The sequence below is a fragment of the Caballeronia sp. LZ029 genome, from assembly GCF_031451275.1.
Taxonomy (GTDB): Bacteria; Pseudomonadota; Gammaproteobacteria; order Burkholderiales; family Burkholderiaceae; genus Caballeronia; species Caballeronia jiangsuensis.
In genome coordinates this window covers 56,875-97,653 of the sequence record NZ_JARUXO010000004.1, presented here as the reverse complement: position 1 = coordinate 97,653, position 40,779 = coordinate 56,875, and the positions used below count along the sequence as shown (strand labels likewise).

Here is a 40,779-nt window from a genome sequence, read left to right as displayed (position 1 = left end):
CAACGTGCGTGTGACCGCGGGCCTGAACGAGCTGCTTTCTTTGGTTACTTTCTTTGCAGCAGCAAAGAAAGTGACCCCCGCCCCGGGGAGGGGCAGTGCTAATAGACCGACACGAAATCAGGATTCCACGAAACCCCGTCCGGGAGGCGCGGTCTCCCCTCATCTTCGCGTAAACCCCTAGTTGCAAGCCGATTTTCGTTCACCGACACTTCGCAAACCGATTTGCAATATCATAAACGAAGCAAATCCATTTGCAAAAACCTTCGACAAGGGGTCGATCATGAAACTCGCCGCAAAACTCGCCGTAGCCGCCATCACCGCCCTTTCCCTCATAAGCGCGGCACGCGCCGAGACACTCGTCGTCGCATGCGATACCGCGTTCGTGCCGTTCGAGTTCCGACAGGGCAACGAATACGTCGGCTTCGACATCGACTTGTGGAAGGAAATCGCAAAAGATCTGAAGATCGACTACAAGCTGCAGCCGATGGACTTCAGCGGCATCCTGCCCGCGCTGCAGACGCATAACGTCGATGTCGCGCTCGCGGGCATCACGATCAAGGACGAGCGCAAGAAGGTCATCGACTTCTCTGACGGCTACTACGACAGCGGCTTCACGCTGATGGTGCCGGTAGACAGCGCGATCAAGGGCGCGGACGACCTGAAAGGCAAAACGCTCGCGGTCAAGACCGGCACGTCGTCCTTCGATTATGCGAAGGCGAACTTCAAGAGCACCGACCTGCGCGCGTTCCCGAACATCGACAACGCGTATCTCGAACTCGCGACCGGCCGCGTCGATGCCGCGATGCACGATACGCCCAACGTCCTCTACTACATCCACACCGCGGGCAAGTCGCGCGTGAAGGCGGTCGGCGCGCAGATGATGGCGCAGCAATACGGCATCGCGTTTCCGAAGGGCAGCCCGCTCGTCACGAAGGTCAACGCCGAGCTCGCGAAGATCAAGGCCGACGGGCGCTATGCGGCCATCTACAAGAAGTGGTTAGGCGTCGAGCCGGCAAAGTCCTGATCGCTGGCCTTCCGGAGAACAAGCATGCAGTTCGATTTGTCGGTCATCGTCGACGCTATCCCCGCGCTCATGCACGGCGCGCGTCTCACGGTGCTGATCACCCTTGCAGGGCTCGCGGGCGGCCTGGCCGTCGGCCTGCTGTTCGGCCTGATGCGCGCCTATGGCAACGCGCTGTGCCAGCGGATCGCGTTCACGTACATCGAATTCGTGCGCGGCACGCCGATCGTCGTGCAGGTGATGTTCATCTACTTCGCCTTGCCGCTGGTGCTGCACGTGCGCGTCGATGCGATGACGGCGGCGATCGCGTCGATCATCATCAACTCGGGCGCGTATATCGCCGAGATCGTGCGCGGCGCGTTTCTTTCGGTGCCGCGCGGTCTCAGCGAAGCGGGGCTCGCGCTCGGCATGCCCGGCTGGCGCGTGCTCGCATTCGTGGTCGGTCCGGTGGCGCTGCGGCGCTCGACGCCCGCGCTCGGCAATCAGTTCATCGTGAGCCTGAAGGACACGTCGCTCTTCATCGTGATCGGCGTGGGCGAATTGACGCGGCAGGGTCAGGAAATCATGGCGTCGAACTTTCGCGCGGTGGAAATCTGGACGGCCGTCGCCCTCATCTATCTCTGCATGATCGGTGCGCTGACCTTCGGGCTGCGCACGATGGAAAGGAGAATGCGCATCCTATGAATACGATGAACCACAACGGCCACATGGTGCAGTTCAAGAGCGTGACGAAGCGCTTCGGCAAGACCGTCGTGCTCGATGAAGTCGATCTCGACATCGACGCGGGCGAAGTCGTCGTGCTGATCGGGCCATCGGGCTCGGGCAAATCGACGCTTCTGCGCTGCATCAACGCACTGGAGCAGATCGATGGCGGCGATCTCGTCGTCGATGGCATCAGCGTGCTCGGCGGCACGCGCAAGGTGCGCGAGATTCGTCAGGAAGCGGGCATGGTGTTTCAGCAGTTCAACTTGTTTCCGCAGATGACGGCGCTCGAAAACGTCGCGTTCGGGCCGCGTCAGGTGCGCGGCATGAGCAAGCCCGACGCCGAAACGCTCGCACGCGATCTGCTGACGAAGGTCGGGCTCGGCGCGCGCGTCGGGCACTATGCGAGCGAGTTGTCGGGCGGACAGCAGCAGCGCGTCGCGATCGCGCGAGCGCTCGCGGTGAAGCCCAAGCTCATGCTCTTCGACGAGCCCACCTCCGCGCTCGATCCCGAACTGCGCCAGGAAGTGTTGCGCGTGATGCAGGCGCTCGCGGAAGAAGGCATGACGATGGTCGTCGTCACCCACGAGATGGCCTTCGCGCGCAAGGTCGGCACGCGGCTCATCTTCATGGAGCACGGACATATCACCGTCGATGGCCCGCCCGCCGAATTGCTCGATAATCCGCCTAACCAGCGTTTGCGCGATTTCCTGCAACACGTCGAATAACCTTATCGAACTACCTGAATTTATGGCGGCACTTGGTTTCATCGAAATTTCCGGCTCGTCGCGCGATGCGGGCGAAGCCCTCGGCCGATTCGGCGCTCACGCGGTGCACGCTTATCTGCTGAAAACGCGCGCGTGGGGAACGGTCATGCAATGGCGTGGCAGCGAGACATCGAGCGCGATGGCCGCGCTCGTGCGCGAGCGCTTTCCACGCGTGTGGGAGGAGCTTCACGGCCTGGCCGCCGGACTCGCCCTGCCCTTCGAAGACGTCTTCCTCTGGAACTGCCGCGGCGATGTCTGGGCGATGTCGCCCGATGGCTGCACCACCGTGCAGCTTCCCGGCGCTGAGCTGCGGCGCGTCAGTCACAACGAGGATGGCTTTCCCGGTTTCGCGGGGCATTGCGCGATCGCACAGTGCGAGATCGATGGCGGCGCCAGCTTCGCGGCCTTCGTCTATCCCGGTTCGCTGCCGGGACATACGTTTGCCGTGACGGACAACGGCCTCGCGATGACCGTGAACAATCTGCGTCAGCGTGAGGTCGTCGCGGGCGTGCCGCGCATGGCGATCACGCGCGCGATCCTGGATGCAGCCGATATCGGCGAAGCGGTGTCCATCGTGCGCGATAACCCGCGTGCGGGCGGCTTTCATCTGACGCTCGCAGATTGCAAAAGCCCTGCGCTCCTGAGCGTCGAATTCAGCGCGCACGATTGCTCCGTCGTCGAAGTGCAGAAACCGTCGCTGCATGCGAATCACGCGATTCATCCGGCGATGCACGGCTTCTCGCAGATCATCACGGATTCGTCGCTTCATCGGCAACGACGCGGCGATGCGCTGGTCGCGTCGAACGAAGCAATCGATCCGCTCGCGGTCCTCGCCGATCGCGAAGACGCCGCGTTGCCGATTCATCGCACGCATCCCGACGATCCCGACGACGAGAACACCCTCGCCACCGCCGACATTGCGATTGGCGCGTCTCACATAGAATGGGAGGTTCACGAACATCCCGGGCAGCCCGCCCGGTACCGGATGATCAATGGACACAGGCAAACAGAAGGGACGTCGCGCGAGCGTTGCTGAAGCAGGCACGCAGATGCCGCCGCGCAGCGTCGATGGCTTGCGCGCGCTCGTGATACGTATCGGCCGCGACGAAGCCGACGTCTCGCTCGGCGGCAAGGCGCATACCGTGCTCGCGAAGCTGCTCGAACGTCCCGAGGAAGTGGCGGTGCGCACGATCACCGATCTGGCGGCATCGCTCGATGTCAATGCGTCCACGCTCACGCGTCTCTCGACCCGGCTCGGCTACGCGGGATTCGCCGATTTTCAGAGCGTCTTTCGCGACAGCCTCGCGGAACGGCACCGGCATTTCTATAGCCAGCAGGCGGAGCGCATCGTTGCGAGCAGCAAGACGCACGCACACGATGCCGCGCCCGAAGTCGATATGGTCGTGAAGCTCGCGCGTGAATCGATCGGCAATGTCGAAGGCTTCATCGCACAGTTATCGCCCGTGGAGTTGCGCGGCGCGGCGCGTCTGCTCGCCGATGCGAAGCGCGTGCGCATTCACGGTCTGCGCCAGTTCAGCGCGCTCGCGAGTTTCGTCTGCTATGGCCTCGGCATGATCCGAACCGATGTCGCGCTGCTCGATGCGCAGGGTCTCGGCGTCGCCGAAGGGCTCGCGCAGTTGCAGCCCGGCGATGTCGTGCTCGTCACGAGCGTCGCGCCCTATACGCGCAGCGTCGCGGAAGCCGCGATCGCCGCGAAGGAAGCCGGACTGGAAGTCATCGCGATCACCGATACCCTCGCGTCGCCGCTCGTGCCGCCCGCGCGTCACGCGTTTCTCATTCCGCACGAGAGCAGCTTCTTCAGCAACAGCATGGGCGCGTATCTCGTGTTTTGCGAGGGCTTGCTCAATCTCGTCGCGGCGCATCTCGGCAAGCGCTCGCTGCAGGCGCTGGAACGACGCGAGCGCCTGATCACGGCGCTCGGCATCGAAAGCTCATGAAGCGGTTCAGATGACGCGCTCGCGCACCCAGCCCGACAGGACATCGATCAGCGACACGATCACGATGACGATCAGCATCACCGCCGCCGTCTGCGCATAGTTGAAGGAGCGGATCGCCTCATACAGCACGACGCCGATGCCGCCCGCGCCGACCATGCCGACCACCATCGCCGAACGCACGTTCGACTCGAAGCGATACAGCGCGAACGAGATCCACAACGGCAGCACTTGCGGCAGCACGCCGTAGACGATTTCATCGAGACTGCTCGCGCCCGTCGCGCGCACGCCTTCCGCGGGCCTCGAATCGACGGCTTCGACCGCTTCGGCGAAGAGCTTGGCGAGCACGCCGGTCGTATGCACCCACAGCGCGAGCACGCCGGCGAACGGCCCGAGCCCGACCGCGACGATGAACAGCATCGCGAAGACCATTTCGTTGATCGCGCGGCACGCGTCCATCAGACGGCGCACCGGCTGCGAGATCCACACCGGCGCGATGTTCTGCGCCGAGAGCAAGCCGCACGGCACCGCGCAGACCAGCGCGAGCGCCGTGCCCCACACCGCGACCGCGAGCGTCACGATCATTTCATGCACATAGGTGCGCCATTCGCTGAAGTCCGGCGGAAAGAAGTCGCGTGCGAACTGGCTCATGTTGCCCGATGCGCCGAGCAAATCGAGCGGACGCATATCGGCGCTCTTCCATGACAATCCGAGCACGGCGATCACGACGATCCAGCCGAGCATCGACGTCCAGCTACGCTTGGGCGCGCTCGCATGGACCGGACGAACGATGCCGGCCTCGAACGTGGCTGCGTCGAGCGGCTTCATTTACTTCGCCGCCGTGCTGTCGAGCGCGGCGATCTTCTGATCGAGCGCCGCGATCTTCGCCTGCTTGTCGGCGGCGTCGAGATGCGCATCGTTCTGCACCTGCTCCTTCTTCTGAAAGAGCGCCATCTGACGAATCGGCACGAGCTGCGCGTTCGACGAATCCGCGAAGCCCGAATAACCCGAGATCGACGCCATCACCGCCTGCTCGCGCGGGTCCTTTTCAGCATAGTGATCGAAGAAATTGCGCAGCTTGTCCTTCGTCGCTTGCGGCAGATCGCGACGCCACACGAGCGGGTCCGACGGAATCAGCGGCGACTTCCAGAGCACGCGCACCTTCGGATACGTCTCCGGATGCTGCGTCTTGATGGTGTCGAGCATGTCGGTGTTGTTGGTCGCGACATCGATCTTGTCGTTCACGACCGCCAGCATGTTCGACTCATGGCTCGACGGCAGCACGCTCTTGAACGCGCTCTTCGCATTGATGCCGTTCTTCGCGAACAGATAGTACGAAGGCACGAGCGTGCCCGAAGTCGAGTTCGGATCGCCGAAGCCGAGATTGATGTCCTTCGTGTTCTTCAGCACCTGATCGAGCGACTTCCACTTGCTGTTCGCGTTCGTGATGAGCAGCGAGTAATAGCCCGCCTCGCCGTTCTTGTACTTCACCTTCGCGAAGACTTCGCCATTCGAACGATCGACGGCTTCGATCGCCGACGCATTGCCGAAGAAGCCCATCTGCACCTTGTTGAAGCGCATCGCCTCGATGATGCCCGCATAGTCGGTCGCGAAATAGGCCTTCACGTCGAGGCCGGTCTGCTTGTTCAGATCGTCGATGAGCGGTTGCCAGCGCTCCTTGAGCGCGGCGGACGAATCCGTCGAGATGATGCCGAAGTTGATCGTCTCGGCAAGGACGGTCTGCGTCAGAAGGCAAGACGCGAGCGCGGCGCCAGCCAGGAAGAAACGGGCTGTTTTCATGATGCGATCCAGGGTTGATGTTGGGTTCGAAACTCAGATGCTCGCGGCTGTTGCGAAGGCCGTTGCAGCTTGCATGTTTGCGCTTGGCGCGCTGTGATTCGTGAGCAGTTCGTCCGCCGACGCGCCATAAAGCTCGCGCAGCACGACGGGCGTGAGACGCTCGCTCGCGCCGTCGAACACGACGCGGCCATCGCGTAGGGCGATCGTGCGCGGGCAATATTTCATCGCGATATCGATCTGATGCAGCGATACGACGACCGTCAGGTTGTGTTCGCGGTTGAGCGTCTGCATCAGCTCCATGACGCGGCGCGCCGATTCGGGATCGAGCGATGCGATCGGCTCATCGGCGAGCACGATGCGCGCGCGCTGCACGAGCGCGCGGGCCAGTGCCGCGCGTTGCTGCTGGCCGCCGGACAGATTGCTCGCGCGCTCGAACGCGTGCTCGCCGATGCCCATCGCACTGAGCGATTCCATCGCGAACGAACGCTCGCCGCGCGGAAAACGCCCCGCGAGACGCCGCCACAGCGACACGCGCGACAACGCGCCGATCAGCACATTGGTCAGCACCGAAAGGCGTCCGACGAGATTGAACTGCTGAAACACAAAGGCGACGTCGCGGCGAATCGATCGCACTTCGCGCACGATCCTGCCGTTCTGCTGGATCGGCCGGCCGAGCAGCGTGACGTGCGACGGCGCGGGGTCGGATGCCGTAAAGCCCGCGATATGCCGCAGCAGCGTCGACTTGCCGGAACCCGAAGCGCCGATGAGCGCGACCATTTCGCCCTCCTCCACGCGCAGATCGACGGAGTCGAGCGCCTTGCGGCCATTCCTGAACGTCTTGGTGAGACGCTCGATGCGAATTGCGTCCATAGCTTCCCTCGATGGGCGCGCTCAAACGGCGCGCTGAAACGTTCGGGAGATTCTAGGAAGCCAAGATGACGAGACGGTGACGCGCATGAGACGTCTAGATGAATACATGACTTCGGCGTGCGTCGCTTGAGACGATTGAGCAGGAAATCGATCCGAACGAGCATTCGCATTTCACTTGCCGCGCGCCATGATGGCTACAAATGCAACAACCATTCGGGACTTCATCATGAACACGATCCATACGGATGTCGCCATCATCGGTGCAGGCAGCGCGGGGCTCTCCGCGTATCGCGCGGCGAAGGCGGCGGGCGCTTCGGCGATTCTCATCGAAGGCGGCGCGCACGGAACGACGTGTGCGCGTGTCGGCTGTATGCCTTCGAAGCTGCTCATCGCGGCCGCCGATGCCGCGCACCACGCGACCCACACGGATGCATTCGGCGTGCATATCGACGGCGCGGTGCGCATCGACGGGCGCGAGGTGATGGCGCGCGTGAAGCGCGAGCGCGATCGCTTCGTGAGCTTCGTCGTCGCGGGCGTCGATGCGATGCCCGAAGCGGACAAGCTCACCGGCTACGCGCGTTTCATCGACGACAACCTGTTGCTGGTCGGCGAGCACACGAAGGTGCACGCGAAGAGTGTCGTGATCGCGACGGGATCGAGCCCGGTCATGCCGGCGATGTATCGCGCGCTCGGCGATCGGGCGGTCATCAACGACGACGTGTTCGCATGGGACGACCTGCCGAAGCGCGTCGCGGTGATCGGCGCGGGCGTCATCGGGCTGGAACTCGGTCAGGCGTTGGCGCGACTGGGCGTGCGCGTGTCGCTGCTGGGTGCGCGTGGGCGCGTCGGGCCTTTGAGCGATCCGGATGTGCGCGGATATGCCGAACGCGTGTTCAGCGAGGCGTTTCGTTTCGAACCGCGTGCGCAAGTCGAAGCCGCGTCGCGCGAAGGCGATGAGGTGCGCTTGCGCTATGTGTCCGGCGCGGGAGAGCTGATCGAAGACACGTTCGATTACGTGCTCGTGGCTGCGGGACGCAAAGCCAATATCGGCGGGCTCGCCTTGCAAAACACGTCGCTCGCACTCGATGACGATGGCTCGCCTGTCTACGATCCGCTGACCTTGCAGGCGGGCACGCATCCGGTGTTCATCGCGGGCGATGCGAACGGCGTGCTGCCCTTGCTTCACGAAGCCGCCGATGAAGGCCGTGCGGCGGGTACGAACGCGGCGCGCTATCCGGATGTCGCACCGGTCGAACGTCGCGCGCCGATCGCGATTGCGTTCACGGACCCTGGCATCGCGATGGTCGGAGCGCGTCACGCCGACCTGACGCAAGGCGCGTTCGCGACGGGCGAAGTGAGTTTCGAAGATCAGGGGCGCAGCCGCGTGATGCTCAGGAATCGCGGGCTGATGCATGTGTATGTCGATCGCGCGAGCCGCCGCTTTGTCGGCGCCGAATGGATCGGGCCGGATGCGGAGCATATCGCGCATTTGCTGGCGTGGGCTTTGCAGATGAAGCTCACGGTCGATGAGATGCTGCGGATGCCTTTTTATCATCCGGTGGTCGAGGAAGGCTTGCGCACGGCGTTGCGGGACGCGGTGGTCAAGCTGGGATGATTAGCGGTCTTGCGGGACGAGTCGGCGCGGCGCGAATTTCTCGGTCGCGCGGACTTGCGGTCAGTGAAGCGGTGTCAGGACAAATAGAAGGTAATGTCGCGCTGGCAGCGAGCGTCCCCACGCGTGTTTGTTGACGGCGACACTGACTGGCATCGCGTTGGTTATCGTCTTGGATTCCTTTATGCAAGGCGTATCGATCTCCCTGCATACGAACAGCGCGCCGCGCCGCTTCAGGTCCGCGATGCTCAACCAAGGCGTCGTTTCAGGCTTGGACATGTCCCAATAGCGCATGGTGCCGTCACTGTAGAAAGCGATCGATTGCGCTTCATGGCCAGAACCCGCCACCACAGGAATATCGTGCCGGAAGCGCTGATTCCACAGGGCGTGCGCTGCTTCGGCGAGTTCCGCACGCGGTTCGGCGGCATCGTCGGTGTTGCGCAGCGCACCCATGTAGCCGATTGCAGCGGTGGCTGCGAACACGATCAGCCAGTAGCAAGCAAGCGTACGAACCGCCCGCTCAGGCCTGAATGTGAATCCGGCGCGGTCCAGAACGGCCAGCCACAAGGGCACGATAGCGAACCATTGCGCCATGCCCCACACCGAAGCCATTTGTGTTCTGGACAGTACCGCGATCATGCCTACGACCATCAGGGGGCCGAGGGCGAGCCACCAGAGGTCCGGGTTGAGCGAAGGCTTTGCGACGCTTGCGGCCATCAGCCGGGCAGCCTGACTTCGTCGTTCACGCACCAGCACGAGCGTCACGATGAAGCTCAACGCGAGATAGCCAATCTGCGCGAGCGTATAGACGCCGAAACGCGCCACTGCGGCCAGAATTGTGCCGCCTGTACGTTCGTCGGCGTAGGTGAGGGTCGGGAAGCGATTGACCACGAGCCAGTGAATGTGCGGTGCCAGCACGATCGCACCTGTCGCTGCGACCAGTAGCACGCGCCAGTCAAAAAGGCGTGCGCGCCAGGCGGGTCGCACGAGCATCGCGATGAACAGCGCGATCAGCAGCACTATCGAAAAGTACTTGCCGAGCACTGCGGCGGCGGCCAGCGCTCCGACTGCAATCGCCGCTCGCCAGCTACGCGTCTGCATATAGCGCACGAAAAAGTAAGCTGTCCACGGCCACACCGAGAGCAACACCGAGTTTGCGTTGAACTTGATCGCGAGGTTCGAGTAGAGCGGCGATACGGCCATCGCGAGCCCTGCGATGGTGGCAAGCCTGCGCGGTACGAAGCACCGCGACAACGCGACGATGCCGAGAAGGCCAATCATCGAATTGGTTGCTGAAAGCGCGAAATAAGCAATGTCGGTGTGGGGAAAGACGCGGAACCATGCTGCCGTGATCCACGCGAACAGCGGCGGGTGCTTGGCGTAGCCGGCCTGCCATTCGATGCCCCAGACGTAGTTCTCGATCATGTCGCCTTGAATGTCGAGATTGCCGCGAGAAAGCCACGCGCAGATGATCCAGACGATCGCGTGGACAGGCAGCAGCCAGATGAGGTGTCGTGTACGGCCATCGTCAATAACAGATATTGCCGAGCTGGCGGCACTAGGCCGGACGAGTTTAGTGTCTGACATCGGAGATTGATTGTTTAAAGATATGCGTTGAATCGTCAGGCGCGTTGCGAACGCGAGATGTCATGCATCGCTCGATCCGTAGACCTTGCGCACGATATAGACAGGGCGTCGTTTCGCTTCCATGTAAATACGGCCGACGTATTCGCCGATCACGCCAATTCCCACAAGTTGCGCACCACCGAGAAACAGCACCGCCGTGATAATCGATGCATAACCGGGAACATCAGCGCCGCGAAGCAGCGTGCGCAGAGTCAGGTAAAGCGCGTAGAGAATTGCAAAAGAAGCAGTGGCGCCGCCGATATATGTCCACACTCGCAGCGGCAATGTGCCAAAGCTCGTGAGTCCTTCGAGCGCGAAATTCCACAGTTTCCATGCGGAAAATTTCGTTTTTCCTGCTGCACGAGAACTGCGGACGTATTCGATCTGCGTCGTGCGAAAGCCCACCCACGCAAAGAGGCCCTTCATGAATCGCCGATTTTCCGGCAACTGTTTAAGGGCTTCTACAACCTGCCTCGACATCAAACGGAAATCGCCTGCGTCGTTAGGAATAAGTGTTTCGGAAATAGCGTTGTGAACGCGATAGAACAGCATTGCAGTGCCGCGCTTGGTCCATGTGTCCGTGTTGCGTTCGGCGCGCTTCGCGAGCACTACGTCGTAGCCTTCTCGCCATCGCTCGATAAGTCGAGGGATGACTTCGGGCGGATCTTGCAGATCCGCGTCGAAGGGAATCACCGCATCGCCGGTCGCGGCGTCGATGCCCGCGGTCAACGCAGCCTCCTTACCGAAGTTCCGCGATAGATCCACGACGAGTACGTGCCGATCGTGCTTGCAAGCCATCAGCAACATATCGAGGGTGGCGTCGGTACTGCCATCGTTGACGCAAACAATTTCATAGTCCGCGTCCGGCAGACCGCGCAATACAGAAGTGACAGAAACGAAAAACTGGCTAATTACCGCGGCTTCATTATGAAAAGGCACCACGAGCGAGATACGCCGACGCACCACTGGACAATCTTGGTTCATATATTTCATAGAGCGTGCTGAGAGCACGTCAAAAGTAGTGAGCTTCGGCAATCCAATTGCTCGAGCGTGAACGGCCTACGTCGTTGCGATGGCAACAAACTACGTCTGTGCTGTGTCGGTAGATCAGGTTCGCGGGCGCGGCGGATTGAACGAACCGGCTTGCCGTCGACTCTTGCGTCTGCGTGCTCGTTCAGCACGGCAAGAGATCATCACACCACTGCCAGCCGTTCCTTGATAACGAACCCAGCGCACGGGCTGGGCTTGTTGTCATCGGTGTCAGAACTTATAACGCTCCGTCCGAAGGGAATCCAGTTCGACGTCTTCTTCCCACTATCCAAGCGAACCCATGGGCAGCCCGAAAATTACCGCGCGAGTAACATCCCCAAATATAGGAGTTTTCTGAATTGAACTTCGCCGGCGCGAGTTGTTGCATTGCCGTTAATGATTGCCCCACCAGTACATTGAGCGTCATGTCGAAACCACCCGCCCAACCTCCCCGGCAAGAGCCCGACTTGCCGCTTCATACACCGAGCACCGCATCGCTCGCGGTCGCGGCAGCCATCGCGATGATCGCGTGGCTCGCGTTCGCCGCGCAAATGGACATCACCGTCGCGCGTGTGGTCCATCGCGGCTTCACCGTGTTCGACGGCATCGCGCGCATGAGCAGCTATCTGACGAACCTCACGGTGCTGCTGACCGCGCTTTGCTTCACGTGCATCGCGACACGTGCGCAATTCCCCGTTGCGCGATTGTTTCGAAAGCCGACTGTCGTGACGGCGATCGTCGTGTATATCGTGTTCGTCGGCATCGCGTATAACGCGTTGCTGCGATATCTATGGACGCCATCGGGTTATCGCGCGCTCGTCAACGAATCGCTGCACACGCTCGTGCCGGCGCTCGCAGCCTTGTACTGGTTTCTGTTCGTGCCGCGCTTTCATCTGTCATTGCGCCGATGTGCGCTCTGGCTCGTCTATCCGCTCTCTTATCTTTGCATCACGCTTTGGCGCGGAAGTCTCTCCGATTTCTATCCCTATCCGTTCATCAACGTCGCCGAACTCGGCTATGAACGCGTGCTCATCAATGCCGCGATGCTCGTCGTCGCGTTTCTCGTGTTGATGAGTGTATTTCTCGTGATCAACCATCGGCGCGAGGACTTGAGCGTAGCGGATCCGGAAGAGGACTCCGGCGATTCGTCCTCCGGCCGCATCGATTAGGCTTCGGCGCGCTTGCGATTCACGACGAGATCCGCAACGAACGCGACCGCCAGCGCAAACGCTCCGCACGCGAAGATCAGCGCGTAGTTGTTATGCGTATGCGAGAACAGGAACGAATAGCCATAGCCCGCGAGCGCCTGGCACAGCGCGAATGCCGATGTCGCCCGGCTCCACGCCGCGCGCTGTTCGGCATGATCGTGCGGCAGGAGCTCATGCACGCGGCCGAGCGCGAGCGGCACGATGCCGGTCGTCGAGATGCCGAGCGCGACTGTCGCGACGCCGATCACATACGGGTTCGCGGATAAAGCCAGCAACGCCACCGCGAACGCCTGCAACGCCAACGCGAAACGGTACGCCATACCGAAGCTGAAACGATCGCCCGCATTGCCGCAGATCAGCGGCCCGAAAATGGCGGCCACACCATACAGCACCCAATAGCTCGCGCCCACTCCGGCGCCGCGGCCATAACCGCGGGCGATGCAATCGACGAGCAGAATCATCACGGGCACGAGGCCGAGGGCGTTCGCAGCGTATTGCGCGTACAGGAGCCGCAGGCGCGTGCCGCCGTGCGCATCCGTTTGTGTCGTCGCGGCTTGCGCTGCCACAGCGGAAGGATTGGATGCGGGCCAGCCGAACCACGCAATCGCGGTCAGTGCCAGCGAAAAAATGCCGAGACCCATCCACGTGTCGTGCAGGCCGTGATGCAAGAGCTTCGGGATCAGCGTGCCCGATGCCGCGATGCCGAAGCCCAGTCCGATGAAGATCATGCCGCTCGCGAAGCCGCGACGCGCGACTGGGATATGCGGCAGGATCGTGGTCGCGACGAGCACCATGATCGCGCCGCCCGACAGACCCGACAGAAAGCGCCAAGCGAAGAACCATGCGATCGACAACGGAAACGCGCACGCGAAGAACGCGGCGGTTGCGATCGCCATCAAAAGGCGCAGCGCGTGACGATTGCTGAGCGCCTTGGCAATCGCGCGGCCGACAAGCGCGCCCGCCAGATACCCCGCGAAATTCGCAGCGCCGAGCGTCACCGCCTGCGACGACGTGAACCAGTGCGCCTCGATGAGCGGCGGAATGAGCGGCGTATAAGCGAAGCGCGCGAGACCGATCGCGACGAGACTCGCGCAAAAGCCCGCGAGCATCGCGAAAAGCGCGCGGGCATCGAGTGAAGTGTGCTGATCGGCGCGAATGGCCGATATCGTTTGATCCGACATGATGACGACTCCTGCGGCGCGTTGCGTTTGCACGCGGCCGGACAAAGTGACGTGAAAGATGCGAGAGTTAGCGCTTGCCGGCGGTGAGACCGAGCGGCGGCAGCTTGAGCATCGCCAGCGTCGGCCCGACGGCATTGCTCAGCAACGCAGGCTTCGGATCGACACGCGCCAGCACGCGCACGCCGAGCAGCACGGCGAGGAGACTGGTGGCGGCAGCGTCGGCGGACATCACGCGCTCGATAACGCCGCTCTTCAGGCCGGCCTTCATGCAGCGCTCGAAGAACGCTCGCATCAGCGCGATCTCCTCGGCGATGAGTTCGCGAAACTCCTCGTCTTCCGGCGATGCGCCGAGCGCCGCGTTGACCAGCATGCAGCCCCGCCGATGTTCGTCCGATACGGAACGCTCGACGATCTCGCGAAAGAACGCGGTGATCGCTCGGTCGGGCGTCATCGACGATTCGAGCCGCTGAATGCGCTCGCGCAAGGTGTGTTCGAGATAGTGATCGAGCGCACGCAGAAAGAGCGCGCGCTTGTCGCCGAAAGCGTTGTAAAGACTCGGCTGCGTAAGGCCGGTGTACTGCACGAGGTCGCGCGTGGACGTGCCTTCGTAGCCGTGCGTCCAGAACGCTTCGGCAACGGCATCGAGCACGCTGTCCTCGTCGAAATTGCGCGGTCGCGCCATAGCCCTGCTCCATCGAATTGAAGGGACCGACGTTCTATATCGGTCGATACAAAACGTATTGTATCGATGGATACAAAACCGTGCAGCATCCCCATTCAACGATGCGGGTCTTGGAATTCGGGAAATAGACTGAGGAAAGACGAGGCGCTTCGGAGACGCGCGCGCGTCCCCGAAGGCATAAGCGGTGTCAGGCTTCTTTCGAATCGAACATCAATAGCTCGACGCCGGCCTGCGCGAAATTCGCGAGATCGCCGGCGGTCTTTTGGCCTTCGGGCGAGCCGAGCGCGGTCTGAATGGCTTCGAGCGAATCGAACTGCAACAGCGCGACGAGGTGATAGGGCGAATCGCCCGAAGCCGCCACGACCGGCCCCGTGCTGATCTCGTAACGCCGCAAGCCCGGCAGCGTCTTCGCGAGCGGCGCATGGGTCGAAGCATAGTATTCGTCGAATGCCTTCGGGTCGGACGGATGCTTGTATAGCGCTACGAGCTGGGCCATCGTGGTGTCTCCTGGTGGTTGTACGGCGTTAGAAGAAGGCTTGCATCAACGCGTCACTGCTTTTCGAGTTGAAGATAGATGCGCTGCACGTTCTGCGGCTGCGCGATCGCATAGAGCTTGTAGTCCTTGAACGCGGGCACCTGCACGGTATGCATCGCCTCAGTGAGGCCGATGCCGCTCTTGTAGGCGCGCTTTACGGACACATCCAGCTCGCGAAGATAATCGCCCGTGCGCATGATGTCGTCGCCGCGCAATGGCGCGCCGAAGCCGGGAACGACCGTCTTCAGGTCGAGCGCATGCAGATTTTCCAGCGCGGCGAGCCAGCCGGGAATCTGCTCGTTGCGCAATTCGGGTATGCGTCCGTTCGAGACAAGCCCGCCCGCGAAGAGCACGCCGGTTTGCGTATCGAGCACGGCGAGATCGCCGGGCGTGCTCGCGGGCCCGAAGTGCAGCAGTTGCAGCTTGCGCCCGCCGCTCTCGATTTCCGTCGTGCCGTTCACGGTTTTATCGGGCACCGTGACGCGCGAGCCGGCCATTTCATCTTCGCCCAACGTCTTGCGCAGATTCGCGAGGCAGATCGCGCAGCGCTCGCGGATCAGTTGCGCGGCGCGCGCGTGAGCGAGGATCGGCACGTCGTCGTCACGGAACGCGGCCGCGCCGAACACGAACTCGGGCGCCTGATGCGTGATGATGACGAGCTTCACCGGTAATGGCGTGACCTTGCGGATCGCTTCGATCATCGCGCGGCCATAGCGATACGACGACCCCGTGTCGATCACCGTCACGCCATCCTGCCCGACGATGAAGCCGTTGTTCGACACGATGCCGTGATTCGCGGGCGCCACTGCATCGTTGTCGCCGAAGAATGCGTACACGCCCGGCGCGATCGCGACGGGCGCGGGCATGCCGCTCATCGCCGCGTGCGCGAGCGTGCTCAATGCAAGGAGCAGCATGCAGACGAGCGCCCGCAATCGGCACGCCGTCATTTCATCGCCGAAGTTTGCGCGCCGCCCGGTTGCGCGCTCACTGCCACGGCGCCTTCCCACTGCTTGTTCTTCGTATCCTCGATATGCGCTTTCAATTCGCCGTTCCCGGAAGGCACGAAATAGAAGCGGAAATTCGGATTCTCGCTGATCGAGAAATTGACGTTCGCGATCATCACCGGCTTATCCGCATACGTGACCGAAACCTTGCGAATGAAGTATGCCGACGCGTAATTGCGCGTGACCTGATTCATCGCCATGCCGGTGCGATTCGGATGGCGCACCATCACTTGCGCGAGTTCGGGCTTGCCCGCAACGGCCTTCCCGTCGGCCTGAATCTTGACCTGTCCGGCAGCGCGTTCGGCGGCGTCCTCGTCCTTGTCGGCGGGCGCAGAGCAGCCGCCCGATGCCTTCACGAAGCGAATCGCGCTATAGAGCTTGCCGTCGTTCGTCTCCGCGATCACGCGCATGAACGTGTAGTCTTCCACGCGCACGCGCGTCTCGATCGTCGCGAGTCCGGATTCCGGCGTGAACTCGAACGAACCCGCATAAGGCTCGGGGTTCTCGTCGATGAAAAGATAGAGCTTGCGGATGTAATGCGTGGGCGTCTGCGGGAATTGCGCGTTGACCGCGATCGGTACGACCGATGCGTCCGCCGCGCGCGCGGGCGCGTCGAGCTTGATGACGGCATCGCCGTGCGGATCGATCGCCCGGCCCTTGAACGTGCCTTCCTTGAAGTCGAGCCAGCGCGCCACCTTTTCGGGATCGTCGTTGGGCTGCGCCGCTTGCGCGGCATATGGCGCGAGGAGCGCTGCGGCGAGGCTCGCTATCGACATCGCGCGAGCGCCGGACCATGCTGTGTTCATGATGTCCCTCCAATGCTGCACTACTGCTCCCACTCGAGCTCCGCATAAGCGGCCGTCACATTGCGACGGTGATACATGTCGACGAGGAGCCAGTCATCCTTCTCGTCGACGCCGATGCTGTCGACGGCCTGCTGGATCGTTTCGCCCTTCCTGATGGCCGCACGCACATCGCGCGCCAGATCGGCGAGATAGCGTTGCTCGGCGTCGAGCGATTGCCGCCACGGCGGATCGAGCGGACCGTGCCCCGGCACGACATGACGCGGATTCATCTGGCGAATGCGGGCGATATCGTCGAGCCAGCCGGTCACGCTGCCATCGACGACGGGAATGCAGCGCACGAACAAAAGATCGCCCGTCCACAACGTGCCGCTCTTCTCATCGTATACCGTCAAATCGTTGTTGGTATGCGCGGTTTTCCATGTGCGCAGCGTGAGCGTGCGTCCGCCGATGTCGAGCGTGCCGATGCCGTCGATTGTCTTCGTCGGCGGGACGATCTCGCTGCCCGCCGCCGCGCTGCCCAGCTCGCGGTTCAGCGCGCGCATGTAGTTGTCCGCGCGCGAGGCTTCGGCTTGCGCAAGCGCCGCGCTGCCGACGAATTGCGGATGATCGCCCTTGAAAGCCGCATTGCCGAAGATGTGATCCGGATGCATGTGCGTGTTGATGACATAACAAACCGGCAGCGGCGTGACGGCGCGTATTGCGGCGCGCAACGCGCGGCCTTCGGCGAGCGTGCCGCCCGTATCGATTACCGCGACGCAGCGCGTGCCGACGATAAAGCCAACGTTCGCGATATCGCCGCCGTTTTCGGGCGTTGCGACGTCGTCGTGACCGCGATGCGCGTAATTACCAGGCGCGATTTGCCTGACCGATAGCGCGGTCTCACCGCGCGCAATCGTCGCGCATGCAATTAGTATGACGAACACGACAAGACGTGAGGCCTGCGCGACGCTCATCGGACGCCGCCCGCTTCAGCGAGGCGTCTGGGCCGGCGCAGACCGAACTGCGCGTATTCGCGCTCCAGAAACGGTTCGGCGTGTTCGAGGAGAAAGCGGCGAAACGCGAGACACGTGGGCGACAGTTGTTTCGAGCGTGAATGCACGAGTTGCCAGGTTCGTTCGACGGGCGTGCCGTTCACGTCGAGCACGGCGATTTCACCGGTGCGCAATTCCAGCGACAACGTGTGCAGCGAGATGAGGCTCACGCCCATTCCCGCCATTACCGCCTGCTTGATGGTCTCGTTGCTGCCGAGCGTGACGCTGCGCGCGGGCACGAAAAGGTTCTGCTTGAAAACATGCTCCACTACCGCGCGTGTGCCCGAGCCCGGTTCGCGCAGGAGGAATGTATCGTTCGCGAGTTCCTGGAGATCGAATGCCTTTGCGTGACGCAATGGATGCGACAGCGGCGCGACGATCACATGCGGATGGTAGGCAAGCGGCTCGGCCGTCGTGCCGAGTTCGGGCGGCGGCCGGCCCATGATGGCGAGGTCGGTCGCGTTGTCCTGCAGCAAACGCAGAAGCGTCTCGCGGTTACCGACGGAGAAGTGCACGTCGACTTTTGGATACTGCTGTCTGTAGAGCGCGAGAAGCTTGGGCGCGAAGTAGGTCGCCGAGCTGACGATGCTCACCGCGATCGAGCCGCTGTCGGCTTGCGTGAGCGACATCATCGCGTCTTCGGCGTCTTTTATTTCGCCCAGGATGCGGGTTGCGTGATGCGATAGCTTTTCGCCGGCTTCCGTCAGCGCGAGACGACGGGCGACGCGCTCGAACAAGGGCAGTCCGATGGCTTCTTCCAACTGACGGATTTGCATCGATACCGCGGGTTGCGTCAGGTGCAGTTCCTCGGCCGCGCGCGCGAAGCTCGGACAGCGGCTGGCTATCACGAAGATTTGCAACTGGCGCAGGGTTAGGGAACGGATGAAGTTCACAAGGGTTTTTGGGGAGGTGGGTTTGCTCGGGCTTCTATGGGTGGCCTGTGGTCGTGTCGGTCTATTAGCGTTGCCCCTCCCCGGGGCGGGGGTCACTTTCTTTGCTGCTTCAAAGAAAGTAACCAAAGAAACAGCTATCCCCAGCCTAAGCACTTCACACCGGCCGCGGCACAGACGATTGGCCTAATGGCCCGGCAGTAGCGAGTGCCCCCACAAGCAGATAGCGGCTTGGACCGCGCACGGTCCGACACCTCGCACCACACAAGAAACTGGTTCAGCACCAAATAGCTCCGGCCCGCTTCGCGGCCGATGGGTCAATCGGGTGCGCGTAGGCTTCTTCTTCGACGGTTTCCCTCATAAACCCAACGGCAGCGCGTAGCGCTGTGCCGAAACTATTTCGTGCTGAACCAGCGCCTTAAAGCATTTGGTGCGGCAGACCGTGCGCGAGCCAAGCCCGATTGGGCCTTTGGGGGCGACACTTAGGCGAGAGCCATCGGTGGCTGGCAAGCATGGCCAAACTGCGTGTGACCGCGGGCTTAAACGAGCTGCTTTCTTTGGTTACTTTCTTTGCAGCAGCAAAGAAAGTGACTGCCGCCCCGCACAGGGGCAGTGCTAATAAACCGACACGAAACCGGGATCCGGCAACAACAAAAACAAAACCCTCACCGACTAGCCCGAGGCACATTCGAGGGCTTCACCGGTGCGCTCCCCGGCTGACTCATATTCTTGAGCGTCCCCTGATACGCGATCGTTTCCTTCTGCAAAGGATGCGCAAAATCATTCCCTTCCCCCGGCACTTCGGTGCGAATTAAAAGCAACTGCCCGGGCACATCATCGGCCATGACAAAGGTATACCGCTTGCCCGTGTACTTGGAAAACCGCTCCGCATTCGGATCGTTCAAATACGGCTGTATAACCACCTGCCGTGCCTTCTCATGCTTGCCGAGCCCGAGCGATTCGCTCGACACCGGCGTGATCGCCGGCCCCGCCGCCAGCGCCATCCGCACGCGCTGCTGGAAGTAGCGCCGCTGACCGCCCGTCAGTTGCTCCATCTCCGCAACGTCGTGCTCAAGAAAATAGATGATCGCCGGATTGCACGGCAGCCCGCCAGGCACATTGACATCGCCGGTGCGATCCGTCACATGCGCATCGTTCTTGCTGTTGCCCGGACTCACGACGAGCACGCGCAGCGTATCCTTGACCCTCGACGGCGGCCCCGAATAATCCACCGCGTAATCAAGCTCGGTCTGCGGCTCGACGCCATTCAAATGAGGCTGCATGAAGAGCAGTTGCTCGGCCGGCTTGATGTCGACGCCCGGCGCGGACGCACCGGACGCGGGCGCGTCCGCCGCCACTGCACCGACCGTCATCGTCAGTGCAGCGCAGGCCACGGCCAACGCGCAAAGCGAACCCCCGTATGTTCGCTTCATTGCGCGTTTTCCGGCTGCAACGGCAGCAAGGGAACCTGATAGCTCGACAGAATCTGATCGATCTTCGGCTGATTCGATGCAATCCAGTTATCGACCTTGTCACGCCACGCCTTCTCGCCGTATCGCACGCCCATCGAAATCTCATAGTCGAAACGAATCGGCGTGCCCGGCGGGAACGGCACGAGACGCACCTTGTTATCGGAGCGATTCGCGAAATAACCCGCGATCGGCCCCCACACGAAAGCCGCATCGACGTTGCCCTGCGCCAGATCATGTTCGATCATCTCGCCCGGAAACGCCTCGGGATCGCCGCTTTGCCCCTGATACGAAACCGCCTGACCGATCAGGTCATGACTGAGCAGCCAGTCCGTCGCGGGACTCTTCACGAAGATGCCGAGCTTCATCTTCTTCAACTGCTCGGGAGGCAGATTCATGAGGTCCGACGGCGTTTTGATGCTCGCGTATTCAGGCTTGTTCGGAAACACCATCGCGTAAGTGGAATGCAGATAGGGACGCGTGGTCGCGGTGAGCTCATAACCCTTCGGCACGCCGATGATCAGATCGCATTTGAAGCGCTCCGTCTGCGGCACTTTCTCGCGCAAGGTGTTGCGCACGAAACCCATGCGCTGCGGCCAGTACGTGTATTCGAGCTTGTAGCCGAAATCGCTCGCCATCTGGCTCGCGATCTTGTTCTCGAAGCCCTCGCCCTTCTTGTTCGAGAGCGGCATGTTGTTGGGATCGGCGCACACGCGCAGCACGCCGTCCGCGCCATCGTTGTTCGGCAGGTCGGGGGGCGGTCCGCCCGCGCCCTGCGCGAACGCCTGTTGCGCCGGGAACGTCGCGAGCGCCGCGCATAGCACGGCTGCGAATCGGAACGAAGCGGCGCGGCTTGCATTGCGATCAGACATCGACACCTCCGGGAAATAGAGCAATCATCGGTGATGCAACGTCCTTATTTTGCATCGATTGCCTGCAGATCGCCCGGGTTGATCTTGCCATCGGAGCGTCCCTTCAGATACGCGAAGAGATTCTCCCAGTTCTTCTGCATCATCTGACTGGAACTGAAATCGGGCATGCCCTTGTCCACGCGCCCGCCGAATACCGTGCGATGGAACTCGTTCTTGTCGAGCGTCTTGAAAGCATCGATCAGCGAAGGGCCGACCATGCCTTCCTGCTTCGCCCCGTGACAACGTTCGCACGCCAGCGCGCGCCAGGTCTTCCATCCTTGCAGCGTGTCGCTGTCGACCTTGTTGCCATCGACGACCTTATACGCGACCGGCTTCATCTGTCCCGGCCCCGGAGGCGTCTGGGCAAACGAAGCCGACGACGCAGCAAGCGTCATCGTCAGCAGCAAGAGTGATCGGCCTTTCATACGTCTGACTCCTTGAACATGTCTTGTATTAGGGGTATTTCGGCGCGGCGGCCATTGCAACCGCCGCGCATTGCCATCGACTGGCGTACATCAACCGGGAAGATCAGCCGCCGGGAATCGCGAAGATGAACAACGTGCCGCCAAGAGCCGTATATTTCGCGAGCTCCTTGTAGCCGCCCACCGCGCCCAGGCCTTCCGTCGACTTCTCGAGACCCGCCGCCATGCCGATGCCGGCCCAGCCGCCGATGCCCGAATACACGCCGACATACTGCTTGCCCTGATACTGATAAGTGAACACGTTGCCGATGATCCCGGACGGCGTCTTGAACTTCCACAACTCCTTGCCGTCCTTGATGCGCACTGCCTTGATATAGCCTTCGAGCGTGCCGTAGAACACCACGCCGCCGGCCGTTGCGAGCGCGCCGGACCACACCGAGAACTTCTCCGGCTTGGACCACACGATCTTGCCCTTGGCCGCATCCCACGCGATGAAGTTACCCATCGCGCCTTTCTCGTTCGGGCCCGGGAACATGGACAGCGTTGCGCCGACGAATGGCTGACCCGACACATAATCGACCTGGAACGGCTCGTAATCCATGCAGACGTGGTTGGTCGGCACGAGGAAGAGCGACGTACCCGGGTCGAATGCGGCAGGCTGCTGGTCCTTCGAGCCGAGCGCCGCAGGACAGATGCCCTTCACGTTGTGATCCGGACCGGCCTTCTGCGTGGAGTAGCTCGCATTGCGTATCGGCAGGCCGCTCTTCAGATCGACGCTGTCGGCCCAGTTCACCGCCGGGTCGTACTTCTGCGCGACGAGCAGTTCGCCCGATTCGCGATTCAGCGTGTAGCCGAAGCCATTGCGGTCGAAGTGAACGATCGCGGGCACCTTCTTGCCGCCGATGTTCAGATCGGAGAGGATCATCTCGTTGACGCCGTCATAGTCCCACTCGTCGTGAGGCGTCATCTGATAGACCCACTTCGCCTTGCCCGTGTTGAGATCACGCGCGAAGATCGTCATCGACCACTTGTTGTCGCCCGGACGTTGCGTCGGGTTCCACGTGCCCGGATTGCCCGAGCCGTAGTACACAAGGTTGAGCTTCGGATCCCATGCGTACCAGCCCCACGTGGTGCCGCCGCCGTACTTCCACTGATCGCCCTGCCAGCTCTTGAGCGACGAGTCCGCGCCGACCGGCGTCATCTTGCCGTCGGTCCACGTCATCGTCGATTGCGGATCGATCAGCATTTCGTTGTCGGGGCCGACGCTATACGCCTTCCAGACTTCCTTGCCGTCCTTGATGTTGTACGCGACGAGACGTCCGCGCACGCCGAACTCACCGCCCGAGATGCCGGTCAGCACCTTGTCGCCGAAAACGTGCGGCGCGTTGGTGTTGGTTTCGCCTTTCTTCGGATCGCCGTTCTGCGCGGTCCAGACGACGTCGCCGGTTTTGGCGTCGAGCGCGACGAGCTTCGTATCGGCTTGCTGGAGGAAGATCTTGCCGTCGCCATAAGCAAGGCCACGGTTGACCGTATCGCAGCACATCACCGAGATGACCTGATTGTCCTGCTTCGGCTGGTATTGCCAGATGAAGGTCTGATCCTTCAGGTTGATGGCGATGACCTTGTTGGGGAACGGCGAGTGGATATACATCGTGTCGCCGATGACGAGCGGCGAGCCTTCATGGCCGCGCAGCACACCAGTCGACATGGTCCAGGCAACCTGTAGCTTGCCGACGTTGTTTTCGTTGATTTGCTTGAGCGTGCTATAGCGGTGATTAGAGTAATCGCCCGCTTGCGCCGCCCAGTTCGAGGGATTCTTGATCAGGCTATCGAGTTGCGAGTCGGCCTGGGCCACATATGAATTCAGGCCAGCCGTCGCGACCACCGCCAGTCCAAGAACCAGGGTGCGTAAGTTCATGTCTCCTCCAGAATGGTGATGCCTCCGACCCAGGGATGACCACGCTACCGGGTGCATCGTGCGCGCCTTCAAATGCGGGTAACGAGTTGCGCCTCGTCCAGTACATAGCCGGACTCTTGCGTAGAGAGGCCAATTGCATATTCCATGCCGGTTTAACTCGCGCTGCTTTAAATCGGGAATTTGACGGGGGATGGTGTCGCAAGTGGACGGGTTCCTGTTGGGTGGCGACACATACTGTGTCAAATACGCGAAAAAATGAACGGCATGGAACACAGAAGCGGAACGCGTGACATGACGCGATGCAGCATGTTTTCTTTGGCGCATACTTGGCTGGTCGATTTCTTTTTTTGGAGGCTTCGCCATGGCTCAAGCCGAGAAGGTCTATTCCGACGAGGAGATCCAGCAGCGTCTGACCGGTGCGCTCAAGCATTGGTATGTGGAGGATGGCTGGCTCAGACGCAAGTTCAAGACCGAAAGCTGGAAAGGGACGCTCATGGTCGTCAATACCGTCGGGCATCTTGCCGAAGCGGCCTGGCATCATCCGGATCTGACCGTTTCTTATGCGTTTGTCATCGTCAAGCTCAAGACGCATTCCGCTAAGGGGATTACCGATAAGGATTTTGCTCTGGCTTCGAAGATCGAAGAGGTTATTCAGTGGCAACCTGGGAAGGAGGATGGGCCTCTTGAGGGCACGCCTTCCGATGATCAGCGGTTTCGGTATATCAAGTATGACGGGGGTTGATTTCGCCGGATCCCGTTAGCGTGTCGGTCTATTAGCACTGCCCCTCCCCGGGGCGGGGGTCACTTTCTTTGCTGCTGCAAAGAAAGTAACCAAAGAAAGCAGCTTCTCTTCGCCCGCGGTCACACGCAGTTTGGCCATGCTTGCCAGCCCGCCGTGGCCCTCGCCTAAGTGTCGCCCCCAAAGGACCAACCGGGCTTGGCTCGCGCACGGTCTGACACCTCGCGCCACATAACGAACGGGTTCAGCACGAAAGAGCATCGGCACAGCGCTACGCGCTGCCGTTGGGTATGCGAGGGAAACCATCGAAGAAGAAGCACCCGCGCCCCCGATTGACCCATCGGCCGCGAAGCGGGCTGGAGCTATTTCGTGCTGAACCCGTTCGTTATGTGGCGCGATGGCTCAGACCGTGCGCGGTCCAAGCCCTTGTCTGCTTGTGGGGGCACTCGCTACTGCCGGGCCATTCAGCCAATCGCCTGTGCCGCGGCCGGTGTGAAGTGCTTAGGCTGGGGAGAGCTGTTTCTTTGGTTACTTTCTTTGCAGCAGCAAAGAAAGTGACTGCCGCCCCGCACAGGGGCAGTGCCAATAGACCAATAAGAAAACGGGATCCGGCGACAAACCAAAAAACCAACTTGGTACAGGATTTGCCTATCCCATAGGCCTTAAAAAAAATCCGCCCCAAAGGAACCCCATCCGATGCCGACCTCCCCCGGAAGCCTCTCGCCCACGGCGATCACAGTCGAATCGCCATCGCGCCTGCATCTCGGCTTCATCGATCCGAACGGCTCCCTGGGCCGCGCATTCGGCAGCGTGGGACTCGCCATCGACGCACACGGCACGCGGATCACCGCGCGTCATGCGCCCGCATCGCGACGCACCGCGATTATCGAAGGCGCGGTCAGCGATGCCCAGCGCGAACGCATCGAACAGCATCTCGGGCAACTCGAAGCGGCGTTAGGCCAGGGCCCGGCAATCGACATCGAAGTACATGAAACACCGCGCCCCCACACGGGCCTCGGCTCCGGCACGCAACTGGCGCTGGCGCTCGGCACCGCATTCGCCCGCGTGCGAGGCCACGCAGCCACCACCGCCGACATCGCCAGAATCCTCGCACGCGGCGCACGTTCCGGCATCGGCATACATGGCTTCGATCACGGCGGCCTGATCGTCGACGGCGGACGCGATACGCGCAACGTGTTCTCGACCACACTGCCGCCGCTCATCGCACGCCAGCCCTTCCCGGATGCATGGCGCGTGCTGCTCATCGACGACACCTCGCGCGAAGGCCTCCACGGCGACGAAGAAAAGCGCGGCCTCGCATCGCTCGCGCCCTTCCCCGCGCCGCTCGCCGCGCATCTCGCCCATCTCGTGCTGATGCGCATCCTCCCCGCCGTCGCGGAAAGCGATTTCGACACCTACGCCGACGCCATCTCCGACCTGCAACAGACCATCGGCGAATACTTCGCGCCCGTGCAGGGCGGCGTGTTCGCCAGCCCCGCCGTCGCGCGCGCGCTCGAAGCCGTCGCCGCCGAGACGAAGGCGGGCATCGGCCAGACGTCGTGGGGTCCGGTCGGCTTCGCGTTCGTCGCGAGCGCACAGGACGCCGAACGCGCGCTCGCGGCCGCGCAACGCGTCTCGCCGGGCGTGCCGCTCACGTTCACCATCGCCGCGGGACGCAATCGCGGCGCGACGTGGCGCGCGGCCGATCATCGTCATCACGGCGCGAACGCTGCCTGAGCACGCGGCGCGCATCGACAGATTCAACTCGACACCCACACGCCCAACGAGTCCATCGCCATGCCCGAAGCCACCGAAAGACCCTACGTCCTGCACATGTTCACCAGCACGCCGCAAATGAGCCCGTTCGACGTGAACATGGCCGCCGACGCGGGCTATCAGATCCTCGTGCCCTACTGCAATGTCGATGAGGACAGCGTCGTGCAGCTCACGCAGGACGCGATCTTCTCGCGCGGGCCGAAGGGCGTGTCGCGCACCGGCATCTTCATCGGCGGACGGGACGTGATGCTCGCCGCCGACATGCTCGAAAAAGCCCGCAACGCGATGGTCCCGCCCTTCGAAGTCTCCGTATTCACCGATCCGAGCGGCGCGTACACCACGGCCGCCGCGCTCGTCGCGCTCGCGGAAAAGCATCTGCGCGCCGCGCATTCGGTCGATCTCGGCGGCAAGCGCGTGCTGATACTCGGCGGCACGGGCGCAGTCGGGCGCGTGGCGGCGGCGATGGCCGCATCGCTCGGCGCGGACGTCGCCGTCGCGAGCCATTCGAGCCAGTCGCGCGCGACGCAGGTGAGCGACGAAATCAATCGCCGCTTCGATATCGCGACCTCGGGCGTCGCGACCGGCTCGCCCGATCAGTTGCATCGCGAGCTCGCGCGCGCGGAAGTGGTGTTCGCCACCGCCGTCGCGGGCGTGCAGGTGATGAAGTCCGCCGATCTCGCACACGCGAAGAACCTCCTGATCGCCGCCGATGTCAACGCCGTGCCGCCCGAAGGCATCGCCGGCGTCAACGTGATGGACGACGGCAAGCCGCTCGCGGGCGCGGCGCGCCAGGACGCCGTCGGCATCGGCGCGCTCGCGATCGGCAACGTGAAATATCAGGCCGAGCATCGGCTCTTTTTGCGTATGCGCACGGGCGGCAAGCCCGTTTATCTCGGCTTTCCGGAAGCATTCGACGAAGCCCGCGCGATCGTCGCCGGACAAAGCTCATGACACCCGCCGATGCCGCCCGCGCGCCGCGCGTCGCCGTCGCGGGACTGTCGGCGCGGCTCGTCGCGCAATCGGCGGCGCGCGCGGGGCTCAATGTCGTCGCGCTCGATATCTTCGGCGACCGCGACACGCGCGAGCACGCGGGCATGTGGTTCGATATCGGCGGCAATGGTCTGTCGATCGATCGCGCGCGTCTCTACGATGCGCTCGAACGCGCGGCGCGCCTGCCGCGTATGCTCGGCCTCATCGTGACGGGCGGCCTCGAATCGCTCGCGGGCGAACTCGCGCGCGCGCCGCGCGTGCCGCGTTTCATCGGCAACGGGGCGCAGGCGGCGGCGGTGCGCGATCCGCGGCGCTTTTTCGCGTTGCTCGACGAGGCGCACATCGCGCATCCGGACGTGCGCTACACGCCTCCCGACGATCGCCACGGGTGGCTCGTCAAGCGCTCCGACGGTTGCGGCGGCACGCATATCGAATGGGCCGATGAAGTCGGGCACTTACCCGCCGATGCGTATTTTCAGCGCCTCGCGCAAGGCCGTTCGATGTCCGCGCTTTTCGTCGCCGCGCATCGCGAGGCCACGGTGATCGGCTTTGCGGAGCAACTGACGGTCGCAGCGGGACGCCTGCCCTTCGTGCACGCGGGCTCGCTCGGGCCGGTGCGCTTGCCGCGTCAGATCGCGGCGCGCATCGTCGAGGCCATCGACAGAATTGTCTGGCAAACGGACCTGACCGGTCTCAACAGCATCGACTTCCTGCTCGACGGCGACACGTTCAGCGTGCTCGAAATCAACACGCGCCCGTCCTCGACGATGGCGCTTTACGAAGCCGCCTGGCCCGACGCGTGGCCGCGCGGATTGATCGGCGCGCATCTGGACGCGTGTCTGCACGGCGAGCTGCCGCACGCGCCCGACACGGCCGCGCACACGCCGACGCTTCATGCGGGGCAGCGCGTCGTGTTCGCGCACGAAGGCTTTACCGCATCGCCCGCGTTCAGCGACGCATGTTTCGACGACCCCGCGTGCCACGACGTGCCGCTCGTCGGCGCGCGCATCGATGTGGGCCAGCCGGTCTGCACGATGACCGTGTCCGCGCCCGCGTTCTCCGACTTGCGCGACGCGCTGGACCGCGAGCACGCGCGCCTCCTGCAACGCATCGACACTTTATCCAGACCATGACTTCAACTTTCCAGGCCGACGCCGCGATGAGCGTCAACGCATCGAGCGAGCGGCTCGTCGCGCGTCTCATCGACGATGCCGCGCGCCTTCACGTCGATGTGACGCGCACGGACGGCGGCACCGTGATCGTCGATGCAGGCGTGAACGCCAAAGGCAGCGCGGAGGCCGGCATCCTGATCGCGCGCATCTGCATGGGCGGCCTCGGGCGCGTGGCGCGGCGCGTTTCCCTCGATAGCGCGCCGCTCTGGCCGGTTTTCATCGAAGTGCATACGAGCAATCCGGTACTCGCCTGTCTCGCGAGCCAGTACGCGGGCTGGAGCCTTTCGGCGACCAAGGAACAGACGGGCGGCAAGAAATTCTTCTCGCTCGGTTCGGGGCCGGCGCGCGCGCTCGCGCGCAAGGAGCCGCTGTTCGACGAACTCGGTTATCGCGACCGGCACGATCGCGGCGCGCTCGTGATGGAGGTGGATCGTCTGCCGCCGCAGGTCGTCATCGACAAGGTGCTCAACGATTGCGGCCTCGCGCCGGAGCGTCTCGTGATCGCCGTGACGCCGACACAGTCTGTGGCGGGCACGGTGCAGGTCGTTGCGCGCGTCGTTGAAGTTGCGCTGCACAAGACGCACGTGCTGGGCGTCGATCTCGCGGAAATCGTCGAAGGCAGCGGCAGCGCGCCGCTTCCGCCGCCCGCGCCCGACGGCATTGCCGCTATGGGCCGCACCAACGACGCGATTCTCTACGGCGGCCGCGTGCATCTGACCGTGAAGGGCGATGCCGTCGCGAAGCGCCTTGCGGCCGAATTGCCGTCGTCGAATGCGCGCGACTATGGCCGTCCGTTCGCCGACATCTTCACGTCGTTCAACTACGACTTCTATCAGATCGACCCGGCGCTGTTCGCGCCCGCCGAAGTGTGGGTGTCGAGCCTGGAAAGCGGCGCGACATATCACGGCGGCAAGGTCGATAACGCGCTGCTGGAGAAGCAATGGAGCGCGTCATGAGCGTGCCGGCATTGCGTGTGGCGATCATGACCGACGAAACCGGCTGGCACACCGGCCGCCTCAAAAAAGCCTTCCGCGCGCGCGATGTGGAGGCGCGCTGCGTCGATCTCGCGGATTGCCGCATCGACACGACATGGAAGCCGCACGGCCTCGCGATTCCCGGCTTCGGTCACACGCTGCCCGATGCGGTATTGGTACGAGGCATCGCGGGCGGCACCTTCGAGCAGGTGACGCTGCGCCTCGGCATCCTGCACGCGCTGCGCGAATGCGGCGTGCCCGTCTATAACGATGCGCGCGCGATCGAGCGCAGCGTCGACAAATCGATGACGAGCTTCCTGCTCAATCGCTACGGCGTGCCGACGCCCGCGACGTGGGCCGGCGAATCCCCGGCACATGCGCAGCGCGTCCTGATGCGCGAAGCGGCCGCGGGCCGTCAGGTCGTGATGAAGCCGCTCTTCGGTTCGCAGGGCAAGGGGCTGAAGAAACCCGGCTTGAAATTGCCGTCGCTCAAGTCGTTCAGTCAGGTCGCCTATCTCCAGCGCTATGTCGATGCAGGCGCGCCCGGCTTCGACTGGCGCGTGCTCGTAATCGGCGGTCGGGCGGTGGCGGCGATGAAGCGCGTCGGCGGCGAGGACTGGATTCACAACTTCGCACGTGGCGCGCGCTGCGAGGCGGCGGAACTGTCGCCCGCGCTCGCGGACATCGCCGTGCGCGCGACGGCGGCGCTCGGGCTCGATTACGCGGGCGTCGATCTGATTGCCTCGGAGGGCGGGCGGCCGGTCGTGCTCGAAGTGAACGGCGTGGCGGCGTGGCGCGGCCTGCAAACGGTGACGCCGGTCGATATCGCGGCGCTCATCGTCGACGATCTGCTCGATCGCAAGCTGCCCGCATCGAAAGGCGCGCTCGCGCTCGCCAGCGGCAATGAACGCTTCTGACGCACCGCTCGCCGGGCGCGCGCGCACCGCGTTCCTGCGCGCGTGCCGCCTCGACGTCGAGACGAGAAAGCCCGGCAACGTGAGCGTCGCGAGCGCGGGGCACGGCATGACGTCGGCGCAATTCATCGCGAGCGCGGGCGCGGCGGCGGCGGGCCTCTTCACGCCGCATGCACGCGTGGGCGCGCGCATTCTCGACGCCGTGCGCCGCACCTTCGATGCGGCCGGCTGCAATACGAATCTCGGCATCGTGCTGCTCGCCGCGCCCTTGTGCGCCGCGCTGGAGTCTTTCGATGCGCACGAATCCGTCGATGCGGCGCGCTGGCATCGGGCGACGGAACGCGTGCTCGCGGAGCTGGACATCGACGATGCGCGCCTTGCCTATCGTGCGATTGCGCTCGCGAATCCGGGCGGCCTGGGCGACGCGCCCGAGCAGCCCGTCCACGCGCCGCCGACCGTGACCTTGCGCGCGGCGATGACGCTCGCGGCGGATCGCGACAGCATCGCGCGTCAATATGAGAACGGTTTCGCCGATGTATTCGGCGCGGCGGGCCCGGTCACGGCGTCGACGGAGCATCGCGCGATGCTCGACGCGTTCCTCGCGTTTCTCTCCGGCTGGCCCGATTCGCACATAGTGCGCAAGCAGGGCGTGGCGGTGGCGCAAAGTGTCACCCGCGACGCGGTGCGGCATCGCGCGAACTGGCGCTCGGCGGGCAGTCCTGTCGAATCGCCGGCGCTCGATGACTGGGATGCCGAACTGAAGGCGCGCGGCATCAATCCGGGCACGAGCGCGGACCTCGCGGTGGCGACGCTCTTTGTCGGGCTGGTGATATCGGCGATGAATGCATGAAGTCTGCCCGCGCGGACAAAAAATTGGCACGGAACATGTTAGGAGTTTCGCGGTTGAGCGGTCGGATCGGAACGCCGGCCGAACCGCGAGCCTTGCGCGGCTTTGATTCTTACCGTCGCGAGTCGAGAGCAAGTCGCTAGTCCCTGGAACCACACATCACTGGAGGAACAGCATGGCCAAGATCAACCGCGTCATGGTAGGAGAGTCGCTCGTCGGCGATGGCAACGAAGTCGCGCACATCGACTTGATCATCGGACCGCGAGGTTCCGCTGCCGAGACCGCGTTCTGCCACGCGCTCACGAACAACAAGGATGGCTTCACGTCGCTGCTCGCGGTGGTCGCGCCGAATCTCCTGACCAAGCCGAACACGATTCTATTCAACAAGGTGACGATCAAGGGCGCGAAACAGGCGGTGCAGATGTTCGGCCCGGCGCAGCGCGCGGTGGCGATGGCTGTCGCCGATAGTGTGGAAGGCGGCGTCATTCCCGCCGATGAAGCCGACGACCTGTTCATCTGCGTCGGCGTGTTCATCCACTGGGAGGCGGACGACGACCAGAAGATCCACGACTTCAACTATCAGGCGACGAAGGAAGCGCTCGCGCGTGCGGTGGCGGGCGAGCCGTCGGCGCAAGAGGTAGTATCGAAGAAGGGAACGATGTCGCATCCGTTCTCGCCGGACTGAAGCGGAGCGTGGCCGGTACGGAGCTGTTGTTTGCGTGCCGGCCGATCTGGATTAATACAACTACGAGGCTTATCGCATGACCCCACGTTGCTGCGCGTTGACGGTGCTCACCTGCCTCTCGCTGATTTCGCCGCTGTCGATCGCCGCGACGGGTACCGGGGGTGGCGCGCCCGCCAAGAGTCACGATTATCCGACCGAAGGGCGCGTGGAATATGTCCTCGGATGCATGGACGACAATGGGCACGATTTCGCCAACGTGTATAAGTGCTCTTGTGCGATCGACAAGATCGCTGAGGTGTTGCCTTATGACGACTACGTCGAGCAGTCTACGTTTTCTAAATACGCGGCTTTAGGTGGGGAAGGTGGGGCGGAGTTTCGTGTCGATCGGGCTAAGGCTCAGACCAGGAAGTTTCGCGAGTTGCAGAGGGATGCTTATAGGGCTTGCGGGATTCAGAAAGCTGCGGCGAAGTGATTTGGTTTGTTTTTGCCGGGTCCCGCGTTTCGTGAAATCCTGATTTCGCGTCGGTCTATTAGCGTTGCCCCTATGCGGGGCGGCAGTCACTTTCTTTGCTGCTGCAAAGAAAGTAACCAAAGAAACAGCTATCCCCAGCCTAAGCACTTCACACCGGCCGCGGCACAGACGATTGGCCTAATGGCCCGGCAGTAGCGAGTGCCCCCACAAGCAGACAAGGGCTTGGACCGCGCACGGTCTGACACATCGCACCACAGAACAAACTGGTTCAGCACCAAATAGCTCCGGCCCGCTTCGCGGCCGATGGGTCAATCGGGTGCGCGCGCGCTTCTTCCTCGACGGTTTCCCTCGCATACCCAACGGCAGCGCGTAGCGCTGTGCCGAAGCTCTTTGGTGCTGAACCAGTGCGCTAAAACATTTGGTGCGGCAGACCGTGCGCGAGCCAAGCCCGATTGGGCCTACGAAGGCGACACTTAGGCGAGGGCCACCGCGGGCTGGCAAGCATGGCCAACGTGCGTGTGACCGCGGGCGGTGAGAGGCTGCTTTCTTTGGTTACTTTCTTTGCAGCAGCAAAGAAAGTGACCCCCGCCCCGGGGAGGGGCAGTGCTAATAGACCGACACGAACACGGGACCCAGCGACCAAAACCAAAACGTCACCCCGGCACATACCCCCGCCCAATCCATGCAAGACTAACGGACCCACCCCCACCCCCACCCCGACCATCGACAACACCCCGTCGCCGCTCGATCACAACCCCCACAGCCTCGACATCATCAAACTTCGCGGGCTTGGCAAGCTCGACCCGCACCCAATGCGCGCCAAAATCCGCGATGACCAGTTGCGCGATGCGCTCCGCCAGCGCCTCAAGCAACTGCAACCCATGCGACGCAAGCAGCGAAAGAATCGCCTCCCGCACTGCCGCATAATTCACCGTATCTTCGATCCGATCGGTCACGCAAGCGCGAATCGAGGGCACGCCAATCGCGAGACTGAGCCGCACCGGCTGCGGATCATGCAGCTCGCTCGTATCGATGCCGATAACGGTCTGCCCCGTGAGTCCCTCGATATACACGATATCCATCGCACCGCCCGCACGCCCATCGGCAATAGCAGGTTGCGGCGCAACATAAACAGCTTCGCGAATCGGTTCGAATCGGCCCATATGCTCATCGCCGCGCAAAGCGGCCCTAAAGAACCTCCGACGCCCATCGCCGAAGTCATCCGTAAGCTGCAAGCAAAAACCGGGCAAGTTCGCCCTACTCTATGCGACTACTTATTGAACCTACGCGTCTAAGGATGTAAAGTTTTTGAGAACCGGGCCGGATCGGGTCCCAGACAGCACCTGAACCATCCCGACCACCCGGCCACGAGGCGCGCCTGCGAGCGGAAATATCCGCGAAATCGAAACAGGCAGAGAAAGCCGCAGCGCCAGCGTAAAACACAACAGATTCGGCGCCGGACGGCCGCGCGACACGCGCGCACCGGAACGCGGCGCAACGGAGACTTGCCCCCATGTCGTCGCTTGCTGACGTAGACACGCATGTCCGGGAAGTGCTGAACATCGTCAATAATCCGCTGGCCGCACGCCGCGCCAGCGATTCGGTCGCGCAATCGTGGCTGCGGTGCCTCACGGAATTCAGGCTCGATCCGGGCCGCTTCGTCATGCCGCCCGTGCTCACGCAGCACGAGCTCAACGATCGCCGCGAAGCCGCGACCGATCTCATCGCGTGCTCGAAGCTGGAAATGACGACCTTGTATCAGCAGCTCGCCGACCCGGAACTCGCCGTCGTGCTCGTCGATGCGGACGGCGTCATCGTGCATCAGGTGTCGTCGGTGCCGTTCGGCGAAGCGGTCGCGGCCGATGGCCTGCGCGTCGGCGCGCTGTGGAGCGAGCGCGAAGCCGGGACCAACGGCATGGGCACGTGCCTCATCGAGCGCGATTGCATCGCCGTATGCCAGCACGAGCACTTCTATCCGCGCTATACGTCGCTCACCTGCTCGGCCGCGCCGATCTTCGACGAACGCGGCACCGTCGTCGGCGTGCTCGACGTGACGAGCCGCTCGAAGCTCCTGCAACAGCATTCGCTCGTGCTCGTCGGCATGTCGCGACAGATGATCGAAAATCGTCTGATCGATGCGCGCTACCGGCACGCGAACATGATCCACTTCCATAGCCGCCCCGAGTTCGTCGGCACGCTGCACGCGGGCAAGCTCGCCGTCAGCGACGATGGCGTCGTGCTCGCCGCAAGCCGCAGCGCGCTCTTCCAGCTCGATCTGCGCTCGCCGGCCGAATTGTGCGGCAAGCGCATCGAGGAAGCGTTCAATGCATCGCTCGAGGACATGATCGCGCGCAGCATCCGCGGCTCGTTCCATCCCGTGACGGTCTATAGCGCGAAGGCGAACAGCCGCTTCTTCCTCACCGCGCAGACGCCGCGCGAAGGCGGCAGCGGCGCGACGCGCATCCTGATGAACGATCCCGTCTCGCGCGACCTGTCCGCGCCCGCCGCGCGCCCGAAGGCGCCGAAGAAGGACATGCGCGAGACCGCCACGGCCGGCCGTCTCGACAAGCTCGCGCATCTGGAATTCGGCGATCCGCGCATGGCGTCGCAAATCCAGCTCGCGGCGCGCGTGATCCAGCGCAAGATTCCGATCATCCTTCGCGGCCAGACCGGCACCGGCAAGGAAGTGTTCGCCAATGCGCTGCACAGCATCAGCCCGAACGGCACGGGTCCGTTCGTCGCGGTGAACTGCGCGTCGCTGCCGGAGAATCTGATCGAAAGCGAGTTGTTCGGTTATCGCGCGGGCGCATTCACCGGCGCGCAGCGCGAAGGACGGCGCGGCAAGATCGTGCAGGCGAACGGCGGCACGCTCTTTCTCGATGAAATCGGCGACATGCCGCTCACCTTGCAGGCGCGTCTGCTGCGCGTGCTCGAAGAGCACGAAGTCACGCCGCTCGGAGCGGAAACCATCGTGAAGGTGGATTTTCAGTTGATCAGCGCGAGCCACCGCAATCTCGTCGAACTCGTGCAGACGGGCATGTTCCGCGAGGACCTGTATTACCGGCTGAACGGGATCGAGATCAATCTGCCGCCGCTGCGCGAACGCGCCGATGCGCTCGCGCTCATCGCGCATATTCTCGAAACCGAATCCGACGATCCCCCCGCGCTCTCCGCCGAAGCGCGGCAGGCGCTGCTGTCGTATCCGTGGCCGGGCAACATCCGCCAGTTGCGGCATGTGCTGCAAATGGCGATCGCGCTCTGCGACGGCCCTGAGATCCGCTGCGCGCATCTGCCGGCGGAGATCGTGAACGGCGCCGCACCGATCGCGCAGACTACGGCGCGCGCACCGGTTGCGCCGGCGCCGCATCTGACCGAAGACGCCGATACATCGTCGCTCAACGCCATTCAGGTGAAGGAGCGCGAGACCGTGCTGCAATTGCTCGACGAGCATCGCTGGAACGTGAGCAATGTCGCGAAAGTGCTCGGCATCAGCCGCAATACGCTGTACCGGAAGATGCATCGCCTGCATATTCGCCTGTCGCACGACACGCCCGACGCATGACGGAACCCACGCCCGCCCGCCGGCTCGACGAGTTCAAGCCCGACGCGCGCTTCGCGTGGTGCGTGACCGGCTCCGGCCATATGCTGGAGGAGTCGATCGCGCTTGCACGGCAGCTTCCCAGCGTCGATCTGTTTCTATCCGCTGCCGGCGAGGAGGTTTTGCCGCTCTACGGCTGGACGCTCGCCAAGCTGCGCGAGCACTTCAAGGTGTTTCGGGACAACAGCGCGAGCAGCGTGCCCGTCGGCATGATCTATCACGGCGAATATCACACGGTCGTGATCGCGCCCGCGACGAGCAATACCGTCGCCAAATGTGCGTTAGGCATCTCCGACACCTTGCCCACCAATCTCTATGCGCAAGCCGGCAAGCAATGCGTGCCGGGCATCGTATTCGCATGCGATACCGCGCCGAGCGTCATCACGCAGACCCCGCACGAATGGGTCGAAGTGAGGCCGCGCGCGATCGAGTTCGAGAACGTCGAGCGGCTCGCGCGCTTCGCGCATACCACCGTGGCCCGCTCGCTCGACGATCTCAGGGCCGCGCTCGATCAACGCCTGTCGGACCTGAAGCTCGCATGGAACACATCGTCTTCCTGACGGGGCGGCTCGCGCAGTTGAGCCTTCATCAGGTACTCGAAAGCATCGCGCCCGCCGCCGCCGGATCGCCCTTCACGTGGGAAGTCCGCGAGATCGGTCTGCAGGTCGCGGGACTGATGACCGCCGACATGATCCGTCGACGCGTCGAAACGCCTTTGAGCGAACGCACGAGCCGCATGATCGTGCCTGGCCGATGCCGTGGCGATCTCGATGCCCTCACCGCCCATTACGGCGTGACGGTCGAACGCGGCCCCGAGGAAGTGAAGGACTTGCCGCAGTTTTTCGGGCGCGAGGCGCGGCATGTGGACCTGTCGCGGTACGAGACGGAAATCTTCGCGGAGATCGTCGATGCGCCGCGCCTCGATCTCGACGGCATCGCGGCGCGCGCGCGCGAATACAAGCGTCAGGGCGCCGATGTAATCGATGTCGGCTGCCTGCCGGAGACGGCCTTTCCGCATCTCGAAGATGCGGTTGCGATGCTGAAGGAGCAAGGCTATCGCGTGAGCGTCGATTCGATGCGCGACGAAGAGCTCGTGCGCGGCGGACGCGCGGGCGCGGACTACGTGATGAGCCTCAACGCCGACACGTTGTGGATCGCGGATGAAATCGCCTCGACGCCGATTCTCGTGCCGCGCGAACCCGCCGATGTCGCCTCGCTCGATGCCGCCATCGAAGCGATGACGAAGCGCGGCCGACCCTTTCTCGCCGACCCGATTCTCGATCCGATTCCGTTCGGGCTCGCGGCGTCCATCGCGCGTTACGTGTCGTTGCGCGAACGCTATCCCGATGTGCCGATCATGATGGGCGTCGGCAACGTGACCGAGCTGACCGAGGCGGACACGAGCGGCATCAACGCGGTGCTGTTCGGCATGGCGGCGGAATTGCGCATCGCTGCCGTGTTGACGACTTCGGTGAGTCTTCATGCAAGGCGCGCCGTTCGCGAAGCCGATGTCGCGCGCCGCGTGATGCATGCCGCACGCGAAACGCAGACGCTGCCCAAAGGCATTTCCGCCGATCTGTCGGCGCTGCATGCGAAGCGGCCTTTTCCGTACGATGCCGACGAGATCGCCGCCCTCGCCGCCGCGATACGCGATCCGAATTTTCGCGTGCAGGTATCGGCGGATGGCATTCATGTCTATAACCGCGATGGTCATCATGTCGCGATCGATCCGTTCGCGCTCTATCCCGAGCTCAAGGTCGAGAACGATGGCGGTCATGCGTTCTATCTCGGCGTGCAGCTTGCGCGCGCGGAGATCGCCTGGCAGCTAGGCAAGCGCTTCGATCAGGATCAGCCGCTCGACTGGGGATGCGAAGTCGATCGGCCGGACGAGGATCTGATGGCGTGGCATGCGCCCGGCAGCACGAAAAAGAAGAGCTAGGGCTTCCATTTGATCGAGCATCCGAGCGCCGGGTATTGCGCCTCGGGCGCTTCGCCGTTTGCGGCTATCGCGCGCATCGCTTCGAACAGATCGCGGCGCGCGTCGGGCAAGGCTTCCTTGCGCGATGCGTCGATCCGCCCGCGATATCTCAACCGCAGATCGCGGTCGAAGCCGAAGCATTCCGGCGTGCAGACCGCGCCGTAGGCTCGTGCGATCTCCTGCGTTTCATCGTGCAGATAGGGGAACGGGAGGTTCCATTCTTTCGTGAGCGCGACCATGCGATCGAATGCATCGTCGGTGTAGACGGTCGCGTCGTTCGAATTGATGCCCGCCACGTTGACGCCGATTTCCTTCAGCGCCTGCGCATCGCGGATCAGATTCGGCATCGCGGCCTTCACGTAAGGGCAGTGATTGCACATGAACACGATGACGAGACCGTTCGCGCCCTTCAGCGAGTCGGGCGTGTAAGTCTGGCCGTCGGTCGCGGGCAGCTTGAACGCGGACGCTGTCGCGCCGAGTTCCGCGGTCGGAGATTCTGTGGGCATGAGATAGCTCCCAATTTGCTGGGTTGGCCGTTCGGCATATTGGCGGGTAGGTCGGACTCGGATAGCATGGAAACTCTTGTTAGTTATCCGGAGTAATCGTGTATATCTTTAGTGTCGAAGAAGCGCAGAAGGACTTGCAGAAGGTGCTGGAACTGGTGGCGCAGGGGAAAGAAGTTGCTATCGGCGGTGAGCATCCGGCATTGCTACGCCGCGTTAAGGCTGTCGGAAATCTCTCCCATGGCGATCCCGAAGCGGTGGGCTCAATGATCATCGGATACGTCGACGACGAAAGCGTGCTTGAAGATGACTTGGTCAAACCCTTACCCGACGACATCAATGCGGAGTTTTACAAACCCCGGATCTACGACGCCGATCCTGCGCCCAAGAGCCGATGATTCGCTTACTGCTCGATACACACGTCTACATCTGGAGTGTTGCGAAGGACCGCAGAATGCCGACCGACTTTCGCGAGCTAATCGCCGAGGCCGACCAGGTTTTCGTGAGCACGGCCAGCATCTGGGAACTGTCGATCAAGTCCGCACGCGGCAAACTGGAGCCAAACGGCGAACGCGCGATCGACGAACTGGACGATCAGCCGGTCATCGTGCTTCCGGTCCAACTCAAACATGCTCTCGCAGTGCGAAACATGCCTGATCTGCATCGCGATCCGTTCGACCGTCTGTTAGTCGCGCAGGCGCGAACGGAAGTGCTCAGATTTCTGACAGTCGACAGCGAACTCTCCGAATACCTTGACGCCACGATCCCCGCCTGACCCAGCGCCGCCCGTCCCAAACCAACGAGCGGCGCTCCCTCAGTGATATCGCTTCGCCATCGCCTCCAGCGCCATCGGCCTAATCCGATCCCCGTGTCCCGCGCACCCGAACGCCTCGAATCGCTCGATACACAAGTCCCGCGCCGCCGCCGTCGCCGCTTTCAGCGCATGCCGGGGATCGAACTCCGACTTCGCCGACGCCATCGCCCTGCGCATCGCGCCGGTCATCGCGAGGCGGATATCCGTGTCGATGTTCACCTTCCTCACGCCGTTCGCGATGCCGCGCCGAATTTCCTCCACCGGCACGCCGAACGTCGCCGGAATTTCGCCGCCGTGCTCGCGAATGATCGCAAGCCATTCCTGCGGCACCGACGAAGACCCGTGCATCACGAGATGCGTGTCCGGAATGCGCGCGTGAATCTCGGCGATGCGATCGATCGCGAGGATATCGCCCGTCGGCTGACGGCTGAACTTGTACGCGCCGTGCGAGGTGCCGATGGCGATCGCGAGCGCATCGATGCCCGTCGCTTCGACGAACGCCCGCGCTTCGTCGGGGTCGGTCAGCAATCGATCGTGACTCAACGTACCTTCCGCGCCGACGCCATCTTCCTCGCCCGCGCGCCCCGTCTCCAGCGATCCGAGACAGCCCAGCTCGCCTTCCACCGACACGCCCACGGAATGCGCCGCCTCCACGACGCGCCGGCTCACCTCCACGTTGTACTCGTACTCGGCGGGCGTTTTCTGATCGGGCATGAGCGAGCCATCCATCATCACCGACGTGAAGCCCGAGCGTATCGCCTGCTGGCAAACGGACGGGCTCGCGCCATGATCCTGATGCAGGACCACCGGAATATCCGGATGCGCCTCGACGGCCGCAAGCACCAGATGCCGCAGATACGGCTCGCCCGCATACTTGCGCGCGCCCGCCGACGCCTGCAGGATCACCGGGCTCTTCGTCGCCTCGGCCGCCTGCATGATCGCGTGAACCTGCTCCATGTTGTTGACGTTGAAGGCCGGCACGCCGTAAGCGTGCTCCGCCGCGTGATCCAGCAACTGTCTCAATGCGATGAAAGCCATCGTGATGTCTCCATGCAGGGTGCGAAAATTCAGGCCGCCACGCGGCGCGCTTCATCGACGAGCGCCGCGGTCGTCACGCCGAAGTGCGCGAACAATTCGCTCGCGGGCGCGGATTCGCCGAAGCGATCGATGCCGATCACGCCGCCTTTCAATCCGACGTACTGCCGCCAGAACGCCGTGACGCCCGCCTCGATGGCGACACGCGGCACGCCTTCGGGCATCACGCGTTCACGCCACACTTTGCACTGGCGATCGAACACGGTCGTCGATGGCATCGACACGACACGCGCGAGAATGCCCTCTTCCTTCAGCGGCTCGACGGCCGCGAGCGCAAGCGCCACTTCCGAGCCGGTCGCGATCAAGACGACGCGGCGCGCATCGCGTTCGCATGTCGATGGCCAGTCGAGAAGTACGTAGCCGCCGCGCTCGATGCCATCGATCTGCGCTTCATCGCGCTGCACGAAGGGCAGGTTCTGGCGCGACAGCAGTAGACACGAAGGCCGGTCGCGCTCGACCGCGCTCACCCATGCCTGCATCGTTTCGACCGTATCGCAGGGACGCCATACGTCGAGGCCCGGAATCATGCGCAGGGTCGCGGCATGTTCGATCGGCTGATGCGTCGGACCGTCTTCGCCAAGGCCGATCGAATCGTGCGTAAAGACGAACACCACGCGTGCTTTCATGAGCGCGGCCATACGCAGCGCGTTGCGCGAGTAGTCGGAAAACGTGAGGAAGGTTCCGCCGAACGGCAGATAGCCGCGATGCAGCGCGACGCCGTTCAGCACCGCACTCATGCCGAACTCGCGCACGCCAAAGCGGATGTAGTTGCCCTTCTCGGGC

At 63.0% G+C, this 40,779-nt stretch carries 41 protein-coding genes (1 of these 41 only partly in view); 21 read left to right on the top strand and 20 right to left on the bottom strand.

Annotated elements, in window-relative coordinates; translation table 11 throughout:
* Positions 1-280 precede the first annotated feature (280 nt).
* Genes glnH through QCE73_RS26425 form a run of 5 tightly spaced genes read left to right on the top strand, consistent with a single transcriptional unit; the run spans position 281 to position 4,448 of the window.
* On the top strand, positions 281-1,024 hold the full coding sequence (glnH, locus tag QCE73_RS26445) for a glutamine ABC transporter substrate-binding protein GlnH (RefSeq protein WP_309884275.1): 744 nt from the start codon (positions 281-283) through the stop codon (positions 1,022-1,024).
* 24 nt (positions 1,025-1,048) lie between these two features.
* Positions 1,049-1,705 carry a glutamine ABC transporter permease GlnP gene (gene glnP / locus QCE73_RS26440; RefSeq protein WP_035510955.1) on the top strand — a complete coding sequence of 219 codons (657 nt, stop codon included), beginning with the start codon at positions 1,049-1,051 and terminating at the stop codon, positions 1,703-1,705.
* Positions 1,702-2,451, top strand: a complete 750-nt coding sequence (gene glnQ, locus QCE73_RS26435; protein ID WP_309884273.1) for a glutamine ABC transporter ATP-binding protein GlnQ — start codon at positions 1,702-1,704, stop codon at positions 2,449-2,451. Before glnP ends, glnQ begins: the two co-directional genes overlap by 4 nt.
* Positions 2,452-2,473: 22 nt before the next feature.
* Complete coding sequence (locus QCE73_RS26430) at positions 2,474-3,526, top strand: C45 family peptidase (RefSeq protein WP_309884272.1); 1,053 nt, start codon at positions 2,474-2,476, stop codon at positions 3,524-3,526.
* On the top strand, positions 3,483-4,448 hold the full coding sequence (locus tag QCE73_RS26425; RefSeq protein ID WP_309884271.1) for a MurR/RpiR family transcriptional regulator: 966 nt from the start codon (positions 3,483-3,485) through the stop codon (positions 4,446-4,448). Before QCE73_RS26430 ends, QCE73_RS26425 begins: the two co-directional genes overlap by 44 nt.
* Positions 4,449-4,454: 6 nt before the next feature.
* Here QCE73_RS26425 and phnE read toward each other — a convergent pair whose 3' ends face one another.
* The 3 genes from phnE to phnC form a co-directional block, all read right to left on the bottom strand.
* Positions 4,455-5,189, bottom strand: coding sequence for a phosphonate ABC transporter, permease protein PhnE (phnE, locus tag QCE73_RS26420; protein ID WP_309885262.1), 735 nt, complete (start codon positions 5,187-5,189; stop codon positions 4,455-4,457).
* Positions 5,190-5,273: 84 nt separating this feature from the next.
* Positions 5,274-6,245 (bottom strand): phosphonate ABC transporter substrate-binding protein, encoded by a 972-nt coding sequence (gene phnD / locus QCE73_RS26415; protein ID WP_309884270.1) that lies wholly within the window; start codon positions 6,243-6,245, stop codon positions 5,274-5,276.
* A 33-nt stretch (positions 6,246-6,278) separates the two neighbouring features.
* On the bottom strand, positions 6,279-7,115 hold the full coding sequence (phnC, locus tag QCE73_RS26410; protein WP_309884269.1) for a phosphonate ABC transporter ATP-binding protein: 837 nt from the start codon (positions 7,113-7,115) through the stop codon (positions 6,279-6,281).
* Between the two features lie 226 nt (positions 7,116-7,341).
* Here phnC and QCE73_RS26405 point away from each other — a divergent pair, with 226 nt between their 5' ends.
* Positions 7,342-8,730: a dihydrolipoyl dehydrogenase gene (locus QCE73_RS26405; protein WP_309884268.1), complete on the top strand. Its 1,389-nt coding sequence runs from the start codon at positions 7,342-7,344 to the stop codon at positions 8,728-8,730.
* A gap of 60 nt (positions 8,731-8,790) precedes the next feature.
* Here the strand turns inward: QCE73_RS26405 and QCE73_RS26400 are convergent, their stop codons facing one another.
* Complete coding sequence (locus QCE73_RS26400) at positions 8,791-10,314, bottom strand: glycosyltransferase family 39 protein (protein ID WP_309884267.1); 1,524 nt, start codon at positions 10,312-10,314, stop codon at positions 8,791-8,793.
* 60 nt (positions 10,315-10,374) lie between these two features.
* Positions 10,375-11,337, bottom strand: a complete 963-nt coding sequence (locus tag QCE73_RS26395; protein WP_035510995.1) for a glycosyltransferase family 2 protein — start codon at positions 11,335-11,337, stop codon at positions 10,375-10,377.
* Positions 11,338-11,807: 470 nt separating this feature from the next.
* Here QCE73_RS26395 and QCE73_RS26390 point away from each other — a divergent pair, with 470 nt between their 5' ends.
* Positions 11,808-12,551 carry a Pr6Pr family membrane protein gene (locus QCE73_RS26390; protein ID WP_309884266.1) on the top strand — a complete coding sequence of 248 codons (744 nt, stop codon included), beginning with the start codon at positions 11,808-11,810 and terminating at the stop codon, positions 12,549-12,551.
* Here QCE73_RS26390 and QCE73_RS26385 read toward each other — a convergent pair.
* The 11 genes from QCE73_RS26385 to QCE73_RS26335 form a co-directional block, all read right to left on the bottom strand.
* Positions 12,548-13,771 carry a YbfB/YjiJ family MFS transporter gene (locus QCE73_RS26385; protein WP_309884265.1) on the bottom strand — a complete coding sequence of 408 codons (1,224 nt, stop codon included), beginning with the start codon at positions 13,769-13,771 and terminating at the stop codon, positions 12,548-12,550. The genes QCE73_RS26390 and QCE73_RS26385 overlap by 4 nt on opposite strands.
* Before the next feature lie 67 nt (positions 13,772-13,838).
* The gene (locus QCE73_RS26380; RefSeq protein WP_309884264.1) at positions 13,839-14,453 is read right to left on the bottom strand and encodes a TetR/AcrR family transcriptional regulator; all 615 of its coding nucleotides are present in this window, start codon (positions 14,451-14,453) and stop codon (positions 13,839-13,841) included.
* 187 nt (positions 14,454-14,640) lie between these two features.
* On the bottom strand, positions 14,641-14,949 hold the full coding sequence (locus QCE73_RS26375) for an EthD family reductase (RefSeq protein WP_238217287.1): 309 nt from the start codon (positions 14,947-14,949) through the stop codon (positions 14,641-14,643).
* 53 nt (positions 14,950-15,002) lie between these two features.
* Positions 15,003-15,935, bottom strand: a complete 933-nt coding sequence (locus QCE73_RS26370; RefSeq protein ID WP_309884263.1) for an MBL fold metallo-hydrolase — start codon at positions 15,933-15,935, stop codon at positions 15,003-15,005.
* Positions 15,932-16,798 carry a quinoprotein dehydrogenase-associated SoxYZ-like carrier gene (locus QCE73_RS26365; protein ID WP_309884262.1) on the bottom strand — a complete coding sequence of 289 codons (867 nt, stop codon included), beginning with the start codon at positions 16,796-16,798 and terminating at the stop codon, positions 15,932-15,934. The genes QCE73_RS26370 and QCE73_RS26365 overlap by 4 nt, the downstream gene beginning before the upstream one ends.
* A gap of 20 nt (positions 16,799-16,818) precedes the next feature.
* The gene (locus tag QCE73_RS26360; RefSeq protein WP_309884261.1) at positions 16,819-17,751 is read right to left on the bottom strand and encodes a quinoprotein relay system zinc metallohydrolase 2; all 933 of its coding nucleotides are present in this window, start codon (positions 17,749-17,751) and stop codon (positions 16,819-16,821) included.
* Positions 17,748-18,722, bottom strand: a complete 975-nt coding sequence (locus QCE73_RS26355) for a LysR family transcriptional regulator (protein WP_035510980.1) — start codon at positions 18,720-18,722, stop codon at positions 17,748-17,750. Before QCE73_RS26355 ends, QCE73_RS26360 begins: the two co-directional genes overlap by 4 nt.
* A gap of 662 nt (positions 18,723-19,384) precedes the next feature.
* Positions 19,385-20,152 (bottom strand): hypothetical protein, encoded by a 768-nt coding sequence (locus QCE73_RS26350; protein WP_035510982.1) that lies wholly within the window; start codon positions 20,150-20,152, stop codon positions 19,385-19,387.
* Positions 20,149-21,060, bottom strand: coding sequence for a substrate-binding domain-containing protein (locus QCE73_RS26345; protein WP_187605298.1), 912 nt, complete (start codon positions 21,058-21,060; stop codon positions 20,149-20,151). The genes QCE73_RS26350 and QCE73_RS26345 overlap by 4 nt, the downstream gene beginning before the upstream one ends.
* 44 nt (positions 21,061-21,104) lie before the next feature.
* Complete coding sequence (locus QCE73_RS26340) at positions 21,105-21,524, bottom strand: c-type cytochrome (protein WP_309884260.1); 420 nt, start codon at positions 21,522-21,524, stop codon at positions 21,105-21,107.
* Between the two features lie 103 nt (positions 21,525-21,627).
* Positions 21,628-23,439 (bottom strand): methanol/ethanol family PQQ-dependent dehydrogenase, encoded by a 1,812-nt coding sequence (locus QCE73_RS26335; protein WP_035510986.1) that lies wholly within the window; start codon positions 23,437-23,439, stop codon positions 21,628-21,630.
* 361 nt (positions 23,440-23,800) lie between these two features.
* On the opposite strand from QCE73_RS26335, the gene QCE73_RS26330 reads away from it, so the two are divergent.
* The 9 genes from QCE73_RS26330 to QCE73_RS26290 all read left to right on the top strand — a co-directional run bounded on the left by QCE73_RS26330 (position 23,801) and on the right by QCE73_RS26290 (position 32,008).
* Positions 23,801-24,181: a 4a-hydroxytetrahydrobiopterin dehydratase gene (locus QCE73_RS26330; RefSeq protein WP_238294053.1), complete on the top strand. Its 381-nt coding sequence runs from the start codon at positions 23,801-23,803 to the stop codon at positions 24,179-24,181.
* 693 nt (positions 24,182-24,874) lie between these two features.
* Positions 24,875-25,915 carry a beta-ribofuranosylaminobenzene 5'-phosphate synthase family protein gene (locus QCE73_RS26325; protein WP_309884259.1) on the top strand — a complete coding sequence of 347 codons (1,041 nt, stop codon included), beginning with the start codon at positions 24,875-24,877 and terminating at the stop codon, positions 25,913-25,915.
* 60 nt (positions 25,916-25,975) lie between these two features.
* Entirely contained in the window at positions 25,976-26,905 is a 930-nt protein-coding gene (locus tag QCE73_RS26320) for an NAD(P)-dependent methylenetetrahydromethanopterin dehydrogenase (protein ID WP_035510865.1), read from the top strand.
* Positions 26,902-28,077, top strand: a complete 1,176-nt coding sequence (locus QCE73_RS26315) for an ATP-grasp domain-containing protein (protein ID WP_309884258.1) — start codon at positions 26,902-26,904, stop codon at positions 28,075-28,077. Before QCE73_RS26320 ends, QCE73_RS26315 begins: the two co-directional genes overlap by 4 nt.
* Positions 28,074-29,072 carry a methenyltetrahydromethanopterin cyclohydrolase gene (gene mch, locus QCE73_RS26310; RefSeq protein ID WP_309884257.1) on the top strand — a complete coding sequence of 333 codons (999 nt, stop codon included), beginning with the start codon at positions 28,074-28,076 and terminating at the stop codon, positions 29,070-29,072. Before QCE73_RS26315 ends, mch begins: the two co-directional genes overlap by 4 nt.
* The gene (locus tag QCE73_RS26305; protein WP_309884256.1) at positions 29,069-30,007 is read left to right on the top strand and encodes a RimK family alpha-L-glutamate ligase; all 939 of its coding nucleotides are present in this window, start codon (positions 29,069-29,071) and stop codon (positions 30,005-30,007) included. The genes mch and QCE73_RS26305 overlap by 4 nt, the downstream gene beginning before the upstream one ends.
* A complete protein-coding gene (locus QCE73_RS26300) occupies positions 29,994-30,854 on the top strand; it encodes a triphosphoribosyl-dephospho-CoA synthase (protein WP_309884255.1) in 861 nt (286 codons plus the stop codon). The genes QCE73_RS26305 and QCE73_RS26300 overlap by 14 nt, the downstream gene beginning before the upstream one ends.
* A gap of 172 nt (positions 30,855-31,026) precedes the next feature.
* Positions 31,027-31,536 (top strand): formaldehyde-activating enzyme, encoded by a 510-nt coding sequence (fae, locus tag QCE73_RS26295; RefSeq protein WP_029672354.1) that lies wholly within the window; start codon positions 31,027-31,029, stop codon positions 31,534-31,536.
* A 76-nt stretch (positions 31,537-31,612) separates the two neighbouring features.
* Positions 31,613-32,008 (top strand): hypothetical protein, encoded by a 396-nt coding sequence (locus QCE73_RS26290; protein ID WP_309884254.1) that lies wholly within the window; start codon positions 31,613-31,615, stop codon positions 32,006-32,008.
* A 653-nt stretch (positions 32,009-32,661) separates the two neighbouring features.
* On the opposite strand, the gene QCE73_RS26285 is transcribed toward QCE73_RS26290, so the two are convergent.
* On the bottom strand, positions 32,662-33,171 hold the full coding sequence (locus tag QCE73_RS26285; RefSeq protein ID WP_309884253.1) for a dihydroneopterin aldolase: 510 nt from the start codon (positions 33,169-33,171) through the stop codon (positions 32,662-32,664).
* Positions 33,172-33,521: 350 nt separating this feature from the next.
* Between QCE73_RS26285 and QCE73_RS26280 the strand changes: the two genes are divergently transcribed.
* From QCE73_RS26280 to QCE73_RS26270, 3 genes are read left to right on the top strand one after another with little or no spacing between them, the layout of a single operon-like run.
* Positions 33,522-35,570, top strand: a complete 2,049-nt coding sequence (locus QCE73_RS26280) for a sigma-54-dependent Fis family transcriptional regulator (RefSeq protein ID WP_309884252.1) — start codon at positions 33,522-33,524, stop codon at positions 35,568-35,570.
* Complete coding sequence (locus QCE73_RS26275) at positions 35,567-36,166, top strand: flavoprotein (protein ID WP_309884251.1); 600 nt, start codon at positions 35,567-35,569, stop codon at positions 36,164-36,166. Before QCE73_RS26280 ends, QCE73_RS26275 begins: the two co-directional genes overlap by 4 nt.
* Positions 36,145-37,545, top strand: coding sequence for a DUF6513 domain-containing protein (locus tag QCE73_RS26270; protein WP_309884250.1), 1,401 nt, complete (start codon positions 36,145-36,147; stop codon positions 37,543-37,545). The genes QCE73_RS26275 and QCE73_RS26270 overlap by 22 nt, the downstream gene beginning before the upstream one ends.
* Here the strand turns inward: QCE73_RS26270 and QCE73_RS26265 are convergent.
* Positions 37,542-38,090, bottom strand: coding sequence for a thioredoxin family protein (locus QCE73_RS26265; protein WP_309884249.1), 549 nt, complete (start codon positions 38,088-38,090; stop codon positions 37,542-37,544). The two genes, QCE73_RS26270 and QCE73_RS26265, sit on opposite strands and share 4 nt — an antisense overlap.
* A gap of 98 nt (positions 38,091-38,188) precedes the next feature.
* Between QCE73_RS26265 and QCE73_RS26260 the strand changes: the two genes are divergently transcribed.
* Both QCE73_RS26260 and QCE73_RS26255 read left to right on the top strand, forming a co-directional pair.
* The gene (locus QCE73_RS26260; RefSeq protein WP_309884248.1) at positions 38,189-38,485 is read left to right on the top strand and encodes a hypothetical protein; all 297 of its coding nucleotides are present in this window, start codon (positions 38,189-38,191) and stop codon (positions 38,483-38,485) included.
* Complete coding sequence (locus tag QCE73_RS26255; protein ID WP_309884247.1) at positions 38,482-38,862, top strand: type II toxin-antitoxin system VapC family toxin; 381 nt, start codon at positions 38,482-38,484, stop codon at positions 38,860-38,862. Before QCE73_RS26260 ends, QCE73_RS26255 begins: the two co-directional genes overlap by 4 nt.
* Before the next feature lie 39 nt (positions 38,863-38,901).
* On the opposite strand, the gene fba is transcribed toward QCE73_RS26255, so the two are convergent.
* Both fba and tkt read right to left on the bottom strand, forming a co-directional pair.
* Positions 38,902-39,939 carry a class II fructose-bisphosphate aldolase gene (gene fba, locus QCE73_RS26250; protein WP_309884246.1) on the bottom strand — a complete coding sequence of 346 codons (1,038 nt, stop codon included), beginning with the start codon at positions 39,937-39,939 and terminating at the stop codon, positions 38,902-38,904.
* Between the two features lie 29 nt (positions 39,940-39,968).
* On the bottom strand, positions 39,969-40,779 hold the final stretch of the coding sequence (gene tkt / locus QCE73_RS26245) for a transketolase (RefSeq protein WP_309884245.1). Its footprint extends 1,232 nt past the window's final position; only the last 811 of its 2,043 coding nucleotides appear in the window; its start codon lies beyond the right edge, outside the window; it ends in the stop codon at positions 39,969-39,971.

Excerpts from the sequence above, each read along its gene's own strand:
- glnH (WP_309884275.1), top strand. The coding sequence starts at position 281 with ATGAAACTCGCCGCAAAACTCGCCGTAGCCGCCATCACCGCCCTTTCC.
- glnP (WP_035510955.1), top strand. The coding sequence starts at position 1,049 with ATGCAGTTCGATTTGTCGGTCATCGTCGACGCTATCCCCGCGCTCATG.
- glnQ (WP_309884273.1), top strand. The coding sequence starts at position 1,702 with ATGAATACGATGAACCACAACGGCCACATGGTGCAGTTCAAGAGCGTG.
- QCE73_RS26430 (WP_309884272.1), top strand. The coding sequence starts at position 2,474 with ATGGCGGCACTTGGTTTCATCGAAATTTCCGGCTCGTCGCGCGATGCG.
- QCE73_RS26425 (WP_309884271.1), top strand. The coding sequence starts at position 3,483 with ATGGACACAGGCAAACAGAAGGGACGTCGCGCGAGCGTTGCTGAAGCA.
- phnE (WP_309885262.1), bottom strand. The coding sequence starts at position 5,189 with ATGCTCGGCTGGATCGTCGTGATCGCCGTGCTCGGATTGTCATGGAAG.
- phnD (WP_309884270.1), bottom strand. The coding sequence starts at position 6,245 with ATGAAAACAGCCCGTTTCTTCCTGGCTGGCGCCGCGCTCGCGTCTTGC.
- phnC (WP_309884269.1), bottom strand. The coding sequence starts at position 7,115 with ATGGACGCAATTCGCATCGAGCGTCTCACCAAGACGTTCAGGAATGGC.
- QCE73_RS26405 (WP_309884268.1), top strand. The coding sequence starts at position 7,342 with ATGAACACGATCCATACGGATGTCGCCATCATCGGTGCAGGCAGCGCG.
- QCE73_RS26400 (WP_309884267.1), bottom strand. The coding sequence starts at position 10,314 with ATGTCAGACACTAAACTCGTCCGGCCTAGTGCCGCCAGCTCGGCAATA.
- QCE73_RS26395 (WP_035510995.1), bottom strand. The coding sequence starts at position 11,337 with ATGAACCAAGATTGTCCAGTGGTGCGTCGGCGTATCTCGCTCGTGGTG.
- QCE73_RS26390 (WP_309884266.1), top strand. The coding sequence starts at position 11,808 with ATGTCGAAACCACCCGCCCAACCTCCCCGGCAAGAGCCCGACTTGCCG.
- QCE73_RS26385 (WP_309884265.1), bottom strand. The coding sequence starts at position 13,771 with ATGTCGGATCAAACGATATCGGCCATTCGCGCCGATCAGCACACTTCA.
- QCE73_RS26380 (WP_309884264.1), bottom strand. The coding sequence starts at position 14,453 with ATGGCGCGACCGCGCAATTTCGACGAGGACAGCGTGCTCGATGCCGTT.
- QCE73_RS26375 (WP_238217287.1), bottom strand. The coding sequence starts at position 14,949 with ATGGCCCAGCTCGTAGCGCTATACAAGCATCCGTCCGACCCGAAGGCA.
- QCE73_RS26370 (WP_309884263.1), bottom strand. The coding sequence starts at position 15,935 with ATGACGGCGTGCCGATTGCGGGCGCTCGTCTGCATGCTGCTCCTTGCA.
- QCE73_RS26365 (WP_309884262.1), bottom strand. The coding sequence starts at position 16,798 with ATGAACACAGCATGGTCCGGCGCTCGCGCGATGTCGATAGCGAGCCTC.
- QCE73_RS26360 (WP_309884261.1), bottom strand. The coding sequence starts at position 17,751 with ATGAGCGTCGCGCAGGCCTCACGTCTTGTCGTGTTCGTCATACTAATT.
- QCE73_RS26350 (WP_035510982.1), bottom strand. The coding sequence starts at position 20,152 with ATGAAGCGAACATACGGGGGTTCGCTTTGCGCGTTGGCCGTGGCCTGC.
- QCE73_RS26345 (WP_187605298.1), bottom strand. The coding sequence starts at position 21,060 with ATGTCTGATCGCAATGCAAGCCGCGCCGCTTCGTTCCGATTCGCAGCC.
- QCE73_RS26340 (WP_309884260.1), bottom strand. The coding sequence starts at position 21,524 with ATGAAAGGCCGATCACTCTTGCTGCTGACGATGACGCTTGCTGCGTCG.
- QCE73_RS26335 (WP_035510986.1), bottom strand. The coding sequence starts at position 23,439 with ATGAACTTACGCACCCTGGTTCTTGGACTGGCGGTGGTCGCGACGGCT.
- QCE73_RS26330 (WP_238294053.1), top strand. The coding sequence starts at position 23,801 with ATGGCTCAAGCCGAGAAGGTCTATTCCGACGAGGAGATCCAGCAGCGT.
- QCE73_RS26325 (WP_309884259.1), top strand. The coding sequence starts at position 24,875 with ATGCCGACCTCCCCCGGAAGCCTCTCGCCCACGGCGATCACAGTCGAA.
- QCE73_RS26320 (WP_035510865.1), top strand. The coding sequence starts at position 25,976 with ATGCCCGAAGCCACCGAAAGACCCTACGTCCTGCACATGTTCACCAGC.
- QCE73_RS26315 (WP_309884258.1), top strand. The coding sequence starts at position 26,902 with ATGACACCCGCCGATGCCGCCCGCGCGCCGCGCGTCGCCGTCGCGGGA.
- mch (WP_309884257.1), top strand. The coding sequence starts at position 28,074 with ATGACTTCAACTTTCCAGGCCGACGCCGCGATGAGCGTCAACGCATCG.
- QCE73_RS26305 (WP_309884256.1), top strand. The coding sequence starts at position 29,069 with ATGAGCGTGCCGGCATTGCGTGTGGCGATCATGACCGACGAAACCGGC.
- QCE73_RS26300 (WP_309884255.1), top strand. The coding sequence starts at position 29,994 with ATGAACGCTTCTGACGCACCGCTCGCCGGGCGCGCGCGCACCGCGTTC.
- fae (WP_029672354.1), top strand. The coding sequence starts at position 31,027 with ATGGCCAAGATCAACCGCGTCATGGTAGGAGAGTCGCTCGTCGGCGAT.
- QCE73_RS26290 (WP_309884254.1), top strand. The coding sequence starts at position 31,613 with ATGACCCCACGTTGCTGCGCGTTGACGGTGCTCACCTGCCTCTCGCTG.
- QCE73_RS26285 (WP_309884253.1), bottom strand. The coding sequence starts at position 33,171 with ATGGGCCGATTCGAACCGATTCGCGAAGCTGTTTATGTTGCGCCGCAA.
- QCE73_RS26280 (WP_309884252.1), top strand. The coding sequence starts at position 33,522 with ATGTCGTCGCTTGCTGACGTAGACACGCATGTCCGGGAAGTGCTGAAC.
- QCE73_RS26275 (WP_309884251.1), top strand. The coding sequence starts at position 35,567 with ATGACGGAACCCACGCCCGCCCGCCGGCTCGACGAGTTCAAGCCCGAC.
- QCE73_RS26270 (WP_309884250.1), top strand. The coding sequence starts at position 36,145 with ATGGAACACATCGTCTTCCTGACGGGGCGGCTCGCGCAGTTGAGCCTT.
- QCE73_RS26265 (WP_309884249.1), bottom strand. The coding sequence starts at position 38,090 with ATGCCCACAGAATCTCCGACCGCGGAACTCGGCGCGACAGCGTCCGCG.
- QCE73_RS26255 (WP_309884247.1), top strand. The coding sequence starts at position 38,482 with ATGATTCGCTTACTGCTCGATACACACGTCTACATCTGGAGTGTTGCG.
- fba (WP_309884246.1), bottom strand. The coding sequence starts at position 39,939 with ATGGCTTTCATCGCATTGAGACAGTTGCTGGATCACGCGGCGGAGCAC.